The sequence below is a fragment of the Cetobacterium somerae genome (genome assembly GCF_022430525.1).
In the GTDB taxonomy this organism is placed as follows: Bacteria; Fusobacteriota; Fusobacteriia; order Fusobacteriales; family Fusobacteriaceae; genus Cetobacterium_A.
Window position 1 is genome coordinate 1 of sequence record NZ_CP092519.1, and the last position, 57671, is coordinate 57671.

51 protein-coding genes, 1 tRNA gene, 3 rRNA genes and 2 riboswitches (1 of these 57 running past the window's edge) are annotated in these 57671 nt (G+C 30.3%); of the genes, 47 read left to right on the forward strand and 8 right to left on the reverse strand.

The genetic code is table 11. The annotated features are described in order from the left end of the window. The 7 genes from MKD34_RS00005 (at position 1) to MKD34_RS00035 (ending at position 7964) form a co-directional block, all read left to right on the forward strand. The gene (locus MKD34_RS00005) at positions 1-1851 is read left to right on the forward strand and encodes a replication initiator protein A (protein ID WP_240219116.1); all 1851 of its coding nucleotides are present in this window, start codon (positions 1-3) and stop codon (positions 1849-1851) included. A gap of 225 nt (positions 1852-2076) precedes the next feature. Continuing rightward, positions 2077-2340, forward strand: a complete 264-nt coding sequence (locus MKD34_RS00010; protein WP_023050032.1) for an HPr family phosphocarrier protein — start codon at positions 2077-2079, stop codon at positions 2338-2340. Positions 2341-2431: 91 nt separating this feature from the next. Further along, complete coding sequence (gene ptsP / locus MKD34_RS00015) at positions 2432-4174, forward strand: phosphoenolpyruvate--protein phosphotransferase (protein ID WP_240219117.1); 1743 nt, start codon at positions 2432-2434, stop codon at positions 4172-4174. 84 nt (positions 4175-4258) lie between these two features. Then, the gene (locus MKD34_RS00020; protein ID WP_240219118.1) at positions 4259-5308 is read left to right on the forward strand and encodes an alanine racemase; all 1050 of its coding nucleotides are present in this window, start codon (positions 4259-4261) and stop codon (positions 5306-5308) included. Between the two features lie 70 nt (positions 5309-5378). Further along, positions 5379-5466, forward strand: a riboswitch (SAM riboswitch). A gap of 77 nt (positions 5467-5543) precedes the next feature. Then, positions 5544-6551 carry a methionine ABC transporter ATP-binding protein gene (locus tag MKD34_RS00025; protein WP_240219119.1) on the forward strand — a complete coding sequence of 336 codons (1008 nt, stop codon included), beginning with the start codon at positions 5544-5546 and terminating at the stop codon, positions 6549-6551. Next, the gene (locus MKD34_RS00030; protein WP_240219120.1) at positions 6541-7191 is read left to right on the forward strand and encodes a methionine ABC transporter permease; all 651 of its coding nucleotides are present in this window, start codon (positions 6541-6543) and stop codon (positions 7189-7191) included. The genes MKD34_RS00025 and MKD34_RS00030 overlap by 11 nt, the downstream gene beginning before the upstream one ends. Positions 7192-7193: 2 nt before the next feature. Continuing rightward, the gene (locus MKD34_RS00035; RefSeq protein ID WP_240219121.1) at positions 7194-7964 is read left to right on the forward strand and encodes a MetQ/NlpA family ABC transporter substrate-binding protein; all 771 of its coding nucleotides are present in this window, start codon (positions 7194-7196) and stop codon (positions 7962-7964) included. A 34-nt stretch (positions 7965-7998) separates the two neighbouring features. On the opposite strand, the gene MKD34_RS00040 is transcribed toward MKD34_RS00035, so the two are convergent. Beyond that, on the reverse strand, positions 7999-8442 hold the full coding sequence (locus MKD34_RS00040) for a DUF134 domain-containing protein (RefSeq protein ID WP_240219122.1): 444 nt from the start codon (positions 8440-8442) through the stop codon (positions 7999-8001). A gap of 2 nt (positions 8443-8444) precedes the next feature. Continuing rightward, a complete protein-coding gene (locus MKD34_RS00045) occupies positions 8445-8816 on the reverse strand; it encodes a NifB/NifX family molybdenum-iron cluster-binding protein (protein ID WP_051364130.1) in 372 nt (123 codons plus the stop codon). Between the two features lie 153 nt (positions 8817-8969). Between MKD34_RS00045 and MKD34_RS00050 the strand changes: the two genes are divergently transcribed. The 4 genes from MKD34_RS00050 to MKD34_RS00065 all read left to right on the forward strand — a co-directional run bounded on the left by MKD34_RS00050 (position 8970) and on the right by MKD34_RS00065 (position 15090). Further along, positions 8970-10727 carry a sigma-54-dependent Fis family transcriptional regulator gene (locus MKD34_RS00050; RefSeq protein ID WP_240219123.1) on the forward strand — a complete coding sequence of 586 codons (1758 nt, stop codon included), beginning with the start codon at positions 8970-8972 and terminating at the stop codon, positions 10725-10727. A 225-nt stretch (positions 10728-10952) separates the two neighbouring features. Continuing rightward, positions 10953-12239, forward strand: coding sequence for an L-cysteine desulfidase family protein (locus MKD34_RS00055; RefSeq protein WP_240219124.1), 1287 nt, complete (start codon positions 10953-10955; stop codon positions 12237-12239). Between the two features lie 27 nt (positions 12240-12266). Beyond that, the gene (locus tag MKD34_RS00060; RefSeq protein WP_240219125.1) at positions 12267-13610 is read left to right on the forward strand and encodes a CoA-disulfide reductase; all 1344 of its coding nucleotides are present in this window, start codon (positions 12267-12269) and stop codon (positions 13608-13610) included. 49 nt (positions 13611-13659) lie between these two features. Beyond that, complete coding sequence (locus MKD34_RS00065; protein WP_240219126.1) at positions 13660-15090, forward strand: cation:dicarboxylate symporter family transporter; 1431 nt, start codon at positions 13660-13662, stop codon at positions 15088-15090. 35 nt (positions 15091-15125) lie between these two features. On the opposite strand, the gene MKD34_RS00070 is transcribed toward MKD34_RS00065, so the two are convergent. Continuing rightward, positions 15126-16835, reverse strand: a complete 1710-nt coding sequence (locus tag MKD34_RS00070) for an ABC transporter ATP-binding protein (protein ID WP_240219127.1) — start codon at positions 16833-16835, stop codon at positions 15126-15128. Between the two features lie 161 nt (positions 16836-16996). Next, positions 16997-17173, forward strand: a riboswitch (cobalamin riboswitch). Positions 17174-17298: 125 nt separating this feature from the next. On the opposite strand from MKD34_RS00070, the gene MKD34_RS00075 reads away from it, so the two are divergent. The 29 genes from MKD34_RS00075 to MKD34_RS00215 all read left to right on the forward strand — a co-directional run bounded on the left by MKD34_RS00075 (position 17299) and on the right by MKD34_RS00215 (position 43353). Continuing rightward, positions 17299-18141, forward strand: coding sequence for a sirohydrochlorin cobaltochelatase (locus tag MKD34_RS00075; protein WP_240219128.1), 843 nt, complete (start codon positions 17299-17301; stop codon positions 18139-18141). A gap of 44 nt (positions 18142-18185) precedes the next feature. Further along, on the forward strand, positions 18186-19046 hold the full coding sequence (locus MKD34_RS00080; RefSeq protein ID WP_240219129.1) for an ABC transporter substrate-binding protein: 861 nt from the start codon (positions 18186-18188) through the stop codon (positions 19044-19046). Continuing rightward, the gene (locus MKD34_RS00085; RefSeq protein ID WP_240219130.1) at positions 19043-20074 is read left to right on the forward strand and encodes a FecCD family ABC transporter permease; all 1032 of its coding nucleotides are present in this window, start codon (positions 19043-19045) and stop codon (positions 20072-20074) included. Before MKD34_RS00080 ends, MKD34_RS00085 begins: the two co-directional genes overlap by 4 nt. Positions 20075-20076: 2 nt before the next feature. Continuing rightward, positions 20077-20826 (forward strand): ABC transporter ATP-binding protein, encoded by a 750-nt coding sequence (locus MKD34_RS00090; protein WP_240219131.1) that lies wholly within the window; start codon positions 20077-20079, stop codon positions 20824-20826. A gap of 134 nt (positions 20827-20960) precedes the next feature. Beyond that, complete coding sequence (locus MKD34_RS00095; protein WP_240219132.1) at positions 20961-22091, forward strand: M23 family metallopeptidase; 1131 nt, start codon at positions 20961-20963, stop codon at positions 22089-22091. Positions 22092-22161: 70 nt separating this feature from the next. Continuing rightward, the gene (locus MKD34_RS00100) at positions 22162-23154 is read left to right on the forward strand and encodes a FecCD family ABC transporter permease (protein WP_240219133.1); all 993 of its coding nucleotides are present in this window, start codon (positions 22162-22164) and stop codon (positions 23152-23154) included. Then, positions 23154-23936 carry an ABC transporter ATP-binding protein gene (locus MKD34_RS00105; RefSeq protein WP_240219134.1) on the forward strand — a complete coding sequence of 261 codons (783 nt, stop codon included), beginning with the start codon at positions 23154-23156 and terminating at the stop codon, positions 23934-23936. Before MKD34_RS00100 ends, MKD34_RS00105 begins: the two co-directional genes overlap by 1 nt. Beyond that, a complete protein-coding gene (locus tag MKD34_RS00110) occupies positions 23933-24787 on the forward strand; it encodes an ABC transporter substrate-binding protein (RefSeq protein WP_240219135.1) in 855 nt (284 codons plus the stop codon). The genes MKD34_RS00105 and MKD34_RS00110 overlap by 4 nt, the downstream gene beginning before the upstream one ends. A 97-nt stretch (positions 24788-24884) precedes the next feature. Next, the gene (locus MKD34_RS00115; RefSeq protein WP_240219136.1) at positions 24885-25265 is read left to right on the forward strand and encodes a hypothetical protein; all 381 of its coding nucleotides are present in this window, start codon (positions 24885-24887) and stop codon (positions 25263-25265) included. An 89-nt stretch (positions 25266-25354) separates the two neighbouring features. Further along, on the forward strand, positions 25355-25963 hold the full coding sequence (locus MKD34_RS00120; protein ID WP_240219137.1) for a MotA/TolQ/ExbB proton channel family protein: 609 nt from the start codon (positions 25355-25357) through the stop codon (positions 25961-25963). Between the two features lie 5 nt (positions 25964-25968). Beyond that, a complete protein-coding gene (locus tag MKD34_RS00125) occupies positions 25969-26358 on the forward strand; it encodes an ExbD/TolR family protein (RefSeq protein ID WP_240219138.1) in 390 nt (129 codons plus the stop codon). Next, positions 26351-27055, forward strand: coding sequence for an energy transducer TonB (locus MKD34_RS00130; protein ID WP_240219139.1), 705 nt, complete (start codon positions 26351-26353; stop codon positions 27053-27055). The genes MKD34_RS00125 and MKD34_RS00130 overlap by 8 nt, the downstream gene beginning before the upstream one ends. Before the next feature lie 70 nt (positions 27056-27125). After that, positions 27126-28331 (forward strand): RNA polymerase factor sigma-54, encoded by a 1206-nt coding sequence (rpoN, locus tag MKD34_RS00135; protein WP_240219140.1) that lies wholly within the window; start codon positions 27126-27128, stop codon positions 28329-28331. Between the two features lie 90 nt (positions 28332-28421). Next, positions 28422-29759 (forward strand): adenosylmethionine--8-amino-7-oxononanoate transaminase, encoded by a 1338-nt coding sequence (gene bioA, locus MKD34_RS00140; RefSeq protein WP_240219141.1) that lies wholly within the window; start codon positions 28422-28424, stop codon positions 29757-29759. Between the two features lie 12 nt (positions 29760-29771). After that, positions 29772-30425: a GntR family transcriptional regulator gene (locus MKD34_RS00145; protein WP_240219142.1), complete on the forward strand. Its 654-nt coding sequence runs from the start codon at positions 29772-29774 to the stop codon at positions 30423-30425. Positions 30426-30602: 177 nt separating this feature from the next. Further along, positions 30603-31988 (forward strand): oxaloacetate decarboxylase subunit alpha, encoded by a 1386-nt coding sequence (locus MKD34_RS00150; RefSeq protein ID WP_240219143.1) that lies wholly within the window; start codon positions 30603-30605, stop codon positions 31986-31988. A gap of 24 nt (positions 31989-32012) precedes the next feature. Continuing rightward, positions 32013-32324, forward strand: coding sequence for an OadG family protein (locus tag MKD34_RS00155; protein ID WP_240219144.1), 312 nt, complete (start codon positions 32013-32015; stop codon positions 32322-32324). A gap of 18 nt (positions 32325-32342) precedes the next feature. Continuing rightward, entirely contained in the window at positions 32343-32699 is a 357-nt protein-coding gene (locus tag MKD34_RS00160) for a biotin/lipoyl-containing protein (protein WP_240219145.1), read from the forward strand. A 30-nt stretch (positions 32700-32729) separates the two neighbouring features. Continuing rightward, a complete protein-coding gene (locus MKD34_RS00165) occupies positions 32730-33848 on the forward strand; it encodes a sodium ion-translocating decarboxylase subunit beta (RefSeq protein ID WP_240219146.1) in 1119 nt (372 codons plus the stop codon). A gap of 21 nt (positions 33849-33869) precedes the next feature. Then, on the forward strand, positions 33870-34151 hold the full coding sequence (gene citD, locus MKD34_RS00170) for a citrate lyase acyl carrier protein (RefSeq protein WP_023049999.1): 282 nt from the start codon (positions 33870-33872) through the stop codon (positions 34149-34151). Positions 34152-34161: 10 nt separating this feature from the next. Continuing rightward, positions 34162-35061: an aldolase/citrate lyase family protein gene (locus MKD34_RS00175; RefSeq protein ID WP_040406397.1), complete on the forward strand. Its 900-nt coding sequence runs from the start codon at positions 34162-34164 to the stop codon at positions 35059-35061. 1 nt (position 35062) lies between these two features. Continuing rightward, complete coding sequence (gene citF / locus MKD34_RS00180) at positions 35063-36613, forward strand: citrate lyase subunit alpha (protein WP_185890847.1); 1551 nt, start codon at positions 35063-35065, stop codon at positions 36611-36613. A 60-nt stretch (positions 36614-36673) separates the two neighbouring features. After that, entirely contained in the window at positions 36674-38026 is a 1353-nt protein-coding gene (locus MKD34_RS00185) for a 2-hydroxycarboxylate transporter family protein (protein ID WP_240219147.1), read from the forward strand. A gap of 126 nt (positions 38027-38152) precedes the next feature. After that, positions 38153-40924 (forward strand): DEAD/DEAH box helicase, encoded by a 2772-nt coding sequence (locus MKD34_RS00190; RefSeq protein WP_240219148.1) that lies wholly within the window; start codon positions 38153-38155, stop codon positions 40922-40924. Next, complete coding sequence (gene mazG / locus MKD34_RS00195; RefSeq protein WP_240219149.1) at positions 40911-41663, forward strand: nucleoside triphosphate pyrophosphohydrolase; 753 nt, start codon at positions 40911-40913, stop codon at positions 41661-41663. Before MKD34_RS00190 ends, mazG begins: the two co-directional genes overlap by 14 nt. A 73-nt stretch (positions 41664-41736) precedes the next feature. Beyond that, positions 41737-42027 (forward strand): RNA-binding S4 domain-containing protein, encoded by a 291-nt coding sequence (locus MKD34_RS00200; protein ID WP_023049993.1) that lies wholly within the window; start codon positions 41737-41739, stop codon positions 42025-42027. Further along, positions 42027-42887: a 4-(cytidine 5'-diphospho)-2-C-methyl-D-erythritol kinase gene (gene ispE, locus MKD34_RS00205; RefSeq protein WP_240219150.1), complete on the forward strand. Its 861-nt coding sequence runs from the start codon at positions 42027-42029 to the stop codon at positions 42885-42887. The genes MKD34_RS00200 and ispE overlap by 1 nt, the downstream gene beginning before the upstream one ends. Before the next feature lie 32 nt (positions 42888-42919). After that, on the forward strand, positions 42920-43231 hold the full coding sequence (gene spoVG / locus MKD34_RS00210) for a septation regulator SpoVG (RefSeq protein ID WP_023049991.1): 312 nt from the start codon (positions 42920-42922) through the stop codon (positions 43229-43231). Between the two features lie 47 nt (positions 43232-43278). Continuing rightward, positions 43279-43353 (forward strand) — tRNA-Gln (locus tag MKD34_RS00215). A 108-nt stretch (positions 43354-43461) separates the two neighbouring features. Here the strand turns inward: MKD34_RS00215 and MKD34_RS00220 are convergent. Continuing rightward, complete coding sequence (locus MKD34_RS00220; RefSeq protein ID WP_240219151.1) at positions 43462-44382, reverse strand: pseudouridine-5'-phosphate glycosidase; 921 nt, start codon at positions 44380-44382, stop codon at positions 43462-43464. Beyond that, on the reverse strand, positions 44379-45464 hold the full coding sequence (locus MKD34_RS00225) for a carbohydrate kinase (RefSeq protein WP_240219152.1): 1086 nt from the start codon (positions 45462-45464) through the stop codon (positions 44379-44381). The genes MKD34_RS00220 and MKD34_RS00225 overlap by 4 nt, the downstream gene beginning before the upstream one ends. A 155-nt stretch (positions 45465-45619) precedes the next feature. On the opposite strand from MKD34_RS00225, the gene MKD34_RS00230 reads away from it, so the two are divergent. The 4 genes from MKD34_RS00230 to rrf all read left to right on the forward strand — a co-directional run bounded on the left by MKD34_RS00230 (position 45620) and on the right by rrf (position 51949). Then, positions 45620-46954 carry a DUF1576 domain-containing protein gene (locus tag MKD34_RS00230; protein WP_240219153.1) on the forward strand — a complete coding sequence of 445 codons (1335 nt, stop codon included), beginning with the start codon at positions 45620-45622 and terminating at the stop codon, positions 46952-46954. 223 nt (positions 46955-47177) lie between these two features. Further along, positions 47178-48690 (forward strand): 16S ribosomal RNA (locus MKD34_RS00235). Positions 48691-48866: 176 nt separating this feature from the next. After that, positions 48867-51783: ribosomal RNA gene (locus MKD34_RS00240) — 23S ribosomal RNA — on the forward strand. A gap of 49 nt (positions 51784-51832) precedes the next feature. Next, positions 51833-51949, forward strand: a 5S ribosomal RNA gene (rrf, locus tag MKD34_RS00245). The 16S, 23S and 5S rRNA genes sit together here, the layout of an rRNA operon. 27 nt (positions 51950-51976) lie before the next feature. Here rrf and MKD34_RS00250 read toward each other — a convergent pair. Beyond that, positions 51977-52687 carry a sulfite exporter TauE/SafE family protein gene (locus MKD34_RS00250; RefSeq protein WP_240219154.1) on the reverse strand — a complete coding sequence of 237 codons (711 nt, stop codon included), beginning with the start codon at positions 52685-52687 and terminating at the stop codon, positions 51977-51979. An 8-nt stretch (positions 52688-52695) separates the two neighbouring features. After that, positions 52696-53094, reverse strand: a complete 399-nt coding sequence (locus MKD34_RS00255; protein WP_240219155.1) for a hypothetical protein — start codon at positions 53092-53094, stop codon at positions 52696-52698. Positions 53095-53193: 99 nt separating this feature from the next. On the opposite strand from MKD34_RS00255, the gene gmhB reads away from it, so the two are divergent. After that, a complete protein-coding gene (gene gmhB / locus MKD34_RS00260) occupies positions 53194-53742 on the forward strand; it encodes a D-glycero-beta-D-manno-heptose 1,7-bisphosphate 7-phosphatase (RefSeq protein ID WP_240219156.1) in 549 nt (182 codons plus the stop codon). 27 nt (positions 53743-53769) lie between these two features. On the opposite strand, the gene MKD34_RS00265 is transcribed toward gmhB, so the two are convergent. Next, on the reverse strand, positions 53770-54798 hold the full coding sequence (locus MKD34_RS00265; RefSeq protein ID WP_240219157.1) for a YeiH family protein: 1029 nt from the start codon (positions 54796-54798) through the stop codon (positions 53770-53772). Between the two features lie 187 nt (positions 54799-54985). Between MKD34_RS00265 and secA the strand changes: the two genes are divergently transcribed. Continuing rightward, entirely contained in the window at positions 54986-57607 is a 2622-nt protein-coding gene (gene secA / locus MKD34_RS00270; protein WP_240219158.1) for a preprotein translocase subunit SecA, read from the forward strand. A 9-nt stretch (positions 57608-57616) separates the two neighbouring features. Beyond that, on the forward strand, positions 57617-57671 hold the beginning of the coding sequence (locus tag MKD34_RS00275) for a hypothetical protein (protein WP_023052132.1). 683 nt of this gene lie beyond the right edge of the window; only the first 55 of its 738 coding nucleotides appear in the window; it begins with the start codon at positions 57617-57619; its stop codon lies off the right edge, out of view.

The following is a 57671-nucleotide window of genomic DNA, read 5'->3' on the forward strand; positions in this document are numbered from 1 at the left end:
ATGGAAAAGAAGGTGAAAAAAGAAAAAGATGATATCGTAGAAAATTTTAATATAACATCTACAGGATCACTTTTAACAGATATAACAAAGATTGATATAAGATTGAATCAATTACCAGATATTGAAGTTAGGGAAGTTATAATAAAAGAAACTGGAAATTTTTTAAATTTAAAAGATAATGTAATAAATATACCTGTCGAAATGATTGTTTTTCCATTTTTTACTCCTCAAAAACAAAATAAAAGAGTAAATTTTCAATACTCTTTTGAAGATTTAGGAGTTACTATGTACTGTACATTAGTAGCTAAAGATTCAAGGGATAAAGTATTTCAACCGTCTATTTTTGAAGAAAAAATATATACGTATTTGATTTCCACTTACGAAGCTAAAAAAGATTTGGATAATGAAGATGAATATATTGAGTTTGAAATTTCTGATTTTATAGTTCATTTTTTAGGTAATAAAATGAATAGAACCTATTATACAAAAGTGGAGCAGGCTTTAAAAAATTTGAAAAACACAGAATATCAATTTATTGTTTCAAATCATACAAAATTAGGAAAGTATAAATTTGAAGATGAAGAATTTAAACTTCTAACTTATCAAAAATTAAAAAAGGGTAAAAAAATATATTATAGAGTTACTCTTAATAAAAATATAAGAAAAAAAATAAGTGATAAAAGATATATAAAATATAACTCAAAAGCTTTAATGGAAATTTTAGCAAAAGATCCTATAGCTGGAAGAATTTATAAATATATTAGTAAAATTAGGTATGAAAAACAAGAAGATAGAATAAATTTAAGAACGATAGCTGCAATTATTCCGTTGAAAACAGAACAAACAACTGAAAGAGTAAATAAAAATGGAGATACAAAAACTTATGTTCTTTGTAGAATGAAGCAAGTATTAAAAAGAGTTGAAAAAGCGTATGATGTATTAGTTGAACTTGGATATGTAGAGTATTATAAATCATATCAAGATAAAAGCGAAGATACATACTATATAATTTATAAGTTTAATAGTAAAAAAGATGGAGAATGTCATGTTTCATCATTTATAGAAAATTCAAAGTCAAATAAAACTAAAGAGATTAGTTATTCAAAAGAAAAAGAAAAGTATGTTGAGAAATCTAATTTTAATTCTGATGATATAGAAGAAGCTGAAATTGTTGAAATTATAGATGAAAAACCAAAAAAAGAAGAAAAATTAAAAATAGAAAATAAAAAAGAAATAAAAAAAGAAGTTGTTAAAAAAATTGAAAAAAATAATGAGTTTATTTATCCTGATGAAATAATAAAAAATATACAAAAAGCAAAGAAAAATATATATGTTTCAAGATCTTGGGATAAAAGAACAGATACAAAGATAAAGAAAATATTTATAGAAGAAGGAGAAATTGTTTTAATTGAAGTTTTAAAAATTATATATAAAAATTTAAATTCTAATATAAAAACAACTTTAGTTCAGTATATAAACGGTGTTCTAAAAAATCTCTTAAGTCAAGAAAGTGATGTTTCAAAACAAAACTTAACTTTATTTAACAATATTGTTAAAGAAAAAGGATTAATAAGTAAAAAGAAAATAAATCAAGCAAGAAGAACAGTTAAAAAACCAGTTATAAATAGTTTAAAAGAATTGATTGATGAAACTGATATTTCTGTAGATATACTAAAGGTTTTTGATGAATATGATGAATATGAAAAATTAAAAATTGAGGAGCAAGCTATTAAACTTTGTTCTCTAGAAGAAAATATAGATGTGAATTTTTTACTTACTATGAAAAGAAAATCAAAAAAAATCTATTTTAATACAATAAAAAAATATATTGAGAGAGTTATTAATGAGTAGATTTAACAAAATGTTAAATATGTTAAATCAGAGTGTATAAAATAGTTAAAATATCATAAAATACACAATTAAAGACTTAAAAATGAACATTTTTTGACAAAAAAACAATTCAAAATAAAAATTGACAAAATTTTGAAAATTAAGTATTCTATATTAGAATAATAGATTTAAACTTTATGTTTTTATATAATAATAAACAATAAATGTAGAAAGGTGAGTAGGATTATGGTAAGTAAAACAGTTGAAATTAAAAATGAAACAGGACTACATACAAGACCTGGTAACGAATTTGTAAGTTTAGCAAAAACATTTACATCTCAAATTGAATTAGAAAATGAAGAAGGAAAAAAAGTAAAAGGAACATCTTTACTAAAATTACTTTCTTTAGGAATTAAAAAAGGTGCAAAAATAACAGTTCATGCTGCAGGAGAAGATGAGAACGAAGCAGTTGAGAAGTTAGCTCACCTACTTGAAAATCTAAAGGACTAATAAATAGGACGATAGTTTAAAGTGTGAGAAGGATGGGGGTGACTCTGTCCTTTTTTTTGTCAAAAAATTAAAGTTTTGGGAGAGATAAAATATGAGAAAATTTGTAAAAGGTATAGACGCATCTCCAGGGGTAGCAGTAGGAAAAGTATTTTTATATAAAGAAGAGGAGCTTTTCATAGATAAGAGCGAATGCTCAAATATCGAGATTCAAAAAGAAAAGTTAATCGAAGGTAGAGAAAAAACTAAAGAGCAATTATTAAAAATTAGAGAAAAAACAGCTAGACAACTAGGTGAAGATAAAGCGGCAATATTTGATGGACATATAACATTATTAGAAGATGAAGATCTATTTGATGAAGTAACAGAACTGATTGAAGATGAAAAAATAACAGCAGAAAATGCTTTAGAGCAAGGTATCAGCGGATATTGTGATATGTTAGCAAACTTAGAAGATGAGTATTTAAGAGAAAGAGCAGCAGATTTAAGAGATATAGCTAAAAGATGGTTATACAACATAGTAGGAATAGATATTGTTGATTTATCTTCACTTCCTGCAAATTCAGTTGTAGTAGCAAGAGACTTAACTCCATCAGATACTGCTCAATTAGACTTAAAAAATGTTGTAGCATTTATAACTGATATTGGTGGAAAAACAGCTCACTCATCTATTATGGCTAGATCTTTAGAGATTCCAGCAGTAGTTGGAACTGGAAATATAACTGAATTAGTAACTAATGAAGCTTCGATAATAGTTGATGCTTTAACTGGTGATGTTATAATTGAACCTACACAAGAGGATGTAGAAAAGTATTCAAAGAAAAGAGAGAAATATTTAGAAGAAAAAGAGTTATTAAAGCAATTAAAAGATAAAACAGCTACATCGAAAGATGGAATAACTGTTGGAGCTTGGGCAAATATAGGATCTCCAAAAGATGTTGCAGGAGTTCTAAGAAATGGTGCTAATGGAATTGGTCTTTATAGAACAGAGTTTCTATTTATGGCAAATGATAGATTCCCAACAGAGGATGAGCAATTTGAAGCTTATAAAATTGTTGCTGAATCAATGAAAGATGAAAATGGAAAATCATATCCAGTAACAATTAGAACAATGGATATAGGTGGAGATAAATCATTACCGTATATGGAGCTACCACATGAGGAAAATCCGTTCTTAGGATGGAGAGCTTTAAGAATATGTCTAGATAGACCTGAAATCTTAAAAACACAGTTTAGAGCGCTTTTAAGAGCATCAGCATTTGGATATATTAAAATAATGTTACCTATGGTAATTTCAATAGAAGAGTGTAGAAAATCAAAAGCTTTATTAGAAGAGTGTAAAGCTGAATTAAGAGCTGAAGGAATAAAATTTGATGAGGATATCCAATTAGGAATTATGATTGAAACTCCAGCTACAGCATTTAGAGCTAAATGGTTTGCACAAGAAGTTGATTTCTTCTCAATAGGAACAAATGACTTAACTCAATATACATTAGCAGTAGATAGAGGAAATGAGAGAATATCTCACTTATATGATACATACAATCCAGGAGTTTTAGCAGCTATTAAAGCAGCAATAGATGGAGCTCATGAAGGTGGAATATCTATATCAATGTGTGGAGAGTTTGCAGGAGAAGCTAGAGCAACAGCTTTATTATTTGGAATGGGATTAGATGCATTCTCAATGTCAGCTATTTCAGTTGCAAAAGTAAAGAAAAATGTAATGGCTATAGATAAAGCTTCAGCAGAGGCTTTAGTTGAAAGAGTAATGTCAATGAGTACAACAGAGGATATCTTAGCAGAAATAGACAAATATAATGAAGAAGTATTAGGATAATACTTTATAAAAAAGGTGAAACTTTGTTTCACCTTTTTTTGTTTTTAGAGTATACTATTGTAAAAAAGTAATAGGGAGGGTGTTATGGGATTAAAAGATTTTAAAATAAAGGTTTCTAAAGAAAATATTCTACATAACTATCACTATTTAAAAAAACTTAGAAATAAAGATATAATAGCTGTTGTAAAAGCTAATGCTTATGGGCATGGAATAGAAAATATAGTTAGATTTTTATCAGAAAACGGTTGTAAATATTTCGCAGTAGCTAGAGAGTGTGAAGCTGAAAAAATATTAAAGTTAAAAATAGAAAATATAAATATTATTATTTTAGAAACAATAGATGAAATAGAAATTTTAAAAAATAATAAAAATATTCATATGGTAATAAATAGTTTTAAAGATCTTTTAAATCTTTTAGATAAAGGAGTTTCAACACAACAATTACATTTAAAATTAGATTTTGGATTTGGAAGAAATGGAATTTTAGAAAAAGACTTTTTTAAACTAAAAGAGTTAATAAAAGAAAAAAATTTAAAATTTAAGGGTCTTTGTACCCATGTTTTTGCTGCAGATTATGATGATATGATTTTAATAGAAAAAAGATTTTCTCAGATGTTAAAAGAGTTAGGAGATGAGAGATTTGAGATTATTCATATGCAAAATAGTGCTGGAGTTATTTCAATAGAGGGTGAATTTTGCACTCATATACGGTGTGGAACTATTTTATTTGGACTTCAAGAAATAGGATATTATGATCCATGTATAAAAAGAGCTTTTAAGCTAAATGGTAGAATATTAGATATAAAAGATATAGATGATTTAAAATATATAGGATATGAAAAAAAAGAAAATTTAAATATAGGAAAATATAGAAAAGTAGCAAAAATTCGTTTAGGTTATGGAGATGGCTTTTCAAAAAGAAGTGAAGGTATTATGTCTATAATCAATAATAAAAAGTTTAAAATAGTTCATATTAGTATGGATAGTTCATTTATTTTAGTGGATGATTCAGTAAAAGAAGGGGATAACATTGAGATATTTCATGATTTAGAAGAAAGTATAAATCATTTAAAAGTTCCTCACTATGAATTTTTATCATGTATAAATGACAGAATAAAAAGAGAATTAATATGACTATAAACAAAAATAAAATTTTATTTTAAAAAAATATTGACATTTTTTTTCAAATAAGATATTATACAGCAAACCATCAAGAGAGACCGAGGGACTGGCCCTATGACGTTTCAGCAACCTACCATTATGGTGTGGTGCTAACTCCAGATAGATGGGAGAAGTAGAAGTCTTGTTTACTTACTCTCATCTTAATTAAAAATTAAGATGGGAGTTTTTTTTTATACGGGAGGATAAAATGATTACTTTAGAAAGAGTGAATAAAATTTATAATAATGAGTTTCATGCTGTAAAAGATGTTTCTTTAAAGATTGAGAAGAGTGAAATATTTGGAATTATTGGATTAAGTGGAGCTGGAAAATCATCTTTAATTAGATTATTTAATGGATTAGAGCCATTGACAACAGGAAAAATAGAGATTGAAGGAGTGGATTTATCAAAACTTTCAAAGAAAGAACTATTAAATAAAAGAAAAAAAATTGGAATGATATTTCAGCATTTTAATTTATTAAAATCTAGAACAGTTAAAGAAAATATAGCATTTCCTTTAGAAATCGATGGTTGGTCAAAAGTAGAAATTGATGTAAGAGTTAAAGAGCTTTTAAAGTTAGTAGAACTTGAAGATAAAGAGGAGTTTTATCCAACTCAACTCTCTGGAGGACAAAAACAAAGAGTTGCAATAGCTAGAGCTTTAGCTAATAATCCAGATATTCTCTTATCAGATGAAGCAACATCCGCTTTAGATCCAAAAACTACAAAGTCTATATTAAAATTAATTAAAGATATTCAAAAAAAAATGGGATTAACAGTTGTTTTAATAACTCATCAAATGGAAGTTATTAGAGAGGTTTGTGACAGAGTAGCTGTTATGTCAAATGGTGAAGTTGTGGAAACTGGAAAAACATATGAAATATTTTTAAGTCCAAAAACAGAGATTACAAAAGAATTAATATCATATGTTCCACCTCAAGAAAAAGAAGAGATTGATTACATAAAAAAATCTGGAAATAAAGTTATAAAATTAATGTTTTTAGGCTCAGTAGCAGGAGATCCCATATTATCTAAAGCTGTAAAAAAGTTTAATATAGATATAAATGTCTTAGGTGGTGCAATTGATCTTTTATCAACTATGCAGGTAGGACATTTAATAGTTGAATTAATAGGGGATATGGATAAACAAAATGAAGCAATAGCTTGGTTTCCAAGTTTAGATGTAGGAGTGGAGGTTATTTACGATGGTATTTAATATGTTAGTACAAGCGACACTAGAGACAATATATATGGTTTTATTATCTGCTGTGGTTTCATTAGGAATAGGATTTCCTTGTGGAATTTTAGCAGCGATTACATCAGATGGACATATATTTGAAAATAGGGGAATAAATAGAATTTTGAATGGAATTATAAATATAACAAGATCATTTCCTTATATAATTTTAATGATTTTATTATTGCCACTATCTAGATTTATAATAGGGACAACAATAGGAAGTACAGCAGCAATAGTTCCTCTTTCTATATCGGCAGCCCCATTTGTAGCAAGAATAGTTGAAAATTGTGTTTTAGAAGTGGATAGAGGAGTAATAGAAGCAAGTGAAAGTCTAGGAGCTAATAATTTTACAATAATAACTAAAGTAATGATTCCAGAATCGTTACCATCTCTAATCCAAGGAATAACACTATTAATTATTAATTTAATAGGTTTATCTGCAATGGCTGGAGCTATTGGTGGTGGTGGACTTGGGGATTTAGCTATCAGATTTGGTTATAATAGATTTAAGTTAGATATAATGATTTATTCGGTTTTAATTATTATAGTTTTAGTTCAAGGAGTTCAATTAATTGGAAATTTAATATCAAATAGATTGAAAAAAAATGGGAGGTAGTTATGAAAAAATTAGTTTTAGTATTAGGTTTATTAGGATCAGTTATAAGTTTTGGAGCAAAATTAAAAGTTGGAGCTTCTCCAGTTCCTCATGCACAACTTTTACAATTAGTAAAAGATGATTTAAAAAAAGAAAATGTAGAATTAGAAATAATAGAATTAACAGATTATGTAACCCCAAATTTACTATTAGATTCAAAAGAGTTGGATGCTAATTTTTTCCAACATAAACCATATTTAGAAACTTTTTCTAAAGAGAAAAATTTAAAATTAGTATCAGCAGGTAATGTTCATGTAGAACCTTTAGGAGTTTATTCTAAAAAAGTTAATAAAATAGAGAATTTAAAAAAAGGTGGAGTGGTAGCAATACCAAACGATCCAACAAATGGTGGAAGAGCTTTAATTCTTTTACATAATAATGGTATTATAAAATTGAAGAATCCTCAAGATTTATTAGCTACAGAGTTTGATATCGTAGAAAATAAAAATAATTTAAAATTTAAGTCTTTAGATGCTGCTCAAATACCAAGAGCATTAGAAGATGTTGATTTAGCAGTAGTAAATGGTAATTATGCAATCGAAGCAGGACTTAATCCTTTAACAGAAGCTTTGATAATTGAAGGAAAAGAATCACCTTATGCTAACTTAATAGCTGTAAGAGAGGGAGATGAGAAAAAAGAGGATATTCAGAAATTAGTAAAAGTTTTACAAAGTGAAAAAGTAAAAGTTTTTATAGAAAATACTTATAAAGGTGGAGTAGTTCCAGCTTTTTAGAAAAAAATAAAAAAGTGAGTTTAAACTCACTTTTTTATTTTATATCTAATTTACAAACTTTTTTACATTTAACTTTCTTTTTTGTACAAAATATATCTTCTGAATTACAGTTAGGACAAAAATCTAAATCTTTTTTTAATGTAGGAATAAAAGTTTGTCCACAAGAGTTACATATAAATTGACAATGAGGAGTTTTAAAATCTCCTCCCTTTAATTGAATTCCATATCCCATAATAAGAGCTTCGGTTATTTTAACTCTTGCTGAATTAAGTATATTTTGAAAAGTTTGTCTTGAAACTCCCATTTTTTCAGCACACTCTTCTTGAGATAAATTTTCTAAATCTTTAAGTCTAATTGCTTCTAATTCTTCAATTTTTATATTATTAAAATGAATATTACAATTTTTGCTTCCCTCAGGGATAAACTTTGTTTCATTTGGAATAAATTCTACACTTCTAACTTTAGTAGGTCTAGCCATATTTATTTTCCACACTTACAGTTACAAGAGTGTCCATGTCCATGATGATGTTCATGGTGATGCTCATGACTATTACATACTGCTTCTCCATTAACTAATATATGTTTAAAGAATCCATCAGCTATATCGTCACAAAATCCTTCTAGACCAGAAAAAACTTTAATATCAAGAGATTTTAAGTTATTTAAAGCTCCTTCACCAATTCCACCACAAGCTACAAATTCAACACCTAATTCCTTTAATTGTCCAGGAATAGCTCCATGTCCATTACTTTTATGGTATTCTTTATTTGTACCATCATAAACAAAAAAACCTTCTGCTCTTCCAAAATGTTGACTAATTTTGTTATTTTCAGAAACAACTGCAATTTTCATAAAAACACCTCTTTTTTTAGTTATTGGCATATGCTATAATTAATATTAATTTTTTTTAGTAAAAAAGTCAAGAATTATTTTTTTAAAATTGACTGTTGCGATTATTTTTGATAATATACATATATAAAAATGGTATAAATTAAAGGGAGTATAATGAAAACTGATTTATTAGTGATAAAAGATGAATTAAAAAAATATGCAAAAACAATATCAAAACTATTTGCAATGGATGTTGGAATTTGTGATAAAAATCTTATAAGAATAACAGGAAGTGGTCCTCAAAAAATAGGTGAAAAAATAAGAGGAAGAGCTAATAAAAAGACATTAGAAACTAAAGAAACAACAGTTATTTTAAATCCTAGAGAGGATGAAATTTGTAGTGGTTGTTCAGAAAAAGAGTGTTGTTTAGAAGTACTAGAAATATCAACTCCAATAATGTATGAGGGGAAATTAATTGGTTTAATAAGTTTAGTTTCTTTTGATGAAAATCAAAAGAAAAGAGTTTTAGAAAATTTAAAAAACTATTTAGACTTTGTTGAACAAATGGCTGAACTAATAAGTATAAGATTTATTGAATACAATGAAAGTTTAGAAAAAACAGAAAGAGAAAATGTTCTTACAACAATATTAAACACAATTCAAAAAGGTGTTTTGAGGTTTAATAGTGAAGGAATAATTACAAGTATTAATAATTTTGCTTTAAAAAAAATAGAATCAGATAGTAGAATTATTGGAAAAAAAATACAATTGAACTCACAAAATGATTTTCTTATGGAAGAAGAGATATATAGATTAAAAGTTCAAGAAAAAGAGTTAATAGTCCTTGGAAAAATATTACCTTTTGAAGCTTTTGGAAAAAATGAAAAAATTTTTATTTTTGATGATATGAATAAGGTAAATGATGGAATTAGAGGCCTAGTTGAAACATCAAATAGCGTTTCGTTAGAAAATATAATAGGTGATTCAGAGTTTACTAATCTATTAAAAGAAAGAATAAAACATGTTGCACCTTCAAAATCAACAGTACTAATAACAGGAGAAAGTGGAACTGGAAAAGAGTTAGTTGCAAGAGCTTTACACTATCATAGTTCAAGAAGAAATGCCCCGTTTGTTGTTATAAACTGCGCAGCAATTCCAGAGTCTCTTTTAGAAAGTGAATTGTTTGGATATGTGAGAGGAGCTTTTACAGGTGCTGACAAAAATGGACGTATGGGAAAGTTTGAGTTAGCAAATGGAGGAGTTATATTTTTAGATGAAATTGGAGATATGCCTTTATATTTGCAAGCTAAAATATTAAGGGTGCTTCAAGAGAGAAAAGTAACAAGAGTAGGTTCAAATAGAGATATAGAATTAGATATTAGAATCATTGCAGCAACAAATGTAGATTTAGAAAAAAAGATTATTGAAAAAGAATTCAGGGAAGATCTTTATTATAGATTAAAAGTTATACCTTTTGAAGTAGCACCTTTAAGGGATAGAAGAGAAGATATTCTACCAATAACAAAAAATCTTATAAAAAAATATAATAGAATAACTGATAAATATATAAGTTTTATTGATATTGAGGTAGAAAAACTATTTTTAAATTATTCTTGGCCAGGAAATATAAGAGAGTTAGAAAATGTAGTAGAATTTATGTTTAATCTTTCAGATAATAGTGATATTTTAAGTTTATCTACAGTTCCGGAAAAGTTATTAGAAAATAGAAAGATAAATAATGATATAGTAGTGAAAAATAAAGAATTTAAAGATGTATCTTATATGGAGGATTTTCAAATAGTAGAAAAAAATTATATTGAAAAAGCTTTTAAAATTTTTGGAAGAGATACAGAAGGAAAGAAAAAAATAGCAGAAAAAATGGGAATAGGACTAACAACTTTATATAGAAAAATACAAAAATATGATATTTAATTTTTTCAAAATGAAAAAAAATATTTTCAAAATGAAAAAATTTTCAAAATGAAAAAAACAAAAATTAACTTTATACAAAAAATGTTAAATTATATTTAAAATTTATAGAAAATAAAACAAAAATATATAAAATTTGACAAAAATTTAAGATAAATATCTATTGGAATGAAAATTGCTTATTATATACTTGTATATTATAAAATAATTAGGTATTTAAAGGAGGAATTGAAAGTGATGATAGATAAAATTTTAAGTATTTTAAATGAAGAGATAGTTCCAGCAGAGGGATGTACAGAGCCGATAGCTTTAGCATATATAGGAAGTAAATTAACATCAGTATTAGGTGGAGTTCCGGAAAAGATTGATATAGCTTTATCAGGAAATTTAATAAAAAATGTTAAAAGTGTAAAAATACCAAACTCAGAAGGGATGGTAGGTATAGAGGCATCAGTAGCTTTAGGAACAATTTTAGGAGATTCTAAGAAAGAGCTAATGGTTATATCAAATGTTGATAAGTCAAGATTAAATGAAGTTAAAGAGTATTTAGATAATAAAAAAGTTGTAGCTACAAAAATAGATGGAGATGTGAAACTACATATGAGAGCTACAGGAGTTTTAGGACAAGATACAGTTACAATAGAGATCAAAGATTATCATACAAATATTGTTAAGATAGAAAAAAATGGTGAAATAATAAAAGGTGCGTCTTGTGATGAAGTTGTTACAGGGGATACGATGACAGATAAAAGTTTTTTAACTGTTGAGTTAATCCACGATTTAGCTAAAACTATAGATTTAACTTTAATCGCTCCAATTTTTGAAAAAGTTATAGCTTATAACTCAGCTATAGCAAATGAAGGTTTAAAAAATGACTATGGAATAAGTATGGGTAAAAGTTTATATGAAGGTATGCAAGAGGGCGTTTACGGTAAAGATTTAAAAAACAAGATTGTAAGTTTTGCAAGTGCTGGAAGTGACGCAAGAATGAATGGGTGTTCTATGCCAGTAATGACAACAAGTGGAAGTGGAAATCAAGGGATGTCTGCATCTTTACCAGTTATAAAGTACTGTGAAGAAAAAGGATTAACACACGAGCAATTAATAAGAGGATTATTCTTTTCACATTTAACAACAATACATATAAAATCAAATGTTGGAAGATTGTCAGCATACTGTGGAGTTGTTTGTGCTGGTGGAGGAGTAGCAGGAGCTTTAGCCTTTTTAGATGGAATGCCTTTAGACAGAATAGATGCAGCAATTGAGACAACTTTAGCAACATTATCAGGAATGCTATGTGATGGAGCAAAGAGTTCTTGTGCAACAAAAATAGCGAGTTCAATTGGAATGGCATTTGATTCATACTATTTATCTAAAAAGAAAAAGAATTTTGAATATGGAGAAGGAATAGTTGGTAAAGATGTTGAAGCAACTTTAGCTAATGTAAAGGTTTTAGCTCATGAAGGATTAAGACAAACAGATGAAGTTGTTTTAGAAATAATGTTAAATAACTAGTTTTAATATATGGTTTTAGGAGGAAAAATGAAAATAATAATTATCGGTGGAGTTGCCGCTGGAATGTCAGCAGCAGCAAAAGCAAGTAGACTTAACAAGGAAGCAGAGTTAGTAATTTATGAAAAAACTGAGGTTGTTTCATGGGGAGCGTGTGGGCTTCCATACTATGTTGGAAACTTTTTTGAAAGTCCAAATAATATGATAGCAAGACCAGTAGAGAAATTTATAGAAGCTGGAATGAATATAAAAATAAAGCATGAAGTAATAGCAATTGATGTAGATAAAAAAGAGGTAACTATTAAAAACTTAGTAACAGGTGAAACTTTTATAGATAATTATGATAAATTAATGATAGCTACAGGAGCTCATGCAATAATGCCACCAATTAAAAATTTATCAACAAAAGGTGTATATACTTTAAAAGACTATACAGATGGAATTATTTTAAAAGAAGAGATGCTAAAAGATGAGAATCAAGATATAGTTATAGTTGGAGCTGGGTATATTGGACTTGAAGTAGCGGAAGCAGCTAAACATTTAGGAAAAAGAAGTGTTAGAATAATTCAATTAGGTGATAGAGTTCTTTTAGAAAGTTTTGATAAAGAGATAACTGATGTTATGGAAGAAGAAATAAGAGCTCACGAAGGTATAGAGTTACATTTAGAAGAGATTGTCCAAGAGATTGTAGAGGAAAATGGAAAAGTTGTAAAAGTAAAAACTAACAAAGGTGAATACCCAGCTGATATAGTTGTTGTATCAACAGGAGTAAGACCAAATACAGCTTTCTTAAAAGAAACAGGAATTGAAATGTTAGGAAATGGAGCTTTAGTAATAGATAACCATGGAAGAACAAGTATTGACTCTATCTATTCAGCAGGAGATTGTGCAACAGTTCCTCATTTAGTAAGAAAAGAAAATGTATATATTCCTCTTGCAACAACTGCTAATAAAATTGGTAGAATAGTTGGAGAAAATTTAGCTGGAGTAGAAACTGAGTTTCAAGGAACTTTAGGATCGGCAGCAGTAAAAGTTATGGATGTAGAGGCTGGAAGAACTGGAATAACAGAAGCTGAAGCAATAAAAATGGGAATAAACTATAAAACTGTATTTATAAAAGATAAAAATCAAACAAATTATTATCCAGGTAGAGAGGATATATTTGTAAAACTAATTTATGATGCAGATACAAGAGTTCTTTTAGGAGGACAAATAGCAGGTAAAAAAGGTGCAGTTTTAAGAGTAGACTCTTTAGCAACAGCTATTTATGCTAAGTTAACAGTAGATGAGATTGGAATGATGGACTTCTGTTATGCTCCACCATTTGCTAGAACTTGGGATGTAATGAATGTAGCTGGTAATGTAGCAAAATAAAATAGGCTTCAATAAAAATTAAAATATAGAAACGGGAGAAAAACAAACAATGAACAATGTATTTTTTGAACAATTTTTAATGATTAGTGATTTGAAAACTGTTGGTTTCTTAGTAGCATTATTAGTAATTTTATTTCTAATAAATATGTTACCGAAGAAAAAATTTAACTTTTCAGCAAAAGTTATGGTTGCAACAGTTGTTGGTTTAATTTTAGGATTAGCAATTCAATTTGTAGCTGGATTCCCAGAGAATCCAATGGAATTAACATTTGTAAAAGAGACAACATTATGGTATAGCTTACTTGGTGGAGGATTTATCTCTTTAATTAGAATGTTAGTTATTCCACTAGTTATGGTATCTATCATTCATGTTATTATTAATATGAAAGAGGATGCTAATTTAGGAGACTTAGTAAAGAAAAGTTTAATTATTACTTTAGTAATGGTTGCAATTTCTGTAGGTGTAGGATTACTTTTAGGAAATCTATTTGAAGTTGGAAAAGTTTCGACTGATGCAGTACAAGCTGTAGCAGCAGAGGGTGGAAGAAAAATTAGAGAGGTTAGCAATATTGTTGATACATTAAAAGCTCTTATTCCTTCAAACCCAGTTGAAGCGATGGTTAAGTTAAACATCGTTGGTTTAGTTATATTCTCAGCAGTTGTTGGAGTAGCGGCAAAGAGAATGTCAAAGAAATATATGGATACTGTAAAGCCATTCTTTGATTTAATAAATGCTTCTCAAAAAATTATAGTATCAATGGCAATGAGTATTATTAGATGGATGCCTTTAGCAGTAGTACCATTATTAGCAAACACAATTGCACAAAAAGGTATTGGAGCAATAGCAGAAGTAGGAAAATTCATAGCAGTTTTATACTTAGCAACAGCAGTTATGTTTGTAATACAGATGATAGCAGTATCATTCTTTGGATTAAATCCATTTACATATGTAAAGAAAAGTATCTCTTTAATGATTTTAGCATTTACATCTAGATCAAGTGTTGGATGTTTACCAGTAACAATTTCAACATTAACTAATAAACTAGGTGTTAGCGAATCAACAGCAAGTTTTGTTGCAAGTTTTGGTACAACAGCAGGAATGCAAGGTTGTGCAGGAATATTCCCAGCATTAACAATTGTATTTGTTACAAATATGAGTGGACATCCAATTGATGCAACATTAATAGTAATGTCTATAATTGTTGTGGCAATTAGTTCATTAGGAATTGCAGGAATTCCAGGAACAGCAACAATGGCAGCTTCAGTTGCTTTATCAGGAACTGGATTAGCAGCTATGTTCCCTCTAATTAACCCAATCTTAGCAATCGATCCTATTATCGATATGCCAAGAACAATGTTAAACGTAATTGGATCAGTTACAAATGCATTAATGGTTGATAAGAGTTTAGGAAACTTAAATCATGAAGTTTATCAAAATCCAGAAGCAGGAAATGAAGCAAACTCTTCTGAAATTGAGTAATAATAAAAAAAGCCACCTTGAAGGTGGCTTTTACTTTATCTAATTCCATGATATAACCTATAGAATTTACCTTCTAATTTTAAAAGTTCTTTAAATGAACCAGATTCAACAATATTATCATCTCCTAAGACATAGATTTTATCAAAATCTTCAAGGATACTAAGTCTATGAGTTATTGCAATAACAATTCTATCACTATACTCCTCTTTTATATTTTTTAAAATAGATTTTTCATTGATAATATCTAAGGCATTAGTTGCTTCATCTAAAAGAATCAAATCAGGGTTTTTTAAGAATAATCTAGCCATAGCAATTTTTTGTCTTTGCCCAGAGCTTACATGTACTCCACCTTCACCAATTATAGTATTTTCCTCCTGAGGAAATTTGTCAAAAATTTCATAAACATATGATTTTTCAATTGCAAAGTTTAATTCCTCTTCAGTACAATTTTCTTTTACAAGAGTAATATTATCAATTAAACTTCCATTTATAATATAATCACTTTGGTCTACGATTCCAAGTCGTTCTAAATATGTTTTAAAAGTTATTTTATTTAATGGAATATTATTAATTAAAATCTCTCCATTTGTAGGAAGTAAAGCTCTTTTTAAAAGAGAAGCAGTAGTACTTTTACCAATTCCACTTTCTCCAACTAGAGCTATTTTTTCTCCTTTTTCTATTTTTAAATTAAAATTTTGTAAAATAGATTTCTCATCATAAGAAAAGCCTATATTTTTAAATTCAATTGAAGTGATAGGTTCTGTTAGTGGTATATCTCCATCCATTCTACTGTCAAGATTTATAATTTCAGTAAATCTATTAACTCCGGAGATTCCTTTTTGATAGATATCAACAAGTCCAACCATTCTCATAATTCTAAGTCTAAAACGATCAACTAGAAGTAAAAAAGATAAGATAATTCCCATTGTAACACCATCTTTTATATATAAATAACCTCCAGCAAGAATAATTATAAGTTGAGTTATATTGGAGTAAAAAGTTACTCCTGAAACAATTAAACTTGATGGAATCATATTCTTCTTTTCACTTTCTAAAAGAGTATCATTTTTTTCAAGAAATCTTTTTTGAGCATAATCTTCTAAATAGTTATCTTTTAAAAAAGAGATAGTTCTCAAAATATCATGAAGATTAGCAGATAATAAACCTGAATTTTTTCGAACACTTCTATGACCAGCTTTCATTTTTTTATTTTCCTTATAAACAAATATCAATGTTAGTGGTAAAGGAAATAAAGTAATTAGTGAAAGTTTTAAATCAAAATCTATCATTATAAAGATAGAAGCAATAATAGTTATAACTGAAAATATAAAATCTTCTAATCCTCTATGACAAAGAGTAGAAACACTATCTAAATCATTAATAACTCTAGAAATTAAATCACCACTTTGATTTTTTTTAAAAAACTCACTAGGTTGGTTTAAAAGTTTTTTTAATAGGTCATTTCTCATACTTTGTTTTATTTTACTTCCCATTAATTTTCCATTTGCTTGAGAATTAACAGCAAAAAATAGACGTAAAATATAAAGAATAATTAATACAATTGAAAATTTTAGTAGTAAATCAATATTTTTAGAAGGAAGAGCATCATCTATTAAATTTTTAATTAAAAGTGGTGAGTAAACATCAATAGCAGTCATAGCTAATCTCACACCTAAAAATAGAAGAAGGAGTTTATTTTCCTTTTTTAAATAGTAAATAAGAGTTCCAAAAGATGTTTTTTTCATAAAAATTTCTCCTTAATATACATTTATTTCTAAATTAATAGTAACTTTTTTTATGACTAAAAGTCAATAGTTCTAGATATAAATAATATAAATAATAGATGATAATGTTATAAATTTTAGATAATTTGATTGAAATTTGTACTATAAAGTGTTAATATTAGTTAGATAAAAAATGTAATGGTTCAATTTGATTAAAAGGGAATTGGGTGAAAATCTCAAACGGTCCCGCCACTGTATAGAGGATGAAAACAGTAATACCACTGAGGATATAAACCTTGGGAAGGGCTGTGAGTAGGATGAATCTAAGTCAGGAGACCTGCCATTATTTAGAATTCTGCGAGGACAGAGAAGGTAAAGATTTTTACACTTCTCTTTTAGTATTTTCAAAAGGGAGGTTTTTTTTATTGGTGAGAAATTTTAATTTAAAATAAAAATAAAGAAAAATAATACAGGGAGATTAATGATGAACTTTTACAAAACTATGGAAAAGGGCGCGATTGTAGCAGCACATTTTGGAACGACACATGAAGACACGAGAGAAAAAACAATAGATATAATAAATAAAAAATTAAAAAATGAGTTTGATAAATTAGATTTTTTTCAGGTTTATACATCAAGAATTATAAATAGAATACTTTCAAAAAGAGGTATTGAAAATTTAAATACCACTCAAATTTTAGAAAAACTAGTAGAGCAAGGATATCAACATGTAATTATTCAACCAACATATATAATAAATGGAACTGAAATGGAAGCTTTAAAAAGAGAAGTGGATATGTTTTCTGATAAATTTGAAGATATAAGAGTTGGAACTCCATTATTAACAGAAGTAGATGATTATTTTAAGTTAATTGAAGTAATAGAAAAAGAAGTTGGAGTTTTAAAAGAGGATGAAGGAGTTGTGATGATAGGGCATGGTACAGAGCATCCTGCATTGTCAGCTTATCCAATGTTAGCTTATGTTACAAAAGACTTAGAAAAACCTATATACATTGGAACAGTAGAAGGATATCCAGGGCTAGATAATGTAGTAAGAGAGTTAAAAAGAGATAATAAAAGAAAAGTAACTCTAATGCCACTTATGTTTGTAGCTGGAGACCATGCTAAAAATGATATAGCTGAAGATTGGAAAGAAGCATTAGAAGAGAATGGTTTTGAAGTAGAGGTAAATTTAAAAGGATTAGGTGAAATTGAATCTATTCAGAATATTTTTATAGAAAGAGCTAAAAAACTAGAAAATTCTCAACCAGAGGATATATTAGTGAAAAAAGCTGAGTATGCTAAAGGAAGAAAAGCTTCTCATTAATTGGAAGAGTTTAACTCTTCCGCTTTTTATTAAAAGGAGAAATTATGAAAAAAATATTGTTACTATTTTTACTGATAACTACTTTAAATTTTTCTAAAGAGAATGTAAGAGCAGTTTCAACATCACAGTTTACAACAGAAATGTTATTAGCTATAGGTGCAGAAAATCAAATTTTAGGAACAGCTTATTTAGATGATGAAATACTACCTGAATTGAGAGAAAAGTATAATAAAATACCAGTTTTATCAAAGGGAGCTCCAACTAAAGAGCAATTTTATTCTTTAAATCCTAATTTTCTAACAGGATGGAAATCAATAGCAACACCTAAAAACTTAGGTACAGTAGAAGAACTAAAAGAAAATGGAATAGAAGTAGTTTTTACAAAATCTCAAGATAGCTCTAAAATTGAAGATATATATAGTGATATATTAATGTTTGGAGATATTTTTAATCTAAAAGATAATGCTAAAAATGTTGTAAAAAATATGAAAGAGGATATTAATAAAGTTAAAGAGAAAAATAAAAATAAAAATAATATAAAAGTTTTTGCATATGATAGTCAAGAATCAGCTCCCTTTGTAGTTGGAGGTAATGGAATTGGAAATACTATGATTGAAATAGCAGGTGGAGAAAATATTTTTAAAGATACAAATTTCTCTTTTGGTATTGGAACATGGGAAAAAGTATTAGATGAAAATCCAGAAGCTATTATAGTTATAGACTATGGAAGCGTAAGTTATGAAAATAAAATAAAGTATTTAAAAAACAATTCTCCAATATCTCAGTTAGAGGCTGTAAAAAAAAATAAATTTATAAGAATTCCATTGAGTTATATATCTCCGGGAATAAAGGTAAGTAAAGGTATTGAAATAATTTCAAATGGATTAAGAGAGGAAAAAAAGTGAAAGTAAAAGATAGAAATATAATTATAATATCTCTTATTTTAATTATAGTTTTAGGAACGATAGCAGTTACAATAGGTAGTGTTTCTTTATCGTCAATCCATGTTTGGAAAATATTGGTAAATAAACTATCTAATAAAGATATTTTTTCTATTGAATGGAAGAAATCAACAGAAATGATTGTTTGGAATTTAAGGGTTCCTAGAGTTATTTTGGCTTTATTAGGAGGAGCAGGTCTATCTTTAGTTGGAATTTTAATGCAGGCATTAACTAAAAACTCGTTAGCTAGTCCATATATTTTAGGTATATCTTCAGGGGCTAGTACAGGTGCAGTTATCTCAATAGTATTAGGAAGTCTTTTAGGAATTTCATTTTCTCCAGGTGTTGGTGCTTTTGTTTTTGGAACTTTTACAGCTTTTCTAGTTTTTTACTTAGCTGGGAATGGAGGGTATTCAAGTACAAAACTTGTTTTAATTGGTGTAGCGGTATCCTCTTTATTTTCAGGAGTTACAACATTTTTAGTAACAACTGCTAAAAATGAATCTCAATTAAGAGGAGCTATGTTTTGGATTTCTGGTAGTTTAGCTGGAGCTAGATGGGAAGGATTAATGACATTATTTTTAGTTTTACTAATATCAATAATCCTAGTTATATTTAAATATAGAGAGTTAAATATTTTAATTGCAGGAGATGAGTTAGCTGAAACTTTAGGTGTAGATATAAAAAAATTAAGATTTTTTATCGTGATTATATCTACTTTTTTAACTGGATTTATAGTTTCTGCAACAGGAGTAATTGGTTTTGTAGGATTAGTAATTCCTCATATATGCAGAGGATTAGTTGGAAGCAATCATAAAAGATTGATTCCTTGCGCAATACTTTTAGGTGCTTTATTTTTATTAGGAACAGATACTTTAACAAGGATGATATTTAAAACGCAAGAGATTCCAATAGGAGTTGTAACATCTATGTTAGGTGCTCCATTTTTTATGAGTATGTTAAGAAAAAATAGTTATAATTTTGGAGGATAATTGTGATAAAAATAGATGATTTAGATTTTAAAATAGAAACAAGAGATATTTTAAAAAATATAAAATTGAATATAGAAGAAAAGAAATTCATTGGAATAATTGGTGAAAATGGTTGTGGTAAGAGTACACTTTTAAAAAATATTTATAGAAACTATACTCCTAAAAAGAATAGTATTTATATAGATGGAATAGAATTAAATGATTATTCTGTAAAAGAGTTATCTAAAAAAATCTCTGTTCTAAGTCAAAATCAAAAAATTATTTTTGATTTTACAGTTAAAGAAATAGTTGAAATGGGAAAGTACAATAAAAGCTCTTTATTTTCAAAAAAAAATTACGAACAAGATATTGATGAAGCTTTAGAAAAAGTTGGAATGAAACATTTAAAAGATTCTAGTTTCTTAACACTTTCTGGAGGGGAGATGCAGAGAGTTTTAATAGCTAGATCTATAGCACAAGAGAGTCAAGTGCTATTATTAGATGAACCAACAAATCACTTAGATGTAAGATATCAATACCAGATTATGGATTTAGTAAAAAGTCTTGATAAAACTGTAGTTGCAGTAATTCACGATATAAATATAGCAAGTCGTTATTGTGATTATATTTTTGCCATAAAAAATGGTGAAATAAAATACGAAGGGACACCAGAAGAGGTAATTGTATCAGAAAAAATAAAGGAGATATTCCAAATAGAGGTAGAAGTGATAAAACATCCTTTAAATAACAAACCAATAGTCATTTTTTTATAGATTTTTTATGAAAAAAACTAGTTATATTCAGAAAAAATACAAAAAAAATAAAAGCTAGACTAAAAAGATAAAAATATGGTAAAATTTATAAAAATTTATAAAAATACTAAAAATAAAGAAAAGAATGGTGGGTTATGAAAAAAGGGAAAAAATTGGTCATAGGTATTTTAGTCTTTTTAGTAACATCAATTTTTTATAGAGAGTTTACATTAAAAAATAACGAGGCTAAAAATAAAGAAATAACTGAAAATAAAGAGTTAGTAAAAAATGAGCAAATTATTAAAACAGAAACAGTAGCGATAGAAAAAACTGAGATTGTTGAGAATAGTATAGAGAAAGAAATCACTTTTAATAAAGAAGATTCAACTGAAGTTGTAGATGAAAAGTTAGCACAAACTACAATAGAAGAATCCACATTAGAAGATTTAGAATTAGAAAACAAAATTGCTAAAGAATGGGATGATCAAGAGGGACAAGAGTTAGCAGATCTTGATAGCACAATTGACTTAGAAGAAAAAATTGTATTAGAAAATATGGAATATGTAATTAAAAAAGGAGATACTATTTCAGATTTATCTAAAGAATATAAAATAAAAACTGATTATATCTATGCAAATAATATTGATAAAAACTTAAGAGTTCTTCAAATAGGGAAGAAAATAAATATTCCAACAGAGCCTGGAATATTCTACTCAATCAAAAAGGGAGATACTTTTGAAGGGTTGTCAAAGAGATTTGAAGTGGATGTTAAAACAATAAAAGAAGATAATGAAATTGATAGACTTTTAGTTGGAGCCAAAATCTTTTTAAGAGAACCTAAAGTTTCAAGATATTTAAGTAGTTTTAAACAAGAATATGTTAAGAAAACAAATTTAGGTACTTTTTCAAATCCTTTAGTAGCTATGAGTTTAACAAGTAGCTTTGGTTCAAGAAAACATCCAGTACTAAAAAAAGTTTTAAATCATGCAGGTGTAGATTTAAGAGCTAAAACTGGTACAAGGGTTGTTTCTGCAAAAGAGGGTGTTGTTACTTTTGCTGGAAGAGCCAGTGGATATGGAAAACTTATTATAATAAAGCATTCAGATGGTTATGAAACGAGATATGCTCACCTTAGTCAAATAGATGTTAAGAAAGGTCAAAAAATATCTCAAAATCAACATATAGCTTTAAGTGGAGCAACAGGAAGAGTAAGTGGTCCTCACTTACATTTTGAAATAAGAAAAAATGGAAAAATAGAGAATCCATTGACGTATTTAAAATTTTAATAAAATAAAAAATCCCCCGAATAAATTTGGGGGATTTTATTTTTTGATAAAAGGTAAAAGGAGAAGTATAATGATTTCAAAAAATAAAAGTATAGCTATAGTTTCAGGTGGAATTTTAATTTTTCTTTTTTGTTTCTCACTATTTATAGGGAACTATGAAATAGATTTTATCAAGGGATTAAATTTACTTTTGGGAAATGAAAATAAAGATTTGATAGAGTATAAAATAATTTGGAATTTAAGAATACCTAGAGCATTTATGGCAATAATAATTGGAATGTTATTAGGAAGTAGCGGAGCTATAACTCAAACACTTTTTAGAAATCCTATGGCAGATCCATATATAATTGGAATATCAGCTAGTGGTACTTTTGGAGCTGTCATAGCATTTTTATTAGGTCTTTCGGAGATATATTTTGGAATTTTTGGATCGATATTTTCTTTTATTACATCATTATTGATTTTTAAACTTTCTAATAGCAAAAGAGGAAGCTTGGATTTATCTACTCTTTTGATAATAGGAATAGCTATTTCAGCTCTCTTAAGAGCAATAATCTCTTTAGTTATGTATATTGTTGGTGAAGATAGTTTTAGAGTTGTTCTCTGGACTATGGGATATTTAGGAGGAGCAGATTGGAGGAAAATAGTAATCCTCTTATTCCCGTTACTATTTTCATTAATTTATTTTTATATAAATAGATATAACTTAGATATAATATTACTCTCAGATGAAGAAGCCCATAGTTTAGGTGTAGATATAAAAAAATTTAAATATAAAGTATTGATGATATCTACTTTTATGGTGGGGTTTTCAGTTGCTTTTACAGGAATGATAGGCTTTGTAGGTCTTATAATACCTCATTTAGTTAGGATTATATTTGGAAGTAGTAATATCAAGTTAATTCCATTATCAATGTTATATGGGGGGTTATTTCTGTTACTATGTGATACGATTTCAAGAGGAGTATTAACAACTATGGAAATACCAATAGGAATTGTAACAGCTATATTTGGAGCTCCATTTTTTATATACTTAGCTTTTAAAAATAGAAGAGGTGTGTAATGGAAAGTTTAAAATTAAAAAATTTAAAATATTCATATGGAGATTATAAAATTTTAAATGATATAAGTTATAATTTTTTTCCAGGAGAACTTGTAGGTATATTGGGAGCTAATGGTTGTGGGAAAAGTACTTTATTAAAAGTTATAATGGGTTTTTTAGAAAAGGAAGATGGAGAAATTTATTTAGATAATCTAGAAGTTAAAAAACTTTCAAGAAAAGAGTTTGCTAAAAAAATCTCTTTTATAGCACAAAAATCCAATCAAAATTTAAATTTTACAGTACTAGAGATATTAAAACTTGGAAGAGTACCTCATATAAAAAATAGCTTTAAAGGTTTAGATTTAGAAGATGATAAAATAATAGACGAGGTTATAAAAAAATTAAATTTACAAGAGTATTTAAATAGAGATATAAAAAGTTTAAGTGGAGGAGAGTTTCAGAGAGTTTTACTAGGAAGAGCATTTATTCAAAATAGTGAGGTTATTTTATTAGATGAGCCAACATCAGCTTTGGATATAAATTACTCCTTAGAATTTTTAGAGCTTTTAAAAGAAGAGATTAAAGCTAAAAGCTTGGTTGGGATAATTGTAATCCACGATATAAATCTAGCTTCGTTGTTTTGTGATAAAATTCTTTTTATAAAAGATGGAAAAATACCGATATCGGGAAAACCAAAAGATGTAATAAAAAAAGAGTGGTTAGAAAAAGTATATAATTTTACACCAGAAATTTTAAATTTAGAAAATGATATATATGTATTGCCAAAGCGAGGTAAAAAATGAAAAGATTAATTTTATTATTTTTGATGTTATCTTTAAAAATATTTTCATTAGATATAGTTGATAACTATGTGATTGGAGAAAAAGGTGAAAAAATTTTATTAAAAGAGTATAAAAGAATAGTTATTTATAATTTTGGAGCAATAGAGATTTTATATAAACTAGGAGCGGATAAAAATATTGTGGCTATTGCAAACCACAGTAAAAAAATATGGCCACAGGAAAAAACTCAAAAATTACCTTTAGCTGGAAGTATATCTAAACCTTCATTAGAAAAAATTTTATCTTTTAATCCAGATTTAGTTATTTTTAATGTTATGGGAAATGAAAAGAGCGGATTGGAAAAATTTAATATACCTTCAATAACTTTTTCAAATAAAAATTTAGATGATATTTTAAAAAACACATTAATTTTAGGAAAATTAGTAAATAGAGAAAAAGAGAGCAAAGAACTTGTAGAAGAGTTAAATAATAAATTGAAATATATAAGAGAAAACTTTAAATTACAAGGTAAAGCTGTAATTTTATATTCAGATTCTCCACCTACATCTTTTGAAAAAAATTCTCTTCCAGTAGAGATTTTAGAAACTTTAGGATTAGATGTAATAGTTCCAAAAGTAGGGAAAAAACCAATTATATCTTCAGAGTATATTTTAAGAGAAAATCCAAAATACATTATAGGAACTAGAGGAGTAAAAAATATTGATGGAATAAAAAATGGATTGCAGTTAATTGAAGAGACGGATGCTTATAAAAATAAAAACATATATGTTATTGATTCTAGTGAGATACTTAGAGCATCTCATAGAGTTTTTGATGAAATTGAAAAAATATATGAAGAATTAAAAAAATAAAAAAAAGTCAAAAAAAGTATTTTTGCCATATTTTAGCCATAAAACTTTGTTAATATATTTATGTAAATACAAAGAGAAAAATTAGGAGGTATAAAAAATGAAAAAATTTTTATTAGTATCTATGATGGCTTTAGGATTAGGAACAGTAGCAATGGCAAAAGGAAATAATGGACACAGAATGTCAGCTGATGGAATGGGGCATAACAATGGTGGAAAAATGATGATGGGTCAGTGTCAAACAAACGAAGAAAAAGCTATGATGAGAGAAAAAATGAGAACAAATCCAAAGCTTCAAGAGGGAAGAATTAAACTTCAAGAAAATAAAGTAGCTATGATGAAAGAGATGGCTAAAGAGAATCCAAACTTTACAAATATTGAAAAAATAAATAAAGATAGAGCTAACATCCAAGCTGAGATGAAAACAGAGCAAATGAAAATGAGATATGAAATGTTAAAAACAAATAAAACTACAAATTAATTATAAGAGAGCGAGGTTAATACCTTGCTCTTTTTTATTGAATAATATATACTTTAACTATAAATATTATTAAAAATTTGGAGGGTGAGATGTTATATTATATAAAAGCTGGAGGACCAATACTTTATATACTACTTATTTTATCAGTGGTTTCTTTAGGAGTAATTTTAGAAAGGTCATTGTGTTTTATAAAAAATAAAACATCAGTAGACTCTAAGTTTAAAAAAGAGATAAAAGAACTTTTAATAGATGGAAAATATAATGAAGCTATAGAGTTTTCGAAAAAAGAAAAAGGTGTAGTTGGAAAAACTTTAACAAAATTTTTAATCCGTTATTGTTTAGTCGGAGATTATAAAAACAGTGATGAACTTTTAAGAGAGATTGAATTAGAAGAGATGGATATACTAGAAAGAAATACATATATTCTAGGAATTATTGCATATACAGCTCCTATGATAGGACTTTTAGGAACAGTTACAGGTATGATTCAAGCCTTTGGAAAAATTGCGGTTTCTGGAACAGGTGACCCCAATGCTATAGCAGGAGGAATATCTCAAGCTTTATTAACAACTGCAGGCGGATTAATAATAGCTATACCATCAATAATAGCTTATAATATATTTAATAAAAAAATAGAAAAAATGAGTTTAGAAGTTGAAAAAATAGCTACATTTATAGTAAATATAGTGAAGAGGTAAGAGTTATGAAAAGAAGGACAAAAAGAAGAAGTTTAGCAACTCCAGATTTAACACCTTTAATTGATGTTGTTTTCCTACTTTTAATTTTTTTCATGTTAGTTACAACTTTTGATAAGTATAGTGGATTTAAATTAGAGCTTCCTAAGGGTGGTGTAGTTTCTGAAACATCTAAGGATATATATGAATTAGTTATAGATCAAGATGAAAATTATTTTTTATTAGTGGATAAAATTTCTAATCCTATTACCTTAGAAACTTTGGGAGAAAAGGTAACAAATATAAATGAGATAACAATAAGTGCAGATAAAAATTTAAAATATGAAGTTGTAGTGAAAGCTATTGGAGTTTTAAAAAGTAGTGGTGTTGACAAAGTGGAGCTGAATTTTTATGAATAAATTTTACATCTTATCAGCTATTTTACATGGTATAGTTATATTTTTTCTATTTGGATTTGCAAAGGATGAAGAGTTAAAGTTTAGAGAGAAAAATACGATGATAGTATCAGTAAAAAATAGAAGAGCAGTTAGTAATAATAGTAATATTAGCTCAGTAAAACAGAGTGAACAAAAAGAAGAGGTTCAAGATGAAAAGGTTATACCTGAAGAGAAGCCAGTAGAACAAGAAAAAACAAAGGAAAAAGTTAAAAAAATAATAAAAAAAGAAGAGGTTAAGAAAAAAAAGTCAGAAACTAAAAAGTCAGATAATAAAGAGAAAAAAACTAATTCTAATAAAGTAAAAGAAAGCTACAATGAGTTTGAAGACCAAAATAGATTTTTACAAGGAGAGGATGGAGTATTCACAGCGATATCATTAGATGGTATAGAATATGAGATATTAAAAGAAGTAGATCCTCAATATCCTATAAAAGCGAGAAAAATAGGATATAATGGAGTTGGTAGTATTAAGGTTAATTTTCTTGTAGATATTGATGGTACAGTAAAAGATGTAAAGTTTATATCTGGTGAAAGTAAGTTTGGATTTAGAGAAGAAGTAGAAAAAGCTTTAAAAAAATGGAAGTTTAAGCCAATTATATACAAGGGGAAGATAATTAAAGTTCATTTTGAAAAAGAGTTTAAATTTAAAAAAAATTAATAATTAGGTAGAGTATAGATACAAGATTAAAACTCTACCTATTTTATATTTATAGAAAGGGGGAATAATAATGGACTTTAAATTGGGATTAGATCAAAGTTTAAAATTAAATCTTTCTATGGAGATGAAAATATCTATAGAGATTTTAAAAATGAGTTTAAAAGAATTAAAAGAATATTTGAACAAAGAAAGTGTAAAGAACTCAAATATAGAGATTGTTTTTCCAAAATCTAATTTTTCAAAAAATGAAGGTTATGAAAACTATATTGAGAATATAGGTGAGGAAGATGAGAGTTTAATAAGTTACTTAGAAGAGCAAATAACTTATTTAGAAATAAAAAGAGAAGTTAGAGATATTTTAGAATATCTAATAAATAATTTAGATGAAAGAGGTTATTTAATTTCTAATTTAGAGGAGTTAAGAAAAAATGGTGGTTTTAAATTAAATGTATTTAAAGATGCTGTAAAAATTTTACATACATTAGAACCTATAGGTGTCGGTGCAACTAATCTCATAGAGTGTTTAAAAATTCAACTTGAAAATAAAGGTATTCTAACTGATACATTAGCAAATATTTTAGATAAAAATTTAGAGGATATTGCAAATGCAGATTTAAAAAAAATATCTTTAGAAAGAGATATTCCATTAGCTAAAGTTAAAGAGTATATAAATACAATAAAAAATTTAAATCCTAAACCTGCAAGAGGTTTTTATGTAAATAAAAAAACAAATTATATTATTCCTGATTTATTTGTAGAAATAAATAATGGAGAACTTATTGTAAATCTAAATGAATCAGAAATTCCAAAAATAAAATTAAAAAGTGAAAATAAGAAAGATCAAATTATGGTATTAGCTTTAGAAAAGGGATTAATAAAAAGAGGTGAAACACTCTTAGAAGTTGGAAAATATGTTTTAAATTATCAAAAGGATTATATTCTTTTTAACAAAAATTTAAAGACATTGAAAGTAAAAGATATTGCTTATAGTTTAAATCTTCATGAATCAACAATTTCAAGAACTTTAAAAGATAAATTTATAAAAATAAATGGAAAAATAGAGAGTTTAAAAAAATATATTATTTTAGATGATAAAACTGAACTAATAAAAAGAGAAATTTTAAAAATTATTGAAAGTGAAGATAAAAAAAATCCTTTATCAGATGAAAAAATTTTAAAAAAACTTATGGAAAAAAATCTATTAGTACAGAGAAGAACTATAGGAAAATATAGAGAAGAACTTGGGATTCATTCTAGTAGAAAAAGAAAAAAATAGGTAATAAAAAAGTATTTATGCTATAATAGGCACTAAAGATTATTTTTGTATCAAATATATGAATTTTATAATTGAAGAGGTGTACCTTAAATGAAAAACCTAAGTGATTTACAGAAAAAAGATTTAGATCATATCTTTCACCCATGTTCACAGATGAAAGACTATGAACAACTTCCTCCTATGGTAATAGTAAAAGGAGATGGATTATACGTAGAAGATGAGTTTGGAAATAGATATATGGATTGTGTATCAAGTTGGTGGGTAAACCTATTTGGACACTGTAATCCAAGAATTAATGCAGCTATAAAAGAACAGATAGATAAATTAGAACATATAATTTTTGCAAATTTTTCTCACGAAGCAGCAATTGAATTGGGAGAAAGATTGACATCTGTTGCACCAGAAGGACTTAATAAACTTATATTTACAGATAATGGTTCTTCAAGTACAGAAGTAGCTATAAAATTAAGTTTTCAATATCATGCTCAAACAGGAAATCCGCAGAAAAAAACATTTGTTTCAATAGATGGTGCTTATCATGGAGAAACAATTGGTGCTTTAGGTGTTGGAAATATGGATAGATTTACAGATGTTTACAAACCACTTTTAAAAGAGGGAGTAAAAGTAAAGGGACCAGATTGTTTTAACTGTTCTTTTGGTAAAAAAAGAGAGAGTTGTGATGCAGAATGCTTTATCTTTATGGAAGAATATTTAAAAGAAAATGGGAATATAGTTTCTGGAGTAATAATTGAATCAATGGTTCAAGGTGTTGCAGGAATGAGAATATACTCACCAGTATATCTGAAAAAGTTAAGAATACTAACAGAAGAGTTAAATATTCATTTAATCGTAGATGAGATAGCAATGGGATTTGGAAGAACAGGAAAAATGTTTGCAATAGAACATGCAGGTGTTAGTCCTGATATTATGTGTATTGGTAAAGGTTTAACAGCTGGATATTTTCCAATGTCTATAGTTTTGATAACAGATAAATTATATAATGCATTTTATGCTGATTATTCAGAAGGAAAATCGTTTTTACACTCTCATAGTTATTCTGGAAATCCTATTGGATGTAGAATAGCTGTAGAAACTTTAAAGATTTTTGAAGATGAAAATATTTTAGATGTTATAAAAGAAAAAGGTGATTATTTAAGAAAAGCTGCATCAGAAAAATTAAAGGATATCCCTTATTTTGGAGAATATAGACAAATAGGATTAATTGGAGCTATTGAATTAGTTGGAATTCCTGGAGAAAGAGCAGGATACGAAATATATAAAATAGCTTTGAAAAAAGGAGCTATTTTAAGACCATTAGGAAACATTGTTTATTTTATGCCACCCTATATAATTACAAGGGAAGAGATAGATAAAATGTTAGATATCTTCAATGAATCACTTAGGGAGTATCTAGAGACAATTGATTAAAAGGGGAATATGATGGTTATAAAAAAGAAAAAATCAATTCGTGAGCAAGTGTATGATTATCTAAAGGATGAAATTGTAAACGGAAAGATAAAAGAAGGAAGTAGAATAGTAGAAGAGGAATTTGCAGAAAAGCTTAATATAAGTAGAACACCTTTAAGAGAAGCAATTAGAATGCTTGAATTAGAAGGACTTATTGAAGCAAGAGAAAAGGGTGGGGTAACAGTACCCAAAACCACTAAAAAGGATGTAGAGGAAGTAGTAAAGATTAGAATAGCTTTAGAAACAGTTATCTTTGAAGAACTATTTGAAAGAGTAACGGAAAAAGATATCGAAAGATTAGAAGAGAATGTAGCTAAAGCAGCAGCTATAGTTAATGATGAAGAGAAATCTTTAGAAGTTTTTAAATACTTCTCTGAATTTAATAAAATACTTTATAGTATTTCTGATCTTCCAAGAGTGGTAACTCTAATAAATAATTTGAATTTATATTTAAAAAAGTTTAGAAAAATATCAGCTGAAAACAATAATAGAAGATTAAGTGCTCATAGAGATCACACTAAAATAGTAGAATTAATAAAAGCTGGTAATAAAGAAGAGGCTATAGCTGTAAATAGAAAGCATCTATTAGAAGCTAAAGAGTTCTTGATAAAACAGGTTGAAAGTTAAAATCAGAAGAAATTCTGATTTTTTTTTGGAAAAGTAGTTCACACTGTACTAAAATTATATTTTTACCATATTAAACATACAAAAAATAATTTGACAAATATAAAAAATGTTGTATACTTTAGTGTAGATAATAAATTGTATACAGAATACGGGACACCGGATACCAAGGAGGATATTTTGAAAAATAAAGTTAAAATAACAGAAACTTGTCTAAGAGATGGACATCAATCTCTAATAGCCACAAGATTGACAACTGCAGAGATCCTTCCAATTGTAGAAAAAATGGATGAAGTTGGATATCATGCATTAGAGGTTTGGGGAGGAGCCACTTTTGATGCTTGTATTAGATTTCTAAATGAGGATCCTTGGGAGAGATTAAGAGAGATAAAAAAGAGAGCAAAAAATACAAAGTTACAAATGTTATTAAGAGGGCAAAACCTTTTAGGATATAGACACTATGCTGATGATATAGTAGAAGAATTTGTAAAAAAATCAATAGAGAATGGTATTGATATAATTAGAATATTTGATGCTTTAAACGATACAAGAAATTTAAAGGTTGCAGCAGAAGCTACTAAAAAATATGGTGGACACTGTCAGCTTTCAATCGCTTATACAATAAGTCCTGTTCATACAACAGAGTACTATAAAGAGTTAGCAAAAGAGATGGAAAGTATGGGTGCTGATTCAATTGTTATAAAAGATATGGCTGGAATATTATTGCCTGAAACAGGATATAATTTAATAAAAGAGATCAAGTCAGTAATTAATGTACCGTTAGAGTTACACACTCATGCAACAAGTGGAATAGCAAGTATGCTATACTTAAGAGCTGTAGATGCAGGAATTGATATTATAGATACATCAATTTCAACTTTTGCAGGAGGAACAGCACAACCAGCAACAGAATCTATGGTTAGAACTTTTGAGGATGGAGAAAGAGATCCAGAGCTTAATTTAACACTTTTAAAAGAGATTGCAGAGTACTTTAAGCCAATTAGAAAAAAATATATGGATGAAAAGGTTTTAAATATGCAAGCTTACTTTGTTGAGCCAAGTATTTTAGAATATCAGCTACCAGGAGGAATGTTATCAAATCTAGTTTCTCAACTAACAGCTCAAAAAGCAGCTGATAAATATGAGGATGTTTTAAAAGAGATTCCAAGAGTTAGAGAAGATTTAGGATACCCTCCATTAGTAACACCATTAAGTCAAATGGTAGGAACGCAGGCAGTATTTAATGTACTGACTGGAGAAAGATACAAAATGGTTCCTAAAGAGATAAAGGATTATGTAAAAGGTTTATATGGAAAATCTCCAGCACCGATGTCTGAAGAGATAAAGAAAAAAATTATTGGAGATGAACCAGTATTTACAGGAAGACCAGCAGATCTTTTAAAACCTGAATATGCTGAAATAGCAAAGGAAATAGGAGATTTAGCAAAATGTCCAGAAGATGTTTTAATGTATGCTATGTTCCCACAAATTGCTAAGCCATACTTAGAAAATAGAAATAAACCTAAAGTAGAAAAAGAGTACAGAAATATAAATATAATTTTTTAGTTGAAAGGAGAATGATTTATAAGAATGTTTAAAGGAGCAATATCACTTATAACGTCTCTTGAAATAACTTTAATAAGTATGCTAGTTGTATTTACAATATTAGCTATATTAGCTTTTGTTCTTTCTCTGTTTAAATATATCCCAGCAGAAAAAGTTCAAGAGGTAAAAAAAGCTACACCAGCAGCAGCACCAAAAAAAGTTGAAAGAGAAAAGTTTGATCCATCTAAAATAACAAGTGAAGAGATGAGAGTAGCAATGATGGTAGCATGTATAGAGGCAGCTGGAGAAGATAAAGATGCCAATGTAAGAGTTGTAGGAATAAAAGAATTAAACTAAATAGGAGTGTAACTAAAGATGATAAAAGTATATAAAGTTAAAATTGGAGAAAAAGTATACGAGGTAGAAGTAGAATCAGTTAAAGAAATAAATGGGACAATATCAACACCAGCATCAACAACTGCAGCACCAGCTGCTCCAGTATCTGCACCAGCAGGAAATGGAACAAAAGTTGAAGCACCTATGCAAGGTTTAGTAGTATCAATAGAGGTAACTCCAGGAGCTAGAGTAAAAGCAGGAGACACTTTACTAATATTAGAAGCTATGAAAATGGAAAATCCAATCGTATCACCAGTTGATGGAGTAGTAGAGTCAATAACTGTAAATAAAGGTGACACAATTGATGGTGGAGTAGTAGTAGCAACAATAGCTTAATAATAATGAACGAAGTAGAGAGGAGTTAAAATGGAGTTTTTAAATAATCTATTTGCAACAACAGGAATTGCAATGATGACAGTAAATCAAGGGATTATGATATTAGTTGCCTTATTCCTATTGTTTTTAGCAATAAAGAAGCAGTATGAACCATATCTTTTACTTCCAATAGCTTTTGGAATGCTATTAGTTAATCTACCAGCACCAGTAAGTGAAGGAATAATGGATAAAAATGGACTTTTAAATATTTTATATCAAGGAGTTAAATATGGAGTTTATCCTCCGTTAATATTCTTAGCAATTGGAGCAAGTACAGACTTCGGTCCGTTAATTGCAAACCCTAAGAGTTTACTTCTTGGAGCAGCAGCACAACTTGGAATTTTTGGAGCTTTCGTAGGAGCAGTTCTATTGGGATTAAACGGTAACGAAGCAGCATCTATCGGTATTATAGGTGGAGCAGATGGACCAACAGCAATTTACTTAACTTCAAAATTAGCACCACATATGCTAGGACCGATAGCAGTTGCGGCTTATTCATATATGGCATTAGTACCAGTAATTCAGCCACCTATTATTAAATTACTAACAACTAAAGAGGAAAGACAAATAAAGATGACTCAACTTAGAACTGTAAGTAAAAGAGAGAAAATTCTTTTCCCAATAGTGGTAACAATAGTAGTAACTTTAATAATTCCATCAGCAATTCCACTAGTAGGAATGTTAATGTTTGGAAACTTAGCTAAGGAGAGTGGACTTGTTCCAAACTTAGTTGAACATATAAAAGGAGCTCTAATGTATATAATTACAATATTTATTGGATTAACAGTTGGAGCTACAACAAATGCGGAAGCATTTTTAAATCTTGCAACAATAAAGATAATAATTTTAGGACTTTTCGCTTTCTCTTTTGGAACGGCTGGAGGAGTAATCTTTGGAAAGGTTATGTGTAAACTTAGCAAAGGTACAATAAATCCAATGATAGGAGCAGCAGGAGTAAGTGCTGTACCGATGGCAGCTAGAGTTGTTCAAAAAGTAGGACAAGAGGAAAATCCAAGTAACTTCTTACTGATGCATGCAATGGGACCAAACGTAGCGGGAGTTATAGGTTCAGCAGTAGCAGCAGGAGTGTTACTAGCAATGTTTAAATAAAAATAAAGTGGAGGCCAGGAGATGGAGATCAAAGTAAAAGCAGTGGCAGGTACTCTTGAATCAAGTGATATGTACGTAATAATTGAGCCAAATGCTACAGGAATTGAATTAGAAATTGAAAGCGTTGTAATGGGACAATACGGAGATGACGTTAGAAGAGTAATTTTAGAAAGCTTAGAAGAGCTTGGAGTTACTTCAGCTAAAGTTTTAGTTAATGATAAAGGGGCTATTGAGCCAGTAATCAAAAGCAGAATCCAGACAGTTGTTACAAGAGCAGCTCAACAAAAATTCACTTGGAAGTAGGAGGAAAAAAATGAAATTAAGACGTTCGATGCTTTTTATTCCAGGAAATAATCCAGGAGTAATAAAAGATGTACATATATATAGACCAGATTCAATAATGTTTGACTTAGAGGATGCAATTGCTGTAACAGAAAAGGATTCAGCTAGATTCTTAGTTTACAACATGTTACAAAAAATGAGACCAGTATATAAGAGTTTAAATATAGAAACTGTTGTAAGAATCAATGCTTTAGATACAGAGTATGGAGTAGAGGACTTAGAATTTATTGTAAGAGCTCAGCCAGATATTATAAGAATACCTAAAACAGATACACCAAAAGATGTTTTAGATGTTGAGGCTCATGTAGAAAGAATTGAAAAAGAAGCTGGAATTCCAGTTGGAACAACAAAGTTAATGGTAGCTATAGAGAGTCCATTAGGAGCTTTAAATGCTTACCAAATTGCAACTTCTTCAAAGAGACTAGTAGGAATGGCTATTGGTGGAGAGGACTATGTAACTAACTTAAAAACAAATAGATCTCCAGAAGGTGTAGAGTTATTTACAGGAAGAGGATTAATAGTAATGGCAGCTAGAGCAGCTGGAATAGATGCCTTAGATTCTGTTTACTCAGATGTAAATAATGATGAAGGATTTATAAAAGAAGCAACAATGATTAAGCAGATGGGATTCTCAGGAAAATCATTAATTCACCCAAGACAGATTGAGTTACTTCATAAAGTATATACTCCTTCAGATATTGATATAAAGAAAGCTAAGAAAATTGTAGATGCAACAAGAGAAGCTTTAGAGCAAAACAAAGGGGTATTTACAGTGGATGGTAAAATGGTAGATAAGCCAATTATTGAAAGAGCTGAACATGTTTTAAGACTAGCAAAGGCAGCTGGGGTAAGATTAGGAGGAGACGAGTAATATGATAAATAAAAGAGTTGACGAAAATCTTTTAAAAACAATAAAAGGTTACGGAGAAAGAAAAGCATATAAAGCTCCATTTACTAATCAACCTGAAGGATCTGTTAATGAAAATGCAGAATCTTTAAAAGGTGCTATAAAGAGAACTAAAGTTGTAGATTCTTTAGAAGAAGCTATAAGAAATTCAGGATTAAAAGATGGAATGACTATATCTTTCCACCACCACTTTAGAAATGGTGATAAAGTTTTACCAATGGTTTTAGATAAATTAGCTGAAATGGGATTCAAAAACCTAAGAGTAGAAGCTAGTTCATTTACTAAAGCTCATGAAGGAATTGTAAAGCATATTAAAGCTGGTGTGGTAAATAGACTAGGTTCAAGTGGATTAAGAGGAGATTTAGCAAAAGAGATATCTAATGGAATGTTAGGAGATTACCCAGCAGTTATAAGATCTCACGGAGGAAGAGCAAGAGCTATTGTTGAAGGAGATATAAAAATAGATGTAGCGTTCTTAGGAGCATCATCATCAGATTGCATGGGAAATGCTAATGGAGTAAAAGGAAAATCACTTTGTGGATCATTAGGGTATGCAAAGGTAGACGCAGCTCATGCTGATAAAGTAATCATAATAACAGATACTTTAGTTGATTATCCAAATAGCCCAATGAGTATTCCACAAACACAAGTTGATTATGTTGTAGTAGTTGACGAGATTGGAGATCCAAATGGAATAATGTCTGGAGCTACAAGATTTACATCAAACCCAAAAGAGTTATTAATGGCTAAAAAAGTTTTAGATGTAATGTTAGCATCAGGATACTTTAATGATGGTTTCTCTATGCAAACAGGTTCAGGAGGAGCTTCATTAGCAGTAACAAGATTTATAAGAGAAGAGTTATTAAAAAGAAATATAAAGTGTAGCTTTGGTTTAGGGGGAATAACAAAAGCTTTCGTTGATCTATTAGAAGAGGGACTAATGGGACAACTTTATGATACACAATGTTTTGACTTAGCAGCAGTTGAATCAATAGGAAGAAATGAAAAGCACGTAGAAGTAAGTGCTGATTTCTATGCAAATCCATTTAACTGTTCACCAGCTGTAAATAAGTTAGATTTTGTTATCTTAAGTGCTTTAGAAGTAGATAAGGACTTTAATGTTAACGTTATATCAGGTTCAGATGGAGTTATTAGAGAAGCTTCAGGAGGACACTCTGATACAGCAGCAGCAGCAAATGTATCAATTATAGTTGCTCCATTAACAAGAGGAAGAATACCTACAATAATTGATAAAGTAACAACTGTTGTTACTCCAGGAAGTACAGTAGATGTAGTTGTAACAGACTATGGAGTAGTTGTAAATCCAACTAGAACTGACTTATTAGAAAGATTCCAAAAAGCTGGAATAGAACTAGTAACTATGGAGAAACTAAGAGAATTAGCAAACTTTATTGTTGGAGAGCCAAAAGAGATAGAGTTTGAAGATCAAGTTGTAGCTGTTGTTGAATATAGAGACGGTAGCATAATTGATGTTGTTAGAAAAATAAAAAGATAATAGGGTATATAAATCAAAATTCAAAAAACATATATAAATTAAAGAAATAAGGGGAGAAAAATGGCACAAAAAAATTTCAAAGAACTGTTTGATCCAAAACAGTCAAAGTGGAGCGGATTATCAATTCAAATGTTCCTAGGTTTATTAGCAATAGTTGCATTAACTGTGTATGTACCTTTTGGTGGAAAAGAAGCAGCTTTTTTAAGAGGTAACTTTCTAGTAATATTCGGTATATTAGCAGTGTTTGGTATCTTATTTGGAGAAATTGGTGATAGAATTCCAATATGGAATGACTACATTGGTGGAGGAACAGTTCTAGTATTCTTTGCATCGGCAGTAATGGGTACTTATAACTTAGTTCCAGCAAAAGTTTTAAAAGCAATTGATGTTTTCTATGGTGAGCAACCAGTAAACTTTTTAGAGTTATTTATTCCAGCTTTAATAGTTGGTTCAGTTTTAACAGTAAATAGAAAAACTCTTCTTCAATCAATAGCTGGTTATATTCCATTAATTTTAATTGGAGTAGCTGGAGCTACATTAGGTGGAGTAGGAGCAGGACTTTTATTTGGAAAAGAACCTTTAGATATTATCATGAACTATGTTTTACCTATAATGGGTGGAGGAACTGGAGCAGGAGCTATCCCTATGTCAGAGATGTGGGCTCAAAAAACTGGTGGAAATCCAAAAGATTGGTTTGCATTTGCAATTTCTATATTAACAATAGCTAACGTTATAGCTATATTTACAGGAGCATTTTTAAAAGAACTTGGAAAGAAGCATCCAGGATTAACAGGAAATGGAAATTTAATATTAGATGATACTAAAGAAGCTGTAAAAGAGGAAGCAGGACCTAAAGTTGTAGTTACTGCAAAAGATATCGCATCAGCATTTATTTTCATCGGAGTATTATTTATGTTCTCACATATATCAGGAGTAATTTGGACTTCATTAAAGTTCCCATTTGAAATGCATAGATTAGCATTCTTAGTAATTTACTCTATCATTTTAAATATATTAAACGTTGTTCCTGCAGCATTAAAAGCTGGAGCAAAAGAGATTCAAGCATACTTCTCTAAATACACTATTTGGGTATTAATGGGAGCAGTAGGTTTTGGAACAGATGTACAAGAGATTATAAACTCTTTATCTATAGCTAACTTAGTAATCGCTTTAGCAATCGTTTTAGGAGCAGTAGCATTAATTATGTTAGCTTCTAAGAAGATGAAGTTCTACCCAGTAGAGGCTGCTATAACAGCAGGATTATGTATGGCTAACAGAGGAGGATCTGGAGATATCGCAGTTCTTGGAGCAGCAGATAGAATGGAATTAATTTCTTTCGCACAAATCTCTTCAAGAGTAGGAGGAGCAATGATGCTTATCCTAGGATCTATGGTATTTGGATTCTTTGCATAATTTAGCTCTTAGTTAATTTAATTTACATACATTAAAAGAGGTTGGAGTAATCCAATCTCTTTTTCTTTTAATTTGAAATAAATAATGTATAATAAAGATAAAATGAAGAAGAATCAGGAGGCGTATATGTTTAGAAAAGATATTCCAAAATTTTTAATAGAGAATAAAAATAGTTTAGTATATATAGGGTCTTCTAATAAAAATATAGATATTTATTTTGAAAATCTAATTAATCAAAAAGAAATAGATTTAATTGAACTTTCAAATATACAAGAGGAAGATGATTATTATAAAGTAAACTATCAACTTTTAGAAAGTTTAAAAAGTAATAAAAAATTAATAATTTTAACATCTTTAGAAGGACTGCTAACAGAATATTCTTTAAATAGTGATGTTTTAACTTTAACACTAGGAACTGGAATAACGAGAAAAAGTCTTATAGAGCTTTTAGAGAAAAATGGATATAAGAAAAATTATTTAGTAGAAAAAAGAATGGAGTTTTCAGTTAGAGGAGATATTGTAGATATATTTCCTTTAAATGGAGAAAACCCAATTAGAATAGAGTACTTTGGGGATGAAATTGACAGAATAACATATTTTTCTATTTTTGATCAAAAAAGTTTTGAAAAAATAAGCAGAGTAAATATGTATATAAACAAAAATAATTTATTAAAAATAGATTTTATAAAGCTCTTAGAAAAATTAAAAGAGAATAGAGTGTGTGATATTTATTTAGAAAATTCTGAAATATTAAGTTATAAATTAGAAGAAGCTATAGTAAGAGAAAGAGATAAAGAACAACAAATAAGAGAGTTGTATGAAAAAATAGAGAGAGTTTCTAAAAAAATAGATGTAATTAAAAGTGAAGGAGACACTGAAAGAGTAAAGTCTTTAAATACAAAAGATGGAATAAAATATGAAAATATCTCTCAGATAAGAGAGGGAGATTATATTATTCATGAAAACTATGGTGTTGGAATTTATTTAGGAATTCAAGAGATTGATGGAAAAGATTACTTGGCGATAAGATATGCAGATGAAGATAGACTTTTTGTTCCTATTGAAGGATTAAATAAAATAGAACGATTTTTAGTATCAACTGGAAAAACCCCAGAATTGTATAACTTAGGAAGAAGAGGGTTTAAAAGAAGAAGAGAAAAGTTAGAAGAGGATATGCTTAAATTTGCGAAAGAGATTGTAGAGATTCAAGCTAGAAGAGCTCTTCGTACAGGTTATAAATTTTCTCCAGACACGGTTTGGCAAGAGGAGTTTGAAGAGAAGTTTCCATATATAGAAACTAGAGATCAAAAAAATGCTATAAAAGATGTTAAAAGAGATATGGAATCCTCAAAAGTTATGGATAGAATTGTGTGTGGAGATGTAGGATATGGAAAAACAGAAGTAGCTATAAGAGCAGCATTTAAATGTGTTATGGATGGGAAGCAAGTTTTAATAGTAGCACCAACAACAGTTTTAGCTCAGCAACACTACGATAGATTTGTAGAAAGATATGAAGATTATCCAATAACACTTGAATTATTAAGTAGATTAAGCGGAGATAAAGAACAAAAAGAGATAATAAAAAAAGTAGAAAATGGAAGTGTAGATATTGTTATTGGAACTCATAGAGTTTTATCAGGAGATTTAAAGTTTAAAAATTTAGGACTTATTATAGTTGATGAGGAACAAAAATTTGGAGTAAAAGATAAAGAAAAACTAAAAAAAATGAAAAATAATGTAGATATGTTAACTTTAACGGCAACTCCTATTCCGAGAACTTTAAATTACGCGTTATTGGGAATTCGAGATATATCTGTTATAGAAACTGCACCTGAGGGAAGAGTTCCTGTAGAAACTAGTTTTATAAATGATAACAAGAAAGATATCAGAGAATCTATCATGAAAGAGATAGCACGAGAAGGACAAGTTTTTTATATATTTAATAGAGTTAAAAGAATAGAAGATAAATTAAATGATTTAAAGAAAATTTTACCTAAGTTTGTAACTATAGATTATATTCATGGAAAAATGTCTCCTAAAAATATAAAAGAAAAGTTAAAAAAATTTCAAGATGGAGATATTGATATTTTATTGAGTACGACAATTATAGAAAATGGTATTGATATAGAAAATGCAAATACTATTTTAATAGAGGGGATCGATAAATTAGGACTTTCTCAAGTTTATCAACTACGTGGAAGAGTGGGGAGAGGAAAAAGAAAAGGTTATTGTTATTTAATAGTTGATAAAGATAAAAAATTAGGTAAAAAAGCTTCGGAGAGAAAAGAAACTTTAAAAGATATAGGAGAGTTTGGAGGCGGTTTTAAACTTTCTTTAGAAGATATGAGAATAAGAGGAGCAGGTGAAATACTGGGAGATAAACAGCATGGTGCCTTAGAAACTTTTGGATATAATCTTTATACAAAATTATTACAAGAGGAGATAGCTAAAGTAAAAGGAGATTATAAAGAGGATTTTGAAACAAAAATTATTTTGAAAGAGGATTCGTATATTCCAAGAGATTATATAGAGGGAGATGAAAGATTAATAATCTATAGAAGATTAGTTGATACAAGAGATTTAGAAAAACTATCAGAGATAAAAGTGGAATTAATAGATAGATTTGGAGAATTACCTAAAGAAGTAGTAAGTTTATTGAGATATTTAGAGATAAAAATATTAGCTAAAGATTTAAAAATTGAAGAGATAGTAGAAAAAGATGGAGAGTATTTTTTAAAATTTAATAATGATTATGTAAATTTTGAAAAACTAATGAAACTAATTGAGGAAAAAAAAGCTAGATATTCTCAAAAAGAGAATGGGTTATATTACTCTGAAGATATTTTAAAATTTTTATATTGGTATAAGGGAGATGATGATTATAATGAAAAAGTTTGATGAATTAGTAGAGATTATAAAAAAACTAAGAGAGCCTAATGGGTGTCCTTGGGATAGAGAGCAAACTTTGGAAAGTTTAAAACCTCACTTATTAGAAGAAACATATGAAGTTTTAGAAGCTATGGATGAGGGGGGAGAGAAATTAAAAGGAGAATTGGGAGACCTATTACTTCAAGTAGTTTTTCAATCTAATATATGTGAAGAAAAAGGTGAGTTTAAAATAGATGATGTAATTAGTAGTATTTCAGAAAAAATGATTAGAAGACATCCTCATGTTTTTGGAGAAGAAAAAAATATAAGAACTTCTGATGAAGTTTTGGTAAATTGGGAAAAAATAAAAAAAGATGAAAAAGAGCATGCAGAAAGGACCTCTGTTTTAGATGGAGTTCCAAAGGGGATGCCAGCACTTTTAAGAGCTGAAAAACTTCAAAAAAAAGCATCTAAGGTAGGGTTTGACTGGTCTGAAATTCATGGAGTTATAGATAAAGTAGAAGAAGAGATAGATGAATTGAGAGATGAAGTTATGGTTGGAGATGAGAAAAAAGCTATAGAGGAACTAGGAGATTTATTCTTTGCTTTAGTTAATTTATCTAGGCATTTAGGGGTAAATCCTGAGCTTTGTTTAAATGAGGCATCCAATAAATTTGAGAGACGTTTTAGATATGTTGAAGAGAATTGTAACTTAGAAGAAGCAACTCTTGAGGAGATGGATAGAGTTTGGGAAGAAGCTAAAAAATAAAAATATTTTTTAGAACTATTGACATATGAAAAAAATAAGGTATATATAATATTACGAAAAAGGAAGTGGCAAGATGAGATTAGATAAGTTTTTAAAAGTAAGTAGAATAATAAAAAGAAGACCAGTTGCTAAAATAGTAGTTGATGGTGGAAAAGCAAAATTAAATGGCAAGGTAGCAAAAGCAAGTACTGAAGTTAAAGTTGGAATGGAATTAGAGCTTGAGTATTATAATAAATATTTTAAATTTAAAATATTAGAGGTGCCAGAAGGAAATGTAGCTAAGAGCAAAACCTCAGAATTAGTAGAATTGTTAGATAGTAAAGGAATAGTTATTGATTTAGATGGTGAGGAGGATATATTTTAATGAAAATATTTAATCTTCAATCAAATGCTAAAATAAATATTGGCTTAAATGTAGTTGGTGTCTTAGAAAATGGGTATCATCTTTTAGATATGACTATGATACCAATTGATTTATGTGATAATTTGACAATAAAAGTTGAAGATAAAAATGGAGATTTAAAAATAAAAACAAATAAAAAGGATATTCCAACAGATTCAAGTAATATTCTTTATAAAATATATAAAAAGTTTTATGAAAAATCAAAATTGACTTCTTTACAGATGGAGATTTTTTTAGAAAAAAAGATTCCTCACCAAGCTGGATTAGGTGGTGGAAGTTCTAATGGAGCCATATTTTTAAATTTTTTAAATAAAATTCATGATGATATTTTATCTTTTGAAGAATTGGTAGAGTTAGGGAAAAGTATTGGAGCAGATATTCCCTTTTTTATATTAAATAAGCCTTCAAGAGTTCAAGGAATAGGTGAAAAATTAGAAGAGATTGAAAACAATTTGAAAGCTTCTTTAGTTGTAATTAAGCCATCATTTGGAGTATCTACAGTTGAAGCTTATAAACAAATGAAAAATATAGAAAATCCAAAAAAATCAAACATTGATAATATAATAAAAGGTTTGATAGAGAATAACATATTATTAGTTGAAAAAAACATTGAAAATAATTTAGAAGAAGCACTGTTGAAATCAGATAAAAATTTGATTGAGTTTAGAAAAAGATTAGCAGAAGTAGAAGAGTTAAAGTTTTTTATGTCAGGAAGTGGAAGTGCATTTTATGCATTTTTAATAGAGGATATTGATGAAAAAATTAGTAAACTAAGACACAGATTTAACGATTGCGAGATTTTTCTTTGCAATTTTAAATAAAACTACTAAATCATAAGGAAGGTGCATTTAGAATGAGAATTACAGATGTAAGATTGAGAACAGTGAAAAATGAAAACGAACTTAAGTTAAAAGCTTATGCAGATGTTACTTTTGAAGAATGTTTTGTAATTCATGGATTGAAAGTAATTGATGGTCAAAAAGGAATGTTTGTTGCTATGCCTTCAAGAAAAATGCCTGATGGGGAATACAAGGATATAGCTCACCCGATAACACCAGAACTTAGAAAGGATATAACAGATTCAGTTATAGCTAAGTATAAAGAGGTTATGTCGCAGGAAATAACACCAATAGAAGTAGTAGAAGAAGAAATTGTAGAAGAATAAAAAATCGTTGACAATGTTTAAAAAAAATGATATTATTTTATTGATGTTGGGGTGTCGCCAAGCGGTAAGGCAACGGACTTTGACTCCGTCATGCGTTGGTTCGAATCCAGCCACCCCAGCCATTTAAAATAGTATTTAGCAGGAACTTGTATGTTCCTGTTTTTTTTATACTTTAGTTTATTAAAAAATAAATCCCTCTTTCATATATTTTGAAAGAGGGATTTTCTATTTTATAATTCGCAATAATTTTTAGCTATTTCAGAAGCTAGTTTAGCATTGTTGAAAACTAATTGAATATTTGATTCTAAGCTTTTTCCTTTTGTAATATCTTTAACTTTAGCAAGTAAGAATGGAGTACTATCTTTTCCTTTGATACCTTTTTCTTCAGCTTCAGCAACAGCATTATTTATAGCGTTAGTGATTGTATCGAAGTCCATAGCAAACTCTTCAGGAATTGGATTAGCAATAACAACTCCTCCTTTTAAGTTAACATCCCATTTAGCTTTTAAAGTTTTAGCAATTTGCTCAGGTGTATCCATTTTATAATCTACTTTAAATCCGCTTTTTCTAGTATAGAAAGCAGGTAATTCTTTTGTTTGGTACCCAAGAACAGGAACACCTTTTGTTTCTAAGAACTCAAGTGTTAAACCGATATCAAGAATTGACTTAGCTCCAGCACAAACAACAGCCACATCAGTCATAGCTAATTCTTCTAAGTCAGCAGATATATCCATAGTTGTTTCAGCTCCTCTATGAACTCCACCAATACCACCAGTAGCAAATACTTTAATTCCTGCAAGGGCAGCAATAATCATAGTAGATGCAACAGTAGTAGCACCGTCGTCTTCAGAAGCTAATATAGCAGGAATATCTCTTCTACTAGCTTTAGTAACTTCTAATCCTTTTTTACCTAAGTAATCAACCTCTTCTTTGCTTAAACCAACTTTAAGTTTTCCGTTTAAAATAGCGATAGTAGCTGGTACAGCTCCATTTTCTCTAACAATTTCTTCAACTTTTAAAGCTGTCTCAACATTTTGTGGATAAGGCATACCGTGAGATATTATAGTTGACTCAAGAGCAACAACTGGTTTGTTATTTTCTAATGCTTCCTTAACTTCTTTTGAAATTTCTAAATATTTTGCTAAATTCATAAATTTTCCTCCTTGATTCTATTGATATTTTCTAAAGACATATCATCACTTATTGTTTTTTCACTTGAAATAGCGATTGCAGCACATGCAATACCATTTTTACAACTTTCAATAATATCTAAATTTTCTAAATAACTATATGCAATCCCTGACATAAAGGCATCACCAGCACCGGTAGTATTTATAACTTCTGTTTTAAATGGTTTCATATGACCAGATATTTCACCATTAGAATAGAATACTCCTTTTTCACCGAGTGATATAAAAACTTGTTTAACACCTTTTTGGATAAAGAAATTAGCACACTCTTGTAATGTATTTTGGTTTGTTATATTTATACCTGAAAGAGTTTCAGCTTCAAGTTGATTAGGTTTTATAGTATGAAATTTTCCAATAAAATCTTTTATTTTTAAAGCTTTAGTTGTAGAAACACAATCTAAAAATAATGGAATTGAAAAATTATCAACAATATATTTTATAGTTTCTTTTGGAATATTAGTATCAATTATACATAATTTGGATTCATCTAAAATCTCTTTCTTAGATTTAATAAAATCAATAGAAAGGTTATCATATAAGTCCATAGCTGAAATGGCTAGTTTCATATCATTGTTATCATCTAAAATAGATATATAAGTTGATGTTGGTGAATTAGGAATTACTAAAGAATTAGATATATTTATTCCTAAAGACTTACAATTTCTTTTAATTTCTTCGCCGTTGAAATCGTCTCCTAATACTGTTATTAATTCAACATCTTGATTAAGTCTAGATAAGTTATCCGCAATATTTCTTCCTACTCCACCAAAAGATGTATTAACTTTTCCTGGATTAGAATCATAGTCTTTTAAAGATGAATAAGATTGAGCTGAAATATCGATATTAGTTCCACCAATAACAGAAACAAAAGATTTCTTTTGTATAATGTATCCTTTTCCAATTATTTTACCTTTTTTTATTAGATTAGAAATATGTACTGCAACAGATGAACGAGCTATATCAGCTTTTTCTGCTAATTCAGATTGAGATATAAATGGATTTTCTTCAATCCACTTTAAAATTTCTTTTTCTCTGTTGGTCATAAACACCTCCTTTTTAAACAAATGTTTACTTGAATAAACTTTTGTTTAAATATTATCATTGAAGTATTGAAAAGTCAATGATTTATATATAAAAAAATTGATTTTTAGTGGAAAAAATATTAAAATTTTAATAGAGAGTTAAAAGGGGTGATAGATTGGATAATTTTAAAGGGAATAGAAGTAAGAAAATTTGGCTTCTAACAGAAGTAGTTGCTGGAATACTTTTTGCCATGTTTGTTTATTTCGTTTTGAGAGGAAAAGAAAATGTATTAGGAGGATTCATTAGAATTCTGACATCTCCAACAGTATTGATAACTGATTTTTTGGTTATTGGAGGAATGGGAGCTACATTTTTAAATGCTTTTTTAATTTTTATATTTAACTATACTTTAATGCGACTATTAGGAACTCCGTTAAATGGTATAGCTATAGCATCATTTTTTACGGTATTTGGATTTTCCTTTTTTGGAAAAAATATATTAAATATTCTTCCTTTTTATGTTGGAGGAATTCTTTATTCAAAATATGAGCATATCGATTTCAAGGATATTTTGGTAACTATATCTTTTACAAGTGCATTAGCACCATTTATTAGTGAAGTTGCTTTTAATATTCATGTGCTGAGTGAGTACGCATATATAAATGCGATTGTTTTAGGAATTTTAATAGGTTTTATAGTAACGCCTTTAGCTAAAAAAATGGCAGGCTTCCACGAAGGATTTAATCTTTATAATTTAGGATTTACTGGTGGGATACTGGGAGCTGTAATAGCTTCGGTTTTAAAACTTTACCAATTTGTAGTTGTTCCTCAAAGAATAATTTCAACTGAACATGATTTACAATTAAAGGTTATATCTAGTGGAGTATTTTTATCATTAATATTTATAGGTTACTATATAAATAATAAAAGTTTTTCAGGATATAAAACATTATTGAAAGATACAGGTTTAAAAAGTGATTTTGTTATAAAGTATGGATATGGACTTACATTTATAAATATGGGAATTATGGGATTTGTTGCGATGCTTTATCCAATCTTACTAGGCCAAACTTTAAATGGGCCATTATTAGCTGGAATATTAACAATAGTGGGATTTTCGGCTTATGGAAAAACTATTTTAAATATAACTCCTATATTATTTGGAGTGTTTTTAGGAAAGTTTGGAAGTACTACAGATGGATTTACAATAGCTTTATCTGGACTATTTGGAACATCATTAGCTCCTATAGCAGGTGTTTATGGGCCTATATGGGGTATTGTTGCAGGAATGCTACATATTGCCGTAGTTCAAAGTATTGGAGTAATTCATGGAGGACTTAATCTTTATAATAATGGGTTTTCAGCAGGAATCATAGCAGGGTTTTTATTACCAATAATAAATACAACTAAAGAAAGTGTAAATAAAAGGAGAGCTAAATATCTTCAAAGACAAAAAGCGTTACATGATCTAATAAGAAAAACAGAGGATAATCTAAGTGATAAATCATAAGTAAATAAGGTTTTTTAAAATAAAAATAAAAAAGTTATTGACGAAGTTTAAAATTTATGGTACTATAATTTTTGTCAGCGGGAAACGCCGCCGGCAAGAATTATAGAAAAGGACATTAACAACCGAATAGAGAAAATAGTCAGAAGTTATGAAGATAACAAAATGCCAGAAATGGCAAACCAATAAATGGTGTAAACGTAAGTCTTAGGACTTTAAATATATTTGAATGAAGAGTTTGATCCTGGCTCAGGATGAACGCTGACAGAATGCTTAACACATGCAAGTCGATTCGATTTACCTTCGGGTATTGAGGATGGCGGACGGGTGAGTAACGCGTAAGGAACTTGCCTCTTGGTCTGGGACAACTGTTGGAAACGACAGCTAATACCGGATATTATGAGATTCTCGCATGGGAAACTTATGAAAGCTATATGCGCCAAGAGAGAGCCTTGCGTTCCATTAGCTAGTTGGTGGGGTAACGGCCCACCAAGGCGACGATGGATAGCCGGCCTGAGAGGGTGAACGGCCACAAGGGGACTGAGACACGGCCCTTACTCCTACGGGAGGCAGCAGTGGGGAATATTGGACAATGGGCCACAAGCCTGATCCAGCAATTCTGTGTGCACGATGAAGGTCTTCGGATTGTAAAGTGCTTTCAGTTGGGAAGAAGAAAGTGACGGTACCAACAGAAGAAGCGACGGCTAAATACGTGCCAGCAGCCGCGGTAATACGTATGTCGCAAGCGTTATCCGGATTTATTGGGCGTAAAGCGCGTCTAGGCGGAAAAATAAGTCTGATGTTAAAATGCGGGGCTCAACTCCGTATTGCGTTGGAAACTGTTTTTCTAGAGTACTGGAGAGGTGGGCGGAACTACAAGTGTAGAGGTGAAATTCGTAGATATTTGTAGGAATGCCGATGGAGAAGTCAGCTCACTGGACAGATACTGACGCTAAAGCGCGAAAGCGTGGGGAGCAAACAGGATTAGATACCCTGGTAGTCCACGCCGTAAACGATGATCACTAGGTGTTGGGGGTCGAACCTCAGCGCCCAAGCTAACGCGATAAGTGATCCGCCTGGGGAGTACGCACGCAAGTGTGAAACTCAAAGGAATTGACGGGGACCCGCACAAGCGGTGGAGCATGTGGTTTAATTCGACGCAACGCGAGAAACCTTACCAGCGTTTGACATCCTAAGAAGTTTCCAGAGATGGATTCGTGCCGGCTTGCCGGAACTTAGTGACAGGTGGTGCATGGCTGTCGTCAGCTCGTGTCGTGAGATGTTGGGTTAAGTCCCGCAACGAGCGCAACCCCTATTGTATGTTGCTACCATTAAGTTGAGCACTCATGCGATACTGCCTGCGATGAGCAGGAGGAAGGTGGGGATGACGTCAAGTCATCATGCCCCTTATACGCTGGGCTACACACGTGCTACAATGGGCAGTACAGAGAGTTGCCAACCCGTGAGGGTGAGCTAATCTCTTAAAGCTGTTCTTAGTTCGGATTGTACTCTGCAACTCGAGTACATGAAGTTGGAATCGCTAGTAATCGCAAATCAGCATGTTGCGGTGAATACGTTCTCGGGTCTTGTACACACCGCCCGTCACACCACGAGAGTTGGTTGCACCTGAAGTAGCAGGCCTAACCGTAAGGAGGGATGTTCCTAAGGTGTGATTAGCGATTGGGGTGAAGTCGTAACAAGGTATCCGTACGGGAACGTGCGGATGGATCACCTCCTTTCTAAGGAGACTAACTTTTTCTCTATTCGATTGATAGTGTTCTTTACTATCAAACTTGGACATTGGAAACTATATAGTAGATATTGAGAAAATATTCTAAATTAACTAACAATTCATTTTTAAGTCAATCTTAAATTGAGTAGTTAGTCTGTCTAAATAATATGAATTATATTACAAGGTTAAAATATTAAGGGCACACGAAGGATGCCTAGGAAGTAAGAGCCGATGAAGGACGTGGTAAGCTGCGATAAGCTTGGTGGAGTTGCAATCGAACTGTGATGCCAAGATTTCCGAATGGAGAAATCTGCTAAGATGGAGTCTTAGCACGAAAGAGGGAACCGCGTGAACTGAAACATCTAAGTAACGCGAGGAAAAGAAAGTAAAAACGATCCCCTAAGTAGCGGCGAGCGAACGGGGGTGAGCCCAAACCGTAGATGTGCCAAGGATGCAGCCGTTGCATCTACGGGGTAGCGGGAAGATCGTCTGAAGAACTGCAAGGTATTCGACATTATGATACGCCGAACTGGAAAGGTCTGGAAAGGCCTGCCGTAGAGAGTGAAAGCCTCGTACAGGTAAACCGTATCAAATGTATGATCTCTCCCAAGTAGCACGGAACACGAGGAATTCTGTGTGAATCTGCGAGGACCATATCTCGTAAGGCTAAATACTCTTACTTACCGATAGCGCATAGTACCGTGAGGGAAAGGTGAAAAGAACCCCGGGAGGGGAGTGAAATAGAACCTGAAATCGTGTGCTTACAAGCGGTCAGAGCCCTTTGGGGTGATGGCGTGCCTTTTGGAGAATGATCCTGCGAGTTACGTTCAGTGGCAAGGTTAAGTTTAACGGAGCCGAAGGGAAACCGAGTCTGAATAGGGCGACATAGTCGCTGGGCGTAGACGCGAAACCTGGTGATCTAAGCCTGTCCAGGGTGAAGCTGTGGTAAGACACAGTGGAGGCCCGAACTCACCGCCGTTGAAAAGTTGGGAGATGAGGTAGGTTTAGGGGTGAAAAGCCAATCGAACCAGGAGATAGCTCGTTCTCTCCGAAATGCATTTAGGTGCAGCCTTGAGTGTTCAATTATGGGGGTAGAGCACTGAATGACCTAGGGGGCATACTGCTTACCGAAGTCAATCAAACTCCGAATACCATAATTCTAGAGCTCAGGAGTGAGACTATGGGAATTAACTTCCATGGTCAAAAGGGAAACAACCCAGACCACCAGCTAAGGTCCCTAATTATAACTAAGTGGGAAAGGAGGTGGAGATTCACAAACAACCAGGAGGTTGGCTTAGAAGCAGCCATACCTTTAAAGAGTGCGTAATAGCTCACTGGTCGAGAGTCTCTGCGCCGACAATGTAACGGGGCTAAGTTATAAACCGAAGCTGTGGAGTTGCGTAAGCGACTGGTAGGAGAGCGTTCTGTAGGCCGTTGAAGGAGAATCGACAAGAAACTCTGGAGGTATCAGAAGTGAGAATGCAGGAATAAGTAGCGAGAATGGGGGCGAGAATCCCCCACGCCGGAAGACCAAGGGTTCCAGGGTAAAGTTTGTCTCCCCTGGGTAAGCCGGGTCCTAAGCCGAGGCTAGATTGCGTAGGCGAATGGAAAACAGATTAATATTTCTGTGCCACTGATATCAAGTGATGGAGGGACGCAGGAGGTTATGCACGCTGGCGAACGGAAGTGCCAGTTCAAGCATGTAGCGTGGTCTAGTAGGAAAATCCGCTAGACTAAACGTGAGGTGTGATGAGGAGTCGTAAGATGGAAGGTGCAAATACCACACTGCCGAGAAAAGCTTCTAAGCGTTTTAAAGATATTAGTGCCCGTACCCCAAACCGACACAGGTGGTCAGGATGAGAAATCTAAGGCGGACAGGCTAACTCTCGTTAAGGAACTCTGCAAAATAGCCCCGTAACTTCGGGAGAAGGGGTGCCTTTTATGGTGAGCGTACACGCGACGCAAAGCTATGAGAGGCCGCAGTGAAGAGTCTCAGGCGACTGTTTAACAAAAACACAGGTCTATGCTAAGCTGTAAGGCGACGTATATGGGCTGACACCTGCCCAGTGCCGGAAGGTTAAGAGGAGGAGTGAGAGCTCCGAATTGAAGCCCCGGTGAACGGCGGCCGTAACTATAACGGTCCTAAGGTAGCGAAATTCCTTGTCGGGTAAGTTCCGACCTGCACGAATGGTGTAACGATCTGAGAGCTGTCTTGACGGGAGGCCTGGTGAAATTGTATTACCGGTGAAGATACCGGTTACCTGCAGTAGGACGGAAAGACCCCATGGAGCTTTACTGTAGCTTGGTATTGGGTTTTGGCATCGTATGTATAGGATAGTTGGGAGACTATGATGCGTGGTCGCTAGATTACGCGGAGTCACTGGTGGAATACCAACCATACTATGTCGGAATTCTAATTTGAGGTTTGTACCCTCGAAGACAGTGCTAGGTGGGCAGTTTGACTGGGGCGGTCGCCTCCGAAAGAGTAACGGAGGCGTTCAAAGGTTCTCTCAGGTTGGATGGAAATCAACCGCAGAGTGCAATGGCATAAGAGAGCTTAACTGCGAGACTGACGGGTCGAGCAGGTGCGAAAGCAGGACATAGTGATCCGGCGATTCCGAATGGAAGGGTCGTCGCTCAACGGATAAAAGCTACCCTGGGGATAACAGGCTGATTCTACCCGAGAGTCCATATCGACGGTAGAGTTTGGCACCTCGATGTCGGCTCATCGCATCCTGGGGCTGGAGAAGGTCCCAAGGGTTGGGCTGTTCGCCCATTAAAGCGGTACGTGAGCTGGGTTCAGAACGTCGTGAGACAGTTCGGTCCCTATCCACTGTAGGCGTTAGAGTATTGAGAAGATCTGTCCTTAGTACGAGAGGACCGGGATGGACAAACCTCTGATGTACCAGTTGTCACGCCAGTGGCACAGCTGGGTAGTCACGTTTGGAACAGATAACCGCTGAAAGCATCTAAGCGGGAAACTGACTTCAAGATAAGTACTCTTTAAGATACCTTCGAGACTAGGAGGTTGATAGGTTGGGGGTGTAAGAGTTGTGAGACTTTTAGCTGACCAATACTAATATATCGAAGTTTTAACCTTAATATACTACTATATAGTTTCAAGTGTTCAAGAACACAAATAAATATTGATTGGCAACGATAGCTATGGAGGTACACCCAGTAACATTTCGAACCTGGAAGTTAAGCCCATAAACGCTGAAAGTACTTGGGGGGCAGCCCCCTGGGAGGATAGGAAGTTGCCAATCTTTTTTTTTTTTTTGTAAAAAAAATGCTTATAGTAGCATTTTAATTGCCACTATAAGCCCTAATAAAACAACTGTTGTATTAAAGATTTTTTGATTCATTATTTTTAAAAGTTTCTTAGCAAGAAATACACCTAAAAATATTGTAGGAATAGCAATCGATCCTCTAGTTATAGTAAATACGTTGATATTTTTAAATATAAATATATACATGAAAAGCTTTATAAAGTTAATAACCGTAAAAAAAACAGCTCTTGTACCAATAAAATCTTCTTCTTTTTGTTTATAACTAAGTAGATATACGTTGAAAATAGGTCCTGAAACATTTGCTAAATATGATGAAGCACCACCAAAGACTCCAAATAGCCAGGAAAGTTTTGTTAATTTATGTTCGTATTTTTTTAAGAAGAATAAAATACTAGAAAAAATAATGATAGTTGCAATAATTTTTCTAAAAATATCTTCTGAAATAGAATTTGCAAAAATAGACGCGATAACCATTCCAATAACTGAGAAAGGTATGAGTTTCAAAACAATTTTTTTGTCAAAATTATTTCGATATAAGTAAGCAACGTATAAATCTGCAATTAAAAATGGAATAAACATTATTCCGTTTCCTAGTTTTGAACCATATAATGAAACCAATATTGGTGAAAATAAAATCGAAGTTGACATTCCCATTAAACTAAAACCCATTCCAACTCCAATGATAAGCATAAATAAAACTTCTGAAATGTCCATGTTGCCTCCTAAAGTGATATATGAATAATAATAAATATAAATATAATACCACCTAAAATTTTATGACTTTTAAGTACATTTTTTTTATATTTTACTGGAACTTTTTTTACAATAAAAGGAATAGTTCCTAAAATCCAAAATAAACTTAGAAGAAGAATACCACTGAGACCTGTATATTTTTTTAATACTGAAGGATATGCAAAAGCCATACCTAAACCATGTATAGTTCCTAAAATTATTGTTGTTATACCTAAAATTTTATGTAACTGAAGATGACTTAATTTTCCTTTAAGAATTTTATTTAAAAATTCTTTATATTTATAATTAAGAATAAATATAGTTACTGTTAAAATTGCTGAAGTAAAAGCTAAAGAGCCAATAAATTTAATAATATCTTTTAAATCCATAAAAATCCCTCCCAACTGCTTAATATAAATTATATTCTGAATAAACTAAAAAATCCTTTATAAGAATGATATAATATATAAAAAAGAAAGGGAGAGATTATGAGAAAAGTTATATTTTTAGATAGAGATGGAACAATAAATGTAGAAAAATCATATCTTCATAAATGGGAAGATTTTGAATTTGAAAAAAATGCAATAGAAGGATTAAAGAAATTAAAAGATTTAGGTTATGAATTTATAGTTGTTACAAATCAATCAGGAATAGGAAGAGGTTATTATACTGAAGAGGATTTAGTAACACTAAATAATCAAATGACTGAGAAACTAAAAGAGTTCGGAATAGAAATTTTAGAATGTTTTTATTGTCCTCATCATCCAGAAAAAGGTATCGGAAAGTATAAAGTTGATTGTAATTGTAGAAAACCTAATCCTGGAATGTTATTAGAAGGAATCAAAAAATACGATGTAGATATAGAAAATTCCTTTATGATTGGAGATAAAAAAGGTGATTTAGAGGCTGGAAAAAAAGCAGGTTTAAAATCAATTTTAGTTTTAACTGGTTATGGAAAAAAAATAGAAGAAGAAGTTAAAGGGAATTATTTAATTGCAAAAGATTTATTAGAGGTTGTAACGATATTAAAAAAATAAAAAACTGGATATAATCCAGTTTTTTATTTATATAAAAATTTTTATTAAAATAATCGCTATAAAAATTTGACTTAATCCAACTAATAGTCCATAAAGAGATGCTTTAGGACCTTGTTTAACAAGTTCACTAATATTTACTCTCATACCAATACCAGCAAGAGCAACGATTTCAAACTTAGATGAAATTAATTTAAAGGTTTTAGATATTTCGCTAGGAATTAACCCAAAACTAAATAATATACAAAGAATAAAAAATCCTATAATATACCAAGGTATAGATATTTTGTTTTTCTGTTTACTATATGCTTCTTCTTCTAAAGCAAACTCAGTATCTATTTCAAGTTCTTTATTATTAAATTCTCTAGATAACCATAAAACAACAACAACTAAAAATACAATTCTTACAATTTTAAAAATAGTCGCCATTTCAAGAACGTTGTGGTTTACCATACTTCCTGCTGCGATAACTTGTCCAACTGATTGTAAAATACCACCAAGAAGAGCAGAAGTTTGTAAAGTTTCAAAATTATATAGATAACTAGCTATAGGAATCAGAGCAAACATAAGCATAGTTCCTGTTAAATTAACAATTGTAATAGATATCCCTTTATCATTGTCTTCAGCATTAATTACTGGTGAACTAGCACCAATTGCTGAAGATCCACAAACTGCATTTCCACTTGCCATAAGAGCCCTAAAATGTTTAGAAAATCCAAGTTTTTTACCAATGAACATAGTTAAAGCAATTGTTAAAGTCATTTGTAAAAGAATAAAAGCGATACCAGAAACACCAAGTTGAAGAATAGTGCTAATACTTAAAGTACCTCCCAATAAAACAATTGAATATGAAAGTAAATCACTTTCCGAAAATTTAGAACCAGGAGCAAAAATAGTTGATTTAGCAAAAGTGTTTCCAGCTATAAGTCCTAAGAAAATAGCAAGGGGAGCTCCACCGATGCTTGGGACAAATTTCCCAAGAAAAACTCCAAGCTGTGCAATCAAAATACAAAGTAGTAGGCCAGGAATTATCTTCTTAGCAGAATTAAATATACTCAAAATAAAAAACCTCCTAAAATATATTGTTACTTTAATTACAATATAACATAATTTTGTATAAATTAATAGCTTTTTTTGAATCATGGGTCAAATTTTTCAGATGTGGGCTATAAATTGACTAATAAATCTAATTATGGTAATATATTGAGTAACAAATAAGCACAATAAAGCTAGGAAGGACGTAAGGATGTTTGGAGATTTATTAAAGAAGATTTTCGGTACAAGAAATGACAGAGAGATTAAAAGAATCAAGAAATTAGTAACAATGATAAACTCGTTAGAACCTGAAATAGAAAAACTTTCAGATGATGAGTTAAAGGGGAAAACTTACGAATTTAGACAAAGATTAGAGAAAGGCGAAACATTAGATGATGTTTTAGTTGAGGCTTTTGCAGTTGTGAGAGAAGCATCAAAAAGAGTTCATGGAATGAGACACTATGATGTACAATTAATTGGTGGAATTGTACTTCACGAAGGAAAAATAACAGAGATGAAAACAGGAGAAGGAAAAACATTAGTTGCAACAGCTCCAGTTTATTTAAATGCTTTAAGTGGAAAAGGAGTTCACGTTATAACTGTTAATGATTATCTAGCTCAAAGAGATAGAGAGTTAATGGGAAGAGTTTATGAATTTTTAGGATTAACTTCAGGGGTAATTGTAAATGGAATGGAAAATGCAGCAAGAAAAGCTGCTTATGAAGCTGATATTACATATGGTACAAACTCTGAATTTGGATTTGACTATTTAAGAGACAATATGGTTAACAAAGTTGAGGATAAGGTTCAAAGACCTTTAAATTTCTGTATAGTGGATGAGGTTGACTCGATACTAATCGATGAAGCTAGAACGCCATTAATCATATCAGGAGCAGCTTCAGAAACGACAAAATGGTATTCTATTTTCTGCCAGGTAGCTTTTAGATTAGATAGAAGTTTTGAAACGGAAAAAATAAAAGATGCCAAAACAAAAAAAGAGATGAATATTCCTGACGAGCAGTGGGGAGACTATGAAGTAGATGAAAAAGCTAGAAACATAGTTTTAACAGATAAAGGAATTAAAAAAGTTGAACAATTATTAAATATAGATAACTTATACTCACCAGAGCATGTTGAGTTAACTCACTATTTAAATCAAGCCTTAAAAGCAAAGGAACTATTTATAAAAGATAGAGACTATTTAATTAGAGAGGGAGAAGTAGTTATAATTGATGAGTTTACTGGAAGAGCTATGGAAGGTAGAAGATACTCAGATGGTCTTCATCAAGCTATTGAAGCAAAAGAAGGAGTAAATGTTGCTGGAGAAAATCAAACACTTGCATCAATAACACTTCAAAACTACTTTAGAATGTATGATAAATTAGCTGGTATGACAGGAACTGCAGAAACAGAAGCAGCAGAATTTATGCATACTTACGGTTTAGAGGTAATCGTAATACCAACAAATAAACCTGTACAAAGAGTTGATTTCCCTGATTTAGTTTATAAAACAAAAAAAGAGAAAACAGATGCTATTATAAAAAGAATAGAAGAGCTTTATGCAAAAGGACAACCAGTTTTAGTAGGTACTGTATCAATAAAAAGTTCAGAGGAGCTTTCAGAGTTATTAAAAGAAAAAGGTATCCCTCATAATGTCCTTAATGCTAAATTACATGCTAAAGAAGCAGAAATTGTAGCTCAAGCAGGAAGATATCAGGCTGTAACAATAGCTACTAATATGGCAGGTAGAGGAACTGATATCATGCTAGGAGGAAATCCAGAGTTTAGAGCTATTGCAGAGATTGGAAGTAGAGATGCTGGAAATTATCCAGTAATTTTAGATAAATATAAAGTTGAATGTGAAGAGGAAAAGCAAAAAGTAATTTCAGCTGGTGGATTATTTATTTTAGGTACAGAGAGACATGAATCTAGAAGAATAGATAATCAGCTAAGAGGTAGAGCAGGAAGACAAGGAGACCCAGGAGCATCGGAATTCTATCTATGTTTAGAGGACGACCTTATGAGACTGTTTGGATCTGAAAGAATTCAAGGAGTTATGGAAAAGCTTGGACTACCTGAAGGGGAATCAATTCAACATAGAATGATAAACAAAGCTATTGAAAATGCTCAGAAAAAAGTTGAATCAAGAAACTTTGGAATTAGAAAAAATCTTCTTGAATTTGATGATGTAATGAATAAGCAAAGAGAAGCTATCTATGCAAGTAGAAATGAAGCTCTAGAGAAAGAAGATTTAAAAGAAACAATTTTAGGAATGTTAAAATCAAGTATTTCAGACATAGTTGTGGAAAGATTTGTAGGAGAATTTAAAGATGAGTGGGATATTGTTGGAGTTAAAGATGCTCTTCTTGAAAAATATGGATATGAAATAACAGATATGCAAGAATATAAAGCTTTAACAGTGGAAGAATACGCTGATAAAATATATAAAGATATTGAAAAAGATTATGAGAAAAAAGAGGAAGAAATAACTCCTGAAATCATGAGAAAAGTAGAAAAATATGTTTTATTTGAAGTGGTAGATGCTAGATGGAGAGAACATTTAAAAGCTTTAGATGCTTTAAGAGAAGGAATCTATTTAAGATCTTATGGACAAAAAGACCCGTTAGTAGAATATAAAATTATATCTGGAGATATGTACTCTAGAATGTTATCAACAATAAAAACAGAGGCGACATCATATATGTTTAAAGTTGTTGTTAAAAATCCTGAAGAGGAAGTTGTAGAACCAGGGGTAGAAGAGGAACTAGATTTCGATTCAGCTTGTAAGTGTGGAAGTGGAAAAATATACGGAAAATGTTGTGGAAGAGTGTAGGGAGGAAAAATGAAAAAAACTATAGTTCTAGTTGCAATGTTAGCTGCATTAACTGCATGTAGCT

Coding starts and splice junctions, on each gene's coding strand:
- MKD34_RS00035 (WP_240219121.1), top strand. CDS start 7,194: ATGAAAAAATTAGTTTTAGTATTAGGTTTATTAGGATCAGTTATAAGT.
- MKD34_RS00030 (WP_240219120.1), top strand. CDS start 6,541: ATGGTATTTAATATGTTAGTACAAGCGACACTAGAGACAATATATATG.
- MKD34_RS00025 (WP_240219119.1), top strand. CDS start 5,544: ATGATTACTTTAGAAAGAGTGAATAAAATTTATAATAATGAGTTTCAT.
- citF (WP_185890847.1), top strand. CDS start 35,063: ATGATAAATAAAAGAGTTGACGAAAATCTTTTAAAAACAATAAAAGGT.
- MKD34_RS00185 (WP_240219147.1), top strand. CDS start 36,674: ATGGCACAAAAAAATTTCAAAGAACTGTTTGATCCAAAACAGTCAAAG.
- MKD34_RS00045 (WP_051364130.1), bottom strand. CDS start 8,816: ATGAAAATTGCAGTTGTTTCTGAAAATAACAAAATTAGTCAACATTTT.
- bioA (WP_240219141.1), top strand. CDS start 28,422: ATGAAAAACCTAAGTGATTTACAGAAAAAAGATTTAGATCATATCTTT.
- MKD34_RS00050 (WP_240219123.1), top strand. CDS start 8,970: ATGAAAACTGATTTATTAGTGATAAAAGATGAATTAAAAAAATATGCA.
- MKD34_RS00065 (WP_240219126.1), top strand. CDS start 13,660: ATGAACAATGTATTTTTTGAACAATTTTTAATGATTAGTGATTTGAAA.
- MKD34_RS00095 (WP_240219132.1), top strand. CDS start 20,961: ATGAAAAAAGGGAAAAAATTGGTCATAGGTATTTTAGTCTTTTTAGTA.
- MKD34_RS00160 (WP_240219145.1), top strand. CDS start 32,343: ATGATAAAAGTATATAAAGTTAAAATTGGAGAAAAAGTATACGAGGTA.
- MKD34_RS00115 (WP_240219136.1), top strand. CDS start 24,885: ATGAAAAAATTTTTATTAGTATCTATGATGGCTTTAGGATTAGGAACA.
- MKD34_RS00070 (WP_240219127.1), bottom strand. CDS start 16,835: ATGAAAAAAACATCTTTTGGAACTCTTATTTACTATTTAAAAAAGGAA.
- MKD34_RS00165 (WP_240219146.1), top strand. CDS start 32,730: ATGGAGTTTTTAAATAATCTATTTGCAACAACAGGAATTGCAATGATG.
- ispE (WP_240219150.1), top strand. CDS start 42,027: ATGAAAATATTTAATCTTCAATCAAATGCTAAAATAAATATTGGCTTA.
- MKD34_RS00250 (WP_240219154.1), bottom strand. CDS start 52,687: ATGGACATTTCAGAAGTTTTATTTATGCTTATCATTGGAGTTGGAATG.
- MKD34_RS00060 (WP_240219125.1), top strand. CDS start 12,267: ATGAAAATAATAATTATCGGTGGAGTTGCCGCTGGAATGTCAGCAGCA.
- MKD34_RS00075 (WP_240219128.1), top strand. CDS start 17,299: ATGAACTTTTACAAAACTATGGAAAAGGGCGCGATTGTAGCAGCACAT.
- MKD34_RS00080 (WP_240219129.1), top strand. CDS start 18,186: ATGAAAAAAATATTGTTACTATTTTTACTGATAACTACTTTAAATTTT.
- MKD34_RS00110 (WP_240219135.1), top strand. CDS start 23,933: ATGAAAAGATTAATTTTATTATTTTTGATGTTATCTTTAAAAATATTT.
- MKD34_RS00175 (WP_040406397.1), top strand. CDS start 34,162: ATGAAATTAAGACGTTCGATGCTTTTTATTCCAGGAAATAATCCAGGA.
- MKD34_RS00010 (WP_023050032.1), top strand. CDS start 2,077: ATGGTAAGTAAAACAGTTGAAATTAAAAATGAAACAGGACTACATACA.
- MKD34_RS00125 (WP_240219138.1), top strand. CDS start 25,969: ATGAAAAGAAGGACAAAAAGAAGAAGTTTAGCAACTCCAGATTTAACA.
- secA (WP_240219158.1), top strand. CDS start 54,986: ATGTTTGGAGATTTATTAAAGAAGATTTTCGGTACAAGAAATGACAGA.
- mazG (WP_240219149.1), top strand. CDS start 40,911: ATGAAAAAGTTTGATGAATTAGTAGAGATTATAAAAAAACTAAGAGAG.
- MKD34_RS00255 (WP_240219155.1), bottom strand. CDS start 53,094: ATGGATTTAAAAGATATTATTAAATTTATTGGCTCTTTAGCTTTTACT.
- citD (WP_023049999.1), top strand. CDS start 33,870: ATGGAGATCAAAGTAAAAGCAGTGGCAGGTACTCTTGAATCAAGTGAT.
- MKD34_RS00145 (WP_240219142.1), top strand. CDS start 29,772: ATGGTTATAAAAAAGAAAAAATCAATTCGTGAGCAAGTGTATGATTAT.
- MKD34_RS00220 (WP_240219151.1), bottom strand. CDS start 44,382: ATGAATTTAGCAAAATATTTAGAAATTTCAAAAGAAGTTAAGGAAGCA.
- MKD34_RS00040 (WP_240219122.1), bottom strand. CDS start 8,442: ATGGCTAGACCTACTAAAGTTAGAAGTGTAGAATTTATTCCAAATGAA.
- MKD34_RS00120 (WP_240219137.1), top strand. CDS start 25,355: ATGTTATATTATATAAAAGCTGGAGGACCAATACTTTATATACTACTT.
- spoVG (WP_023049991.1), top strand. CDS start 42,920: ATGAGAATTACAGATGTAAGATTGAGAACAGTGAAAAATGAAAACGAA.
- ptsP (WP_240219117.1), top strand. CDS start 2,432: ATGAGAAAATTTGTAAAAGGTATAGACGCATCTCCAGGGGTAGCAGTA.
- MKD34_RS00130 (WP_240219139.1), top strand. CDS start 26,351: ATGAATAAATTTTACATCTTATCAGCTATTTTACATGGTATAGTTATA.
- MKD34_RS00200 (WP_023049993.1), top strand. CDS start 41,737: ATGAGATTAGATAAGTTTTTAAAAGTAAGTAGAATAATAAAAAGAAGA.
- MKD34_RS00105 (WP_240219134.1), top strand. CDS start 23,154: ATGGAAAGTTTAAAATTAAAAAATTTAAAATATTCATATGGAGATTAT.
- MKD34_RS00005 (WP_240219116.1), top strand. CDS start 1: ATGGAAAAGAAGGTGAAAAAAGAAAAAGATGATATCGTAGAAAATTTT.
- gmhB (WP_240219156.1), top strand. CDS start 53,194: ATGAGAAAAGTTATATTTTTAGATAGAGATGGAACAATAAATGTAGAA.
- MKD34_RS00190 (WP_240219148.1), top strand. CDS start 38,153: ATGTTTAGAAAAGATATTCCAAAATTTTTAATAGAGAATAAAAATAGT.
- MKD34_RS00020 (WP_240219118.1), top strand. CDS start 4,259: ATGGGATTAAAAGATTTTAAAATAAAGGTTTCTAAAGAAAATATTCTA.
- MKD34_RS00225 (WP_240219152.1), bottom strand. CDS start 45,464: ATGACCAACAGAGAAAAAGAAATTTTAAAGTGGATTGAAGAAAATCCA.
- MKD34_RS00100 (WP_240219133.1), top strand. CDS start 22,162: ATGATTTCAAAAAATAAAAGTATAGCTATAGTTTCAGGTGGAATTTTA.
- MKD34_RS00155 (WP_240219144.1), top strand. CDS start 32,013: ATGTTTAAAGGAGCAATATCACTTATAACGTCTCTTGAAATAACTTTA.
- rpoN (WP_240219140.1), top strand. CDS start 27,126: ATGGACTTTAAATTGGGATTAGATCAAAGTTTAAAATTAAATCTTTCT.